The 57,136-nt window shown below is 70.6% G+C and carries 51 protein-coding genes and 1 pseudogene (1 of these 52 cut by a window edge); 20 read left to right on the top strand and 32 right to left on the bottom strand.

The features are described from left to right. Positions 1-434 carry the start of a universal stress protein gene (locus AB0D53_RS02680; RefSeq protein WP_362438999.1) on the bottom strand. The gene continues 448 nt to the left of window position 1, outside the view, so only the first 434 of its 882 coding nucleotides appear in the window; it begins with the start codon at positions 432-434; the stop codon falls past the left edge of the window. Between the two features lie 253 nt (positions 435-687). Between AB0D53_RS02680 and AB0D53_RS02675 the strand changes: the two genes are divergently transcribed. Next, positions 688-1,149, top strand: coding sequence for a cyclic nucleotide-binding domain-containing protein (locus AB0D53_RS02675; RefSeq protein WP_362438996.1), 462 nt, complete (start codon positions 688-690; stop codon positions 1,147-1,149). Positions 1,150-1,302: 153 nt separating this feature from the next. On the opposite strand, the gene AB0D53_RS02670 is transcribed toward AB0D53_RS02675, so the two are convergent. Then, a complete protein-coding gene (locus AB0D53_RS02670) occupies positions 1,303-1,515 on the bottom strand; it encodes a hypothetical protein (protein WP_362438993.1) in 213 nt (70 codons plus the stop codon). Between the two features lie 518 nt (positions 1,516-2,033). On the opposite strand from AB0D53_RS02670, the gene AB0D53_RS02665 reads away from it, so the two are divergent. Next, positions 2,034-2,417, top strand: coding sequence for a BlaI/MecI/CopY family transcriptional regulator (locus AB0D53_RS02665; protein ID WP_362438990.1), 384 nt, complete (start codon positions 2,034-2,036; stop codon positions 2,415-2,417). Then, a complete protein-coding gene (locus tag AB0D53_RS02660) occupies positions 2,414-3,415 on the top strand; it encodes a M48 family metalloprotease (protein WP_362438987.1) in 1,002 nt (333 codons plus the stop codon). Before AB0D53_RS02665 ends, AB0D53_RS02660 begins: the two co-directional genes overlap by 4 nt. Positions 3,416-3,488: 73 nt before the next feature. Here the strand turns inward: AB0D53_RS02660 and AB0D53_RS02655 are convergent, their stop codons facing one another. From AB0D53_RS02655 to AB0D53_RS02635, 5 genes are read right to left on the bottom strand one after another with little or no spacing between them, the layout of a single operon-like run. Beyond that, positions 3,489-4,895 (bottom strand): MATE family efflux transporter, encoded by a 1,407-nt coding sequence (locus AB0D53_RS02655; RefSeq protein ID WP_362438984.1) that lies wholly within the window; start codon positions 4,893-4,895, stop codon positions 3,489-3,491. 6 nt (positions 4,896-4,901) lie between these two features. After that, on the bottom strand, positions 4,902-5,933 hold the full coding sequence (locus AB0D53_RS02650) for a cysteine synthase family protein (RefSeq protein ID WP_362438981.1): 1,032 nt from the start codon (positions 5,931-5,933) through the stop codon (positions 4,902-4,904). A gap of 38 nt (positions 5,934-5,971) precedes the next feature. Continuing rightward, a complete protein-coding gene (locus tag AB0D53_RS02645; protein WP_362438978.1) occupies positions 5,972-7,336 on the bottom strand; it encodes a Y4yA family PLP-dependent enzyme in 1,365 nt (454 codons plus the stop codon). After that, positions 7,327-8,316, bottom strand: a complete 990-nt coding sequence (locus AB0D53_RS02640; protein ID WP_362438975.1) for an ornithine cyclodeaminase family protein — start codon at positions 8,314-8,316, stop codon at positions 7,327-7,329. Before AB0D53_RS02640 ends, AB0D53_RS02645 begins: the two co-directional genes overlap by 10 nt. A 44-nt stretch (positions 8,317-8,360) precedes the next feature. Beyond that, on the bottom strand, positions 8,361-9,350 hold the full coding sequence (locus tag AB0D53_RS02635) for a TauD/TfdA family dioxygenase (RefSeq protein ID WP_362438972.1): 990 nt from the start codon (positions 9,348-9,350) through the stop codon (positions 8,361-8,363). 377 nt (positions 9,351-9,727) lie between these two features. Between AB0D53_RS02635 and AB0D53_RS02630 the strand changes: the two genes are divergently transcribed. The 5 genes from AB0D53_RS02630 (at position 9,728) to AB0D53_RS02610 (ending at position 16,502) form a co-directional block, all read left to right on the top strand. Beyond that, entirely contained in the window at positions 9,728-11,284 is a 1,557-nt protein-coding gene (locus tag AB0D53_RS02630; protein ID WP_362438969.1) for an ABC transporter substrate-binding protein, read from the top strand. Next, positions 11,281-12,291: an ABC transporter permease gene (locus tag AB0D53_RS02625; protein ID WP_362439949.1), complete on the top strand. Its 1,011-nt coding sequence runs from the start codon at positions 11,281-11,283 to the stop codon at positions 12,289-12,291. The genes AB0D53_RS02630 and AB0D53_RS02625 overlap by 4 nt, the downstream gene beginning before the upstream one ends. Then, complete coding sequence (locus AB0D53_RS02620; RefSeq protein ID WP_362438966.1) at positions 12,288-13,130, top strand: ABC transporter permease subunit; 843 nt, start codon at positions 12,288-12,290, stop codon at positions 13,128-13,130. Before AB0D53_RS02625 ends, AB0D53_RS02620 begins: the two co-directional genes overlap by 4 nt. After that, a complete protein-coding gene (locus tag AB0D53_RS02615) occupies positions 13,130-14,704 on the top strand; it encodes an ATP-binding cassette domain-containing protein (RefSeq protein ID WP_362438963.1) in 1,575 nt (524 codons plus the stop codon). Before AB0D53_RS02620 ends, AB0D53_RS02615 begins: the two co-directional genes overlap by 1 nt. Positions 14,705-15,782: 1,078 nt before the next feature. After that, a complete protein-coding gene (locus tag AB0D53_RS02610) occupies positions 15,783-16,502 on the top strand; it encodes a hypothetical protein (protein ID WP_362438960.1) in 720 nt (239 codons plus the stop codon). A gap of 300 nt (positions 16,503-16,802) precedes the next feature. Here the strand turns inward: AB0D53_RS02610 and AB0D53_RS02605 are convergent, their stop codons facing one another. Beyond that, positions 16,803-17,141, bottom strand: coding sequence for a hypothetical protein (locus tag AB0D53_RS02605; protein WP_362438957.1), 339 nt, complete (start codon positions 17,139-17,141; stop codon positions 16,803-16,805). A gap of 247 nt (positions 17,142-17,388) precedes the next feature. On the opposite strand from AB0D53_RS02605, the gene AB0D53_RS02600 reads away from it, so the two are divergent. Further along, positions 17,389-17,967 (top strand): hypothetical protein, encoded by a 579-nt coding sequence (locus tag AB0D53_RS02600; RefSeq protein ID WP_362438954.1) that lies wholly within the window; start codon positions 17,389-17,391, stop codon positions 17,965-17,967. On the opposite strand, the gene AB0D53_RS02595 is transcribed toward AB0D53_RS02600, so the two are convergent. From AB0D53_RS02595 to AB0D53_RS02570, 6 genes are all read right to left on the bottom strand, one after another. Then, entirely contained in the window at positions 17,952-22,043 is a 4,092-nt protein-coding gene (locus AB0D53_RS02595; protein WP_362438951.1) for a CHAT domain-containing protein, read from the bottom strand. The genes AB0D53_RS02600 and AB0D53_RS02595 overlap by 16 nt on opposite strands. After that, the gene (locus AB0D53_RS02590; RefSeq protein WP_362438948.1) at positions 22,040-22,504 is read right to left on the bottom strand and encodes a hypothetical protein; all 465 of its coding nucleotides are present in this window, start codon (positions 22,502-22,504) and stop codon (positions 22,040-22,042) included. The genes AB0D53_RS02595 and AB0D53_RS02590 overlap by 4 nt, the downstream gene beginning before the upstream one ends. Beyond that, positions 22,489-22,980, bottom strand: coding sequence for a transposase (locus AB0D53_RS02585; protein ID WP_362438945.1), 492 nt, complete (start codon positions 22,978-22,980; stop codon positions 22,489-22,491). Before AB0D53_RS02585 ends, AB0D53_RS02590 begins: the two co-directional genes overlap by 16 nt. Positions 22,981-23,915: 935 nt before the next feature. Continuing rightward, positions 23,916-25,106, bottom strand: coding sequence for an acyl-CoA dehydrogenase family protein (locus tag AB0D53_RS02580; RefSeq protein WP_362438942.1), 1,191 nt, complete (start codon positions 25,104-25,106; stop codon positions 23,916-23,918). A 165-nt stretch (positions 25,107-25,271) separates the two neighbouring features. After that, on the bottom strand, positions 25,272-26,429 hold the full coding sequence (locus tag AB0D53_RS02575) for a methyltransferase (protein ID WP_362438939.1): 1,158 nt from the start codon (positions 26,427-26,429) through the stop codon (positions 25,272-25,274). Between the two features lie 140 nt (positions 26,430-26,569). Then, positions 26,570-26,770: a hypothetical protein gene (locus AB0D53_RS02570; RefSeq protein WP_329815526.1), complete on the bottom strand. Its 201-nt coding sequence runs from the start codon at positions 26,768-26,770 to the stop codon at positions 26,570-26,572. A gap of 250 nt (positions 26,771-27,020) precedes the next feature. Between AB0D53_RS02570 and AB0D53_RS02565 the strand changes: the two genes are divergently transcribed. Then, the gene (locus AB0D53_RS02565; RefSeq protein ID WP_362438935.1) at positions 27,021-27,845 is read left to right on the top strand and encodes an endonuclease; all 825 of its coding nucleotides are present in this window, start codon (positions 27,021-27,023) and stop codon (positions 27,843-27,845) included. Positions 27,846-27,880: 35 nt separating this feature from the next. On the opposite strand, the gene glsA is transcribed toward AB0D53_RS02565, so the two are convergent. Together glsA and AB0D53_RS02555 are read right to left on the bottom strand one after the other, a co-directional pair. Further along, positions 27,881-29,230 carry a glutaminase A gene (gene glsA, locus AB0D53_RS02560; RefSeq protein WP_362438932.1) on the bottom strand — a complete coding sequence of 450 codons (1,350 nt, stop codon included), beginning with the start codon at positions 29,228-29,230 and terminating at the stop codon, positions 27,881-27,883. Positions 29,231-29,243: 13 nt separating this feature from the next. Then, on the bottom strand, positions 29,244-29,810 hold the full coding sequence (locus AB0D53_RS02555) for a hypothetical protein (protein WP_362438929.1): 567 nt from the start codon (positions 29,808-29,810) through the stop codon (positions 29,244-29,246). Positions 29,811-30,014: 204 nt separating this feature from the next. Here AB0D53_RS02555 and AB0D53_RS02550 point away from each other — a divergent pair, with 204 nt between their 5' ends. Then, positions 30,015-31,130, top strand: coding sequence for a chemotaxis protein (locus tag AB0D53_RS02550; RefSeq protein ID WP_362438926.1), 1,116 nt, complete (start codon positions 30,015-30,017; stop codon positions 31,128-31,130). 134 nt (positions 31,131-31,264) lie between these two features. Beyond that, on the top strand, positions 31,265-31,588 hold the full coding sequence (locus tag AB0D53_RS02545) for a plasmid stabilization protein (protein ID WP_362438923.1): 324 nt from the start codon (positions 31,265-31,267) through the stop codon (positions 31,586-31,588). A 27-nt stretch (positions 31,589-31,615) separates the two neighbouring features. Here the strand turns inward: AB0D53_RS02545 and AB0D53_RS02540 are convergent, their stop codons facing one another. The 7 genes from AB0D53_RS02540 to AB0D53_RS02510 all read right to left on the bottom strand — a co-directional run bounded on the left by AB0D53_RS02540 (position 31,616) and on the right by AB0D53_RS02510 (position 40,465). Next, positions 31,616-34,003 carry a phosphoketolase family protein gene (locus tag AB0D53_RS02540; RefSeq protein ID WP_362438920.1) on the bottom strand — a complete coding sequence of 796 codons (2,388 nt, stop codon included), beginning with the start codon at positions 34,001-34,003 and terminating at the stop codon, positions 31,616-31,618. Positions 34,004-34,025: 22 nt separating this feature from the next. Then, the gene (locus tag AB0D53_RS02535) at positions 34,026-35,450 is read right to left on the bottom strand and encodes an NADP-dependent succinic semialdehyde dehydrogenase (RefSeq protein ID WP_362438917.1); all 1,425 of its coding nucleotides are present in this window, start codon (positions 35,448-35,450) and stop codon (positions 34,026-34,028) included. A gap of 165 nt (positions 35,451-35,615) precedes the next feature. Next, positions 35,616-36,119: an ATP-binding protein gene (locus AB0D53_RS02530; RefSeq protein WP_362438914.1), complete on the bottom strand. Its 504-nt coding sequence runs from the start codon at positions 36,117-36,119 to the stop codon at positions 35,616-35,618. A gap of 150 nt (positions 36,120-36,269) precedes the next feature. After that, positions 36,270-38,369 (bottom strand): xanthine dehydrogenase family protein molybdopterin-binding subunit, encoded by a 2,100-nt coding sequence (locus AB0D53_RS02525; RefSeq protein WP_362438911.1) that lies wholly within the window; start codon positions 38,367-38,369, stop codon positions 36,270-36,272. 41 nt (positions 38,370-38,410) lie between these two features. Beyond that, positions 38,411-39,397, bottom strand: a complete 987-nt coding sequence (locus AB0D53_RS02520; protein WP_362438908.1) for a xanthine dehydrogenase family protein subunit M — start codon at positions 39,395-39,397, stop codon at positions 38,411-38,413. After that, positions 39,394-39,960, bottom strand: a complete 567-nt coding sequence (locus AB0D53_RS02515; RefSeq protein ID WP_362438905.1) for a 2Fe-2S iron-sulfur cluster-binding protein — start codon at positions 39,958-39,960, stop codon at positions 39,394-39,396. The genes AB0D53_RS02520 and AB0D53_RS02515 overlap by 4 nt, the downstream gene beginning before the upstream one ends. A gap of 115 nt (positions 39,961-40,075) precedes the next feature. Continuing rightward, positions 40,076-40,465, bottom strand: a complete 390-nt coding sequence (locus AB0D53_RS02510; RefSeq protein WP_362438902.1) for a hypothetical protein — start codon at positions 40,463-40,465, stop codon at positions 40,076-40,078. 206 nt (positions 40,466-40,671) lie between these two features. Here AB0D53_RS02510 and AB0D53_RS02505 point away from each other — a divergent pair, with 206 nt between their 5' ends. Next, positions 40,672-41,004, top strand: coding sequence for a DUF6479 family protein (locus AB0D53_RS02505; RefSeq protein ID WP_362438899.1), 333 nt, complete (start codon positions 40,672-40,674; stop codon positions 41,002-41,004). A 134-nt stretch (positions 41,005-41,138) separates the two neighbouring features. Beyond that, a complete protein-coding gene (locus tag AB0D53_RS02500) occupies positions 41,139-41,966 on the top strand; it encodes a VOC family protein (protein ID WP_362438896.1) in 828 nt (275 codons plus the stop codon). On the opposite strand, the gene AB0D53_RS02495 is transcribed toward AB0D53_RS02500, so the two are convergent. Then, positions 41,920-42,228, bottom strand: coding sequence for a DUF6328 family protein (locus tag AB0D53_RS02495; protein WP_362438893.1), 309 nt, complete (start codon positions 42,226-42,228; stop codon positions 41,920-41,922). The genes AB0D53_RS02500 and AB0D53_RS02495 overlap by 47 nt on opposite strands. A gap of 212 nt (positions 42,229-42,440) precedes the next feature. Between AB0D53_RS02495 and AB0D53_RS02490 the strand changes: the two genes are divergently transcribed. Next, positions 42,441-42,830 carry a VOC family protein gene (locus tag AB0D53_RS02490; protein WP_362438890.1) on the top strand — a complete coding sequence of 130 codons (390 nt, stop codon included), beginning with the start codon at positions 42,441-42,443 and terminating at the stop codon, positions 42,828-42,830. 70 nt (positions 42,831-42,900) lie between these two features. Here the strand turns inward: AB0D53_RS02490 and AB0D53_RS02485 are convergent, their stop codons facing one another. The 4 genes from AB0D53_RS02485 to AB0D53_RS02470 form a co-directional block, all read right to left on the bottom strand. Further along, positions 42,901-43,392: a GNAT family N-acetyltransferase gene (locus AB0D53_RS02485; RefSeq protein ID WP_362438887.1), complete on the bottom strand. Its 492-nt coding sequence runs from the start codon at positions 43,390-43,392 to the stop codon at positions 42,901-42,903. A 55-nt stretch (positions 43,393-43,447) separates the two neighbouring features. Further along, positions 43,448-43,852 (bottom strand): DUF1992 domain-containing protein, encoded by a 405-nt coding sequence (locus AB0D53_RS02480; protein ID WP_362438884.1) that lies wholly within the window; start codon positions 43,850-43,852, stop codon positions 43,448-43,450. Between the two features lie 137 nt (positions 43,853-43,989). Next, the gene (locus AB0D53_RS02475; RefSeq protein ID WP_362438881.1) at positions 43,990-44,931 is read right to left on the bottom strand and encodes a hypothetical protein; all 942 of its coding nucleotides are present in this window, start codon (positions 44,929-44,931) and stop codon (positions 43,990-43,992) included. A gap of 137 nt (positions 44,932-45,068) precedes the next feature. Next, positions 45,069-45,866: a tyrosine-protein phosphatase gene (locus tag AB0D53_RS02470; protein WP_362438878.1), complete on the bottom strand. Its 798-nt coding sequence runs from the start codon at positions 45,864-45,866 to the stop codon at positions 45,069-45,071. Positions 45,867-46,302: 436 nt separating this feature from the next. Between AB0D53_RS02470 and mutA the strand changes: the two genes are divergently transcribed. Genes mutA through meaB form a run of 3 tightly spaced genes read left to right on the top strand, consistent with a single transcriptional unit; the run spans position 46,303 to position 51,368 of the window. After that, the gene (mutA, locus tag AB0D53_RS02465; protein ID WP_362438875.1) at positions 46,303-48,165 is read left to right on the top strand and encodes a methylmalonyl-CoA mutase small subunit; all 1,863 of its coding nucleotides are present in this window, start codon (positions 46,303-46,305) and stop codon (positions 48,163-48,165) included. After that, entirely contained in the window at positions 48,165-50,366 is a 2,202-nt protein-coding gene (gene scpA, locus AB0D53_RS02460; protein WP_362438872.1) for a methylmalonyl-CoA mutase, read from the top strand. The genes mutA and scpA overlap by 1 nt, the downstream gene beginning before the upstream one ends. 12 nt (positions 50,367-50,378) lie before the next feature. Beyond that, entirely contained in the window at positions 50,379-51,368 is a 990-nt protein-coding gene (gene meaB / locus AB0D53_RS02455; protein ID WP_362438869.1) for a methylmalonyl Co-A mutase-associated GTPase MeaB, read from the top strand. Between the two features lie 54 nt (positions 51,369-51,422). Here the strand turns inward: meaB and AB0D53_RS02450 are convergent, their stop codons facing one another. Then, positions 51,423-52,304 carry a GNAT family N-acetyltransferase gene (locus AB0D53_RS02450; RefSeq protein WP_362438866.1) on the bottom strand — a complete coding sequence of 294 codons (882 nt, stop codon included), beginning with the start codon at positions 52,302-52,304 and terminating at the stop codon, positions 51,423-51,425. A gap of 370 nt (positions 52,305-52,674) precedes the next feature. Here AB0D53_RS02450 and rho point away from each other — a divergent pair, with 370 nt between their 5' ends. Then, complete coding sequence (gene rho, locus AB0D53_RS02445) at positions 52,675-53,817, top strand: transcription termination factor Rho (RefSeq protein WP_362438863.1); 1,143 nt, start codon at positions 52,675-52,677, stop codon at positions 53,815-53,817. 87 nt (positions 53,818-53,904) lie between these two features. Then, positions 53,905-54,903: an aldo/keto reductase family protein gene (locus AB0D53_RS02440; protein ID WP_362438860.1), complete on the top strand. Its 999-nt coding sequence runs from the start codon at positions 53,905-53,907 to the stop codon at positions 54,901-54,903. 64 nt (positions 54,904-54,967) lie between these two features. Here AB0D53_RS02440 and AB0D53_RS02435 read toward each other — a convergent pair whose 3' ends face one another. The 3 genes and pseudogenes from AB0D53_RS02435 to AB0D53_RS02425 all read right to left on the bottom strand — a co-directional run. After that, positions 54,968-56,329, bottom strand: coding sequence for an NAD(P)/FAD-dependent oxidoreductase (locus AB0D53_RS02435; protein WP_362438857.1), 1,362 nt, complete (start codon positions 56,327-56,329; stop codon positions 54,968-54,970). A gap of 128 nt (positions 56,330-56,457) precedes the next feature. Further along, positions 56,458-56,799: a hypothetical protein gene (locus AB0D53_RS02430; protein ID WP_362438854.1), complete on the bottom strand. Its 342-nt coding sequence runs from the start codon at positions 56,797-56,799 to the stop codon at positions 56,458-56,460. A gap of 31 nt (positions 56,800-56,830) precedes the next feature. Then, a pseudogene (locus AB0D53_RS02425) lies at positions 56,831-57,136 on the bottom strand (cytochrome ubiquinol oxidase subunit I); the annotation flags it as partial.

The raw sequence follows: 57,136 nt of genomic DNA, 5'->3' as shown, positions 1-57,136 counted from the left end.
ACGACGACCACCGGGACGGGGGATCGTGCGGCCACCCGGAGCGAGTCCGATCCGACCAGCAGGGAGGCGAATCCCCCGCGTCCACGGGAGCCCACGACGATCGTGGCATCGGGACCGGCTTCGCCGAGCAGGCAGGCCGTGGTCTCGTCCTCGCACAGAGCCGTCGTCACGGGGACGGCGGGAGCGAGCCGGCCTGCGAGTGCGGCGGCCTCCTCCAGCACGCCCTCGGCGAATCCGTCGATCTGCTTGATGTCCTCCGGGGAGAGGTACAGACCGCCGTGGCTGGTCCCGGTCGCGTACACGATCCGCAGCGGCCGGCCGCGGGCAGCCGCCTCGCGGGCGGCCCACCGCACGGCCCGCGTCGCCTGGCCGGATCCGTCGGTGCCGACCACGACCGGCCCTGTCACGGTCACGCTCGGTCGAGTGCTGTCCATGGTCCCTCCTCGAAGTGAGGCACTTCCTCCGTCATGATCCGGCCTCGCCGCCCCACCGCGCAGCGCGGAGCCCGCGGGCAGGGGCCGAGCGGGTCACGGAGCGGGGCCGGTCGGCCCGGGCGCCGCGCTTCCCGTGCGGTGCACGATGGAGGGGGCGGCAGCGCGCGGCACGGGCCGAGCGCCTCGCCGGGAGCGCGCATATCGTTCGGAAGGGGCGTGCGGATACACACCGCTTGCCAGGAACGGAGGTTCCATGTCGACGGCCAGAAGTCTGCTCGATGTGATCCCGCCCGAGAGCAGGGCCCGTCTGCTCGACAAGGCGTCCCGCGAAGTGCCGCTGGTTCTCGGCGCGCGGCTCTTCGAGGAGGGCAGGAGGGCCGACCGCTTCTGGGTCATCCGCTCGGGGCAGGTCGAGGTCGACCTCCATGTGCCCGGCCGCCGTGCGGCGGTCGTCGAGACACTGGGACGCGACGAGCTGCTGGGCTGGTCCTGGCTCTTCCCGCCGCATGTGTGGCACCTGGGTGCGCGGGTGATCCAGGCGGGGCAGGCCGTGGAGTTCGATGCCGCCGCCGTCCGCTCGCTGTGCGAGGCCGATGCGGCACTGGGCCGGGCGGTGTACAGGTTCGTCGCCGAGACGGTCGCGGAGCGCCTGTACGGAACACGGACCCGGCTGCTTCAGCTGTACGGCCCCCGCGCCGAGGCGCCCGAGACCTGAACGGCTGTCGTCCGCCGCGACGGGCAGCCGGCCCGGTGGTCACGGGCGAGCCATGAGCCGCGGACGCGGGGCACCTTCATCGGCGGCCCCGTGGACTACGTGCTCGGAGCTGTGCGGGGCCTGACACGGACACCGGTATCGCCCGACGAGACGTCACGACGGTCGAGGGCGCACCGTGTTGGCGGAATTCAGGGCGCTGCGGGCCCCGGCCTCGGCGCCGGCGGCCCGGGCCACCTCATCGGCAACGCTCAACTCGAAGCCCGGCCAGGGGAAATGCACCCCTTGGCCGACAGCGGAGAGGTTCGCCCATGAGGTCACGGTCCTGGCTGAGAGCTCGCCGACCCATCTGCCGTCGATCGAGTTCACGAAGCTCGGGCACCTGACGATCACAGCGACTTCCCGGTCCACGCCGTAGTTCGGAGAGTCGGCGACGAAGCCGAGGATGTCACCCCGGCGGACGGTGACCCATCAGTCTCCGGCGCGGGGCGACGGGTGAACGGACATCGGAGCGGAATACCCCCTTCCGCAGCGTGCCCCCGATCGGCCGAGGTTGCCGGGGTCGCCGTCCTCTCCTCTGGCACGGGGCGATCCTGCCGAACGCGTGCACCCGTCGAGTCCGCTCTTCGGTGAGCGGGCGGCGTTCGCCGGCCATGGAGTGGGCCCCACACGGGCCGCGCGTGACCGGATGTCTCCGGCACCTGACCGGCGAACAGAGCGGGGCGCGGCCGGTGGTGACGAAGGGCTGACCTCGCCGTCCACCGGGAGCAGTAGATTAGGCATACCTTAGAGGGTCCGCAGAATTCACCTGCAGCACTGTGGTCGCCCCCGGCGTGGGGGCAAGTGGGACGAAGCATGCCGCTCGGGTGCGCGAGGACAGGAGAAGGATGTTGGGCAAAGGCGCGGACGCAAGACGTCCGCACGGTGAACTCGTGGCGGACGTGCTGGCCGTGCTGTGGCAGTCGGGCAGGCCAATGACCGCACGGGAGGTGAACGCGACGGTGGGCAGAGGCCTGGCCCGGACCACGACTGCCACCATCCTGGTCCGTCTGTACGAGAAGGGCACCCTGCGCCGCGTCCCGGCGGGGCGCGGTTTCGCCTATGAGCCTGTGGTCGACTCGCCTGGGCTCGTCGCCGGCCGGATGCGCCGCGAGCTGGAGAGCGAGCCGCAGCGGGACCTGGTGCTGAAGCGGTTCGTGTCGGCCCTGTCCGAGGACGACGAGGAGATACTCCGGCGTCTTCTTCTTGAGGCCGAGGAAGACTCTGCGTGACGTACGTGCTGTTCCTGATCGTCCTGACACTAGCGATTCCGTGGGGCGGTGCGGTCGTTGCCGGGCGTCTCGCCGACATGCTGCCGCCCCGCTGGGCGTGCTGGGTACTGGCGGGTGCATCGATCGCGCTGGCCGGCGGGACGGTCTCCGCATTGATCGGCCTGTTCCATGTGCCGTTTCTCGCCTCGCTGGAGCGTCTTTCTCTGGCACGTGTGCTGGAGGTGTGGCCGGCAGCGGTTCCGGTCGCCTGCGCGGCCGGAGCAGTGATGCTGGTGCAGTTGGTGCTGCTGGTGCGGCGCTGGTCCCAGTACCGTTCGCTGCTGCGACGCGCGTGGCTGGTGGCGGACGAGGGCACAGGGGACGGGGATCTACTGGTGATTCCGGGAACTGATGTGGATGCCTTCGCACTTCCCGGCTACCGGGGGCGCCGGGGACGGGTCGTGGTGACGTCCGGGACGGTGCGGACGCTGAAGGCGAGCGAGCGCGAGGTGCTCCTGGCTCACGAGCGGGCACACCTGGCCGGACGTCATCATCTGCTGTCGGCGCTGGCCGATCTGGCCGCTGTGATCCATCCCGCGCTCGGAAGCCTGCGGGAGGCGATGGTCTTTCACCTGGAGCGCTGGGCGGACGAGGATGCGGCCGCGGTTGTGGGTGACCGGCGGCTGGCGGCTGCGGCAATCGCCCGGGCAGCGCTGGCGGGGGCGCCACGTGGCCGTGTCAGCGGGTATCCGCTGCTGTCGGCGACGAGCGGGCCCGTGCCGCTGCGTGTCGAGGCTCTCCTCCTGCCCGGGCCAGTGGCCCCGCGCGGTGGTGCCCGCCTGGCCGGCGTCGTCGCCCTGGCGGGGACGGTGGCCGTCGCGGCGGTGGCGGTTCTCGCACTGGCTTACGGGCTGCACGAGTACGTGGAGTACGCGGCACGGCAGCTGCTCGGGACGCCGTCCGGCTGCTCCGGGCTGTGGAGCGCGGTGCACGCTTTGTTCGGGTCCGGTGCGGCCTAGCGGTCGTGGCCCCTTCACCGGTCGTGTCCTGGACACCGGCCTGGTGAAGGGGCTTTTTGCTGCCCGTGCGGTATCAGGCGGTCGTGGGGGCGGGCTCCAGCCCGGTGGCGGCGGCGAGCGCGGTGTTGTAGCGGCGCAGCAGGAGCAGTGCCGTGGCGGCGAGGCCGGTGAGGAGGCCGAGCCAGATGCCGAGGGTGTCGAGGCCGAGGGCGTAGGCGAGGAGCCAGGTGGCGGGCAGGCCGATGGCCCAGTAGCCGATGAGGGTGATGCGGAAGCCGCTCCTGGTGTCGTCGAGGCCGCGCAGGAGGCCGACGCCGATGTTCTGGGTGCAGTCGAAGAACTGCAGGAAGGCAGTGACGATCAGCAGGTGCGTGGCGATGGTGAGGGCCTGGTCGGAGCCGCTGTCGAGGAAGGGCGCCAGGACGATTCCGGGCAGGGTGAGGTAGACGGTTCCGACGACGGTCATGACGGCGGCCGCGCAGGCCAGGGCGGTGTTCTTGATCCGGCGGGCGGCGGCACGGTTACCGAGGGCGAGTTCGCGGCTGACATTGATGGACGCGGCGTGGGAGAGGCCGACCGCGACCTGGAAGACGATGTAGACGAGCTGGTTGACGGCGGTGTGGGCGGCGAGGGCGTCGGGTCCGAAGGACCCGGCCATGAGAGCGGTGACGGAGAAGAATCCGGCTTCGGATCCGTAGGTGGCGGCGATGGGGACGCCGAGGCCGAGGAGCCGTTTCACGGTGGCGGCGTCGGTGCGTGCGATGTCGAGCGTGAGGAAGGGCGCGAGCTGGGTGTCCTTCTTCGCGGCGAGGTAGAGGGCCAGGAAGGACAGCAGGTAGACGGTGGAGGTGGCGGTGCCGACACCGGTGAGGCCGAGGCGGGGCAGGCCGAAGGTGCCGTGGATGAGGATCCAGTTCAGGGCTGTGTTGACGGCGATGGAGGCGAGGGTGATGTGCAGGAGTGCCTGGGGGCGCCGCATGCCGACGGTGAACTGGCGGATGGCCTGGAACCACAAGCAGGGCAGCAGGCCGGGGGCGAGGGCGTAGATCATCGTCTTCGTGAGGTCGACGACGGCGGCGTCCTGGCCGAGCCAGGTCAGCGTGTGCCCGATGAGGATCATGATGAGCGCGCCGGCGAGGCCGGCGAGGGTGGCGACGGCCAGGCCGGCGCGGACGATGGTCCGGACCTCGTGGTGTGCTGTCTCCTCCAGGTTTCCGTCGCCACCGGTGCCGGCGCTCTCGGCGCGGGCGGCCGCGGCGGCGATCTGGTTGCCGACGGAGGTGATCAGGCCGACACCCATGGTGCGGATCTGGTTGAAGATGACGATGGCGAGGCCGCCGGCCGCGAGTTCTGTGGTGCCGAGCAGGCCCATCATCACAGTGTCGGTGGTCGTCAGGGCGACCTGTGCGAGCTGGGTGAGGATGAGCGGGACGGCGAGGGTGGCAAGGGCGCGGCTGTCGCGGAGGAGGGTGGTCAGCATCAGGGGTTACCGGTTCCTGCGGAGCTTGGTGAGGTGTTCGTCCACTTCGCGTTCGACCTCGGGGCTGAGGAGATTGCGTTCGGTCATCCAGTCGTCGTTGAAGACGGTGTCCATGTACTTCTCCCCTCCGTCGTTGATCAGCGCGACCATAGTGGTACCGGGCGGCATCGAGGGCAGGCGGGTCAGGGCTTCGTAGACGACGCCGCCGGCGGAGCCGCCGATGAGCAGTCCGGTCCTGGCGACGGCGCGGCAGGTGGCGAAGGCCTCGATGTCGCCGACCTTGACGCCTTCGTCGATGAGGTCGAAGTCGACCAGGGCACCGATCTCGGCGCCTTCGGGAGTGCCGGTGCCGGACTGGTAGTAGTCGTGGGCGGGGCCACCGAAGGCGATCGATCCTCTGGGTTCGACGCCGATGGTGGTGAACCCGGGTACGAGCGTGCGCAGTTCCTGGCCGGTGCCGCACAGGCCGCCGCCGGTGCCGACGGCGGCGATGAGGATGTCGATCCTGCCGTCGAGGGCTTCGGCGAGTTCGTGGGCGACGGGGAAGTAGCCGACGCCGTTGGCGGGGTTGTTGTGCTGTTCGGTGAAGATGACGTTGTCCTGGCCGCGGGCCATGTCCTCGGCGAGTTCCTCGCGGGCGGCGGTGTGGAGCTCTTCGCCGTCGTTGCCGACCTCGACGTGGACGAGTTCGGTGCCCAGCGCCTTCATGGCGCGGAGCTTGTCGGCGGCGGCGTGGTTGTCGACGACGGCCGTGAAGGTGTAGCCGCGTTCGGCGGCGATGACGGACAGGCCGAGGCCGGTGTTGCCGGAGGTGGATTCGATGATCCGGCCGCCGGGGCGCAGGTCGCCTGCGGCTTCGGCGGCGTCGATCATGGCGCGGGCCATGCGGATCTTCGCGGTGCCGGTGGGGTTGAACATCTCCAGCTTCAGCAGCAGGCGGCTGCCGGTCTCGGTGGCGGCGAGCTCCAGCAGGGGGGTGTAGCCGATCAGGTCGGAGATTCGGGTGACGACGGCGGGACGTTGGAGGGCTCCGGACATCAGGGGCTCCTGGTAACGGCGGGGCGTGCGGGCGTGGTTCAGCTGAAGTGGCGGTCGAGGCGCCAGCGCGGCCGGGGCTCTTCGGTGCGGTCGACGACGACCTTGGGAGGCAGTGGCAGGTCGTGGAAGGGGGACTCGTTGGAGTCCATCTGATAGCCGGCCGTGTTCGGGTAGAGCAGCAGATCACCGGGTTTCGGCGGGTACGGGAAGGCTGCCTTGCGCCAGGTGAGCATGTCCGATTCGAGACAGGTGGCGGCGCCCACGCTCGCCGGATACACCCCGGGGGCTGTGACGGGGGCGTGGGGAATCAACTGCGGATCGGGGAGGTACTCGCTGTTGAACCACTGCTCGGACAGGCTCAGGCTGGTGCCGTCGACCGTCACGATCCGGTAGCCGTCGCGCTCCTTGACTCCCTGGATGCGGAACACGGTGGCGCCGGCCCGGTCGAGCAGGGCCCGGCCGGGTTCGAGCAGGAGCTTGATCCCGGCGTTCTTGATCAGTTCTGCCAGGCTGCGGTCCGCTCCCTTCGGGTGGGTCGCGAGGAGAGCGGTGAGGGCTTCGGAGCCGGCGACGGGCGAGTGGTAGGGATAGAAGTCGCCGGTACGGAACGTTTTGCGCGCGTGGTAGTGGGCGGGGTTCTGGGCGGCGAGGAAGGCGTGCCAGCTGTCGGCGTCGGTGTAGTTGACGGGCAGCCCGCCGCCGATGGAGATCCGTCCGGCTTCCAGGCCCTGGAGCCGGGCGGTGAGGCAGAGGTCCACCAGACGGGCGGCGAGGTCGGCGCGGGGCTGGAGGGCGTAGCCGGACAGGTGGAAGCTGAAGCCGTCCATCCGGATCGCGTCACCGGCGTCCAGGCAGCGTTCGAGGGCGGTGGCCAGTTCGGTGTCGTCCAGCCCGAATCGGGAGTGGGACCGGCTGTCGGGAAGTACGCGCAGGAGCACGCGGGCGGGCCGGAAGCGGCCGGCCCGCGCCACGGCGATCATCTGGTCGAGTTCGTCCAGGGCATCCACGGCGATGGTGGCACCGTGGGTACCGGCCAGGTGCAGCAGGAGACGGTCCTTGGCCGGCCCGGTGACCATGAGGTGTTCGCCCCGTACGCCGTGGCCGAGCGCTTCGCGCAGTTCGGCGGCGGAGGCGACGTCCACGCCGGCGCCGCCTGCGGAGGCGCGCTCGACGAAGACAGCGGCCTTGTTGGCCTTCTTCGCGAAGTACACGAAACCGTCCACGTCGGCCTCGGTGAGGGCCGCCTGCATGGCGGTGAGGTTGGCGGTGAAGGCGTCGGGCAGCAGGAAGTGGAACGGTCCGCCGAAGGCGTGGGCGAGTTCGGCGGCGAGCCCGCCGGCGACGACGGCGTCGGTGGCTGGATCAGGAAGGGCCGGGAGCGTCGGCCAGGAGGTCACGTCCACAGGGATATCTCCGTGCCGAGGTTCTGGGCGGCGGCGAGCTGGGCGAAGCGGTGTCCCAGAGCGATGTCGGTGACGACGAGGCCGCTGTTGTAGGCGAAGATCCGCTGCTCGGGTGAGGTACGGGCCTTGGAGGCGTCCGAGATGATGACCGGCAGTTCCAGGTCGACGGGCGGGAAGCTGCCGTCGGCAGCGGCCATGTCGGTGCCGGTCACGCGCATCTGGGCCTCGCTGGTGGCGATGACCCGGTCGGCGCGGTGCAGGGTGGAGGGGGCCAGGCCGTGGCCGACGAGGATCGACGTCGCGCCGGGCTTGAGGGCCTCGGCCTCGATGGCGGCGGGGGTGTGGGCGCCGGCGGTGGCGACGATGACGTCGGCGTCCCGGGCGGCGCGGCTGAGGTCGGTGACCAGTTCGATGTCGCGGCCGGGGAAGTGGTGGGCGAGTTCGGCGCGGACCGCGTCGATGCCGTCGGGGTGGGTGCCGGACAGGAGCAGCCGTTCCAGGCCCGGCAGGGTGGTCAGCAGGAACGGCAGGGCGAGGCGGCCCTGGGTGCCGGTGCCGATCACGAGCGCGGTGGTGGCGCCGGGTGCGGCGCACTCGCGGGCCAGGAGCGCGGAGACGGCCGGGGTGCGCAGGGACCCGATGCGCGAGCAGTCCATCATCGCGACCGGCAGGCCGGTGACGTCGTCGTAGATGGTCAGGGTCGTGTAGTAGTGCTGCTTGTCACGGCTCTCGTGCAGGCCGTGCTTGTACGAGGTCTTGACGGCGACGACCTCCCGGGCGCCGTCGCGGCCGAGCATGGCGTAGGAGACGGAGTGGCCGTCGGCCGGCTTGACGGTGAGTTTGCGCGGGTTGTCGGACTGGCCTGCGGCAAGGGTGCGGTAGGCATGTTCGACGGTGTCGACGACATCGGCGAGGCTGATTTCCAGGCCGGCCAGGTCGCTGGTGGACAGTACGCGCAGAGCGGTGTCGTTCCGGTCCATGAGGAGTCCTTTCGAAGTGGCGGAGCAACGGCGGTGAGGGACGGTCAGGAGGCCCAGGCGGTGAGGGCGGCCTGGCCGTAGCCGTGCTCGTCGTCCTCGGCAGCCGGGCGGGTGGGCCGGCCCTCGACGCGGACCGAGGCCCGCTTGAGCCAGCGGTCGGTGCCGTCGTAGCGGGCCTTGAAGGGCACGCGGCCGTGGACGACGACGTCGTTGTCGACGACCAGAACATCGCCCGGCTCCAGGCTGACCGCGACCGAGACCCGGGCGAGTTCGTCCTCCAGGCGCCGGTATGCCTCCTGCCATGTGCCGTCGGCGTCCTCGATCGGGGTGTAGGCGGGGTCGAAGCGCAGGGTCAGACCGGTGCCGCTGCCGGAGAGAGCCGGCACGGGGGCGGTCCGGCCGGTGAACTGCTGGGCCTGCTCGTAGGCGTCGTCGGGCAGGATCGGCACGACCGGGCGCTTCAGCTGCGCGATGTCCTCATCCGCGAGCCCGGCCAGGCGGATGCTGGCCGCGGTGGTGGCGATCCGGTCGTGGTTGCGCATGCAGCACAGCAGGAGAAGGTGTGCCCGGCCGGGGTGGAAGGCGTCCTCGGTGTGCGGGGTGAGCAGGACGGAGCTGGACGCGCCGGTCTGCTCGCTCTCGTACCCGGGCGAGGGAACGATGTTGTGGACGAAGCGGCCGTCCTGCTGGCCGTCCCAGGCGATCGGTGTGCCCATCAGGGCGGAGACGAGCAGCAGGACGACGTCCCACGAGGCACCTGCGCCGCCGACGGTCGACCAGTGACCGGGGGTGGGCCCGATCTCGGCGTCGTCGAGGCCCAGGCCGCGCAGGACGAACAGGCCGTCGGCGGTGTCCACGGGCCTCAGTGCGCTGCGGACGTCTTCGCCGAGCGCGGCGCATGCCTCGGGAAGCACAGCAAGGAGTTCAGGCGCCGTGGCGGAGCCGTGCTCGGCGAGCAGCTCGGCTGCGACGGTGGTCAGTTCGGCTGCTGCTGCGGCGTCGAGCGAGCGTACCGGGGCAGGGCAGATGGGCACGGTGGCACCTTCCAGGGCAGGACGGGGCGAGCGCGGGCGTGCGGCATGGCCGCACCGGCTCGTGGACGGCGCGGGAACGCGAAGGGTGGTGGTGTCCGGGAAGGATCGGGGCGCTGCCGGACAGCAGGAACGTAGCCCCGCCAATCAGGTAAGGCAACCCTAAACGAGAAGTTCGACTACATCAACGTAGTCTGATTTTGGCCACGTTCAGGCACTACCGATGCCACCTCAACTCATCGTCTGAGCTGCGCACTTGACCCATCGAACGATGGCCGGCGTCGTAGCCGGGGGCGGGCGGGGGCGCTTGCAGAGATTGGCCGACTTCGGTTAGGTGAGCCTAAGCAAACCTGAGTACGAACCCTGAGACGAGGACAGACGTGGGTGTCACCAGACGACAGCTGCTGTGGGCCGGAGCCGGCATCGGAGGTGCGGGGCTTCTCGCAGCCTGTGGCGGTGGTGGGGATTCCAAGGGCTCCCCGGCCCCCGGTGCGGCCGCGGGGAAACCCCGCGCCGGCGGCACGCTGCGCGTGGGTGCGCTGGGGCGGTCGAGCGCGATCACCCGTGACCCGCACGGCACCCAGGCCAACGAGAGCGACTACCTCGTCCTCGCCCTCGTCTTCGACACCCTGACCGTCCCCGGCGCCCAGTCCAACACCGCCCCGCGGCTTGCCTCTTCCTGGGAGCCGTCGGCGGACCTGAAGACCTGGAAGTTCACGATCGCCAAGGGCGCGGCCTTCCACGACGGCACCCCGGTCACCGCTGAGGACGTGGTGTGGTCGCTCAAGCGGCTGCGCAACACGCCCTCCGGCGCGGCCCGCCTGCCCGGCATCCAGGCCGAGAACATCAGCGCCCAGGGCACCGACACCATCGTGCTCGTCTCCGACTACGCCAACGCCGAGTTCCCGCTGCTGACCCGGTTCGCCTCCTTCGTGATGAAGAAGGACACCAAGGACTCCGAGCTCGACAAGGCGCCCGGCACCGGCCCGTTCAAGCTGGAGTGGTTCCGCGGCGGCAATGCCCGACTGGTACGCAACGACAAGTGGTACGGCGGCACCGTGCATCTCGACGCCATCGAGATCACCATGTTCGAGACCCCGCAGGCGATGGCGAACGCCCTGCTCGCCGGACAGATCGACCTCGCTTCCAACGCCGGCGCGGTGGCCGCCCGGACCGCGGAAACCCGCAAGGACATCCAGGTACTGCGCCGGCCGAACGACATGGCGATGCCGATCGTCATGCGCACCGCCAAGGGCAGCCCCTTCGCGGACGCACGGGTGCGCGAGGCGATGCGCCTGGTCGTGGACCGCGACGCGATGGTCAAGCAGGTCCTGTCCGGTTACGGCACCGTCGCCAATGACATCCTCGGCACCGGCGACCCGGCCTTCGCCAAGGACATCCCCCAGCGCAAGCGCGACCTCACCAAAGCCCGGCAGCTCCTGGCCGACGCGGGCTTCGACCTGTCCAAGACCTACGAGCTCGTCACCACCGAGGACATTGCGGGACTCGCCGACTCCGCGACCCTGTTCGCCAACCAGGCCCGCGAGGCCGGAATCAAGATCGAGGTCGTCAAGCAGGAGTCCGGCGCGTTCTGGGAGAAGACCTGGAAGACCGGCGACTTCTACACCTCCTACTGGGGCACCAACGACTCGGTGGTCTTCTTCGCCTCCAAGACCATGGTCAGCGAGGCAGGTCAGAACGAAGCCGGCTGGAACGACCCCGGCTTCGACGCCTCCTACCGCAAGGTCATCGGCACCGCCGACACCGGCAAGCGGGCGGCGGCGCTGAAGGAGCTCCAGCAGATCGAATACGACCGCTCCGGCTACCTGCTGTGGGGCATGGCCGACGGCATCGACCTGGCCGCCGCCAAGGTGCAGAACCTGCCCGAGCTCGCCGGCTACGGCCGCGTCCAGCTCGAAGGCGTGTGGCTGAGTTGAGCCGGATGGCCAGGACCGGACCGGTGGCCGCTCCCGCGCGGGCGGCGGCCACCTCCCCGCGCAGGGCGGGCGCGCTCGCCCTGCGCATCGCCGGCACGGCCGCGCGCCGCGCGCTGCTGCTGATCGTCCTGCTCGCCCTGGTGTTCGCCGCCGTCGAACTCCTGCCGGGGGACGCGGCCGGCGCCTCGGCCGAGCGGGGGGAGAGCGCCGCGGACCTTGCCGAACGCCGCCACCTGCTGGGCCTGGACCGGCCGGTGTGGGAGCGGTTCGCCGACTGGATGTCCGCCCTGCCCACCGGCGACCTCGGCACCTCCGCCCGTGGGCAGAAGGTCACCGAACTCCTCGCCGATCCGCTCCCGAACACCCTCGCCCTCGCGCTGAGCGCGTTCGGGATCACCGTGGCGCTGTCCCTGCTGCTGGGCTGCTGGGCCGCCGCCCGCCCCGGCCGCCTGGCCGACCGCGTCATCTCCCACACGTCCACCGCCGCGTTCGCGATACCGGAGTTCGTCGTCTCGGCCGCGCTGCTACTGGTGCTGTCGCTCTGGACGGGCTGGCTGCCGGCCGTCACTGTGACGGGCGGCGACGGCCGGCCCACGACCTGGACCATGCTGATCATGCCGGTCCTCGCCCTCGTCATCCCGCAGACCGGCTGGAACACCCGCGTCGTACGCGGCGCGCTCGCCGACCAGGCCGCCACCCCGCATGTGGAAGCGGCACACCTGGACGGCCTGCCCCTGCGCCGTGTTCTGCTGCGCCACCAACTGCCGGGCGCGGTGCCGGCCATCGCCACCGGCATCGCCACCTCCACCGGCCTGCTGTTCGGCGGGGCGGTCGTGGTGGAGACCCTGTTCAACTACCCGGGCATCGGCTCCGTTCTCGCGGGCGCGGTCGCCGCGCGCGACACCCCGCTGATCGCCGGAGTCGTCATCTGTGCCGGCGCCGTCATCAGCCTCGTGCTCCTGGCCGCCGACCTCATCCGTCACGCCACCTTGGGAGCCCGAGCATGACCGCGACCCTGCCCGGGGCAGCCCGCCGCACCCACCGGCGGGCGAGGACCACCGTGCTCATCGCCCTCGCCGTCCTGCCACTGCTGCCGGTGCTCATCGGCCCGCTGATCGCGCCGCACACCATCGACACCCCTGTCACCGCACCGTTCGCCGTCCCGGGCGAGGGTGCCGCACTCGGCGGAGACCAGCTCGGCCGCGACGTCCTCAGCCGCGTCCTGCACGGCGGCAGCCTCCTCATCGGCGGCGCCCTGCTCGTCGCCGCCGTCACCACCCTGGCCGCCGCCCTCATCGGGTGCATCGCCGTGCTGCGGCCCGCCCTCGGCCGCGCAGTCGAACGCAGCGCCGATGTCGCGATCCTCCTGCCGCCCCTGCTCGGCATCATGCTGATCGCCCTCGCCTGGCCCGGCGGCGGACGCTGGGCCGTGATCGCAGCCGCCATCATCCTCGGCACCCCGTACGCCGTCCGGATCGTCGCCGCGGCCGCAGCCCCCCTTGCCACCGCCGGATACGTCGAAGCGGCCCTGGCCCGAGGCGAGTCCACCCGGTACATCGCCCTGCGCGAGGTCCTGCCCAACCTCCGCGCCACCGTCCTGACCCTGTTCGGGCTCCGGTTCGTCGAAGCCGTCTACGTCATCTCCATGGCCGGATTCCTCCAGATCGGCCCTCAGCCGCCCGCCTCCGACTGGTCCCTGATGGTCCGTGAGAACGCTTCCGGCATCCTCCTCAACCCCTGGGCCGTCCTCGCCCCCAGCCTGGCCATCGCCGTGCTGGCCATCACTGTCAACCTGGTCACCCTCTCCCTGGCCCCCGACACCACAGCGAAGGCGGTGACCCGCTGATGAGCGATCGTGCTCCTGCCGGCCGCGACACGGCACAGCCGGCCCTCATCACCGTCTCCGGGCTGGAGATACGCCTTCCCGGCGGCGCCGTACTCCTGCCCGCCACGACGGCACAGATGCACGCCGGGCAGGTCACCGCCCTGATGGGCGCCTCCGGCAGCGGCAAGACCACCCTCCTGCGCGCACTCATCGGCCACCTGCCTCCCGGCACCGATACCACCGGCACACTCGACGTCCTCGGCCACGCCCCGCACCGGCTCCCCGACGATGCACTGCGCGCGCTGCGCCGCACCGCCGTCGCCTACGTCGGCCAGGACCCCGGCTCCGCCCTCAACCCCCGCATGACCGTGCGCCGCCTCGTCTCCGAACTCGCCGCCGACCCGGCCGACGAGTCCGTCCACGCCCTGCTCACGGAATGCCGCCTCCCGGCCGGCACCGGCATCGCCGACCGTCGGCCCACGGCCCTGTCCGGCGGCCAGCAACGCCGTGTCGCTCTCGCCCGTGCCCTCGCCCGCAACCCGCAGATCCTGCTGCTCGACGAGCCCACCGCGGGACTCGACACCTCCCTGCGCGACGAGATCGCCCACCTGCTGCGCCACCTCGCCGCCGGCCGGAACCTCGCCGTCGTCATCGCCACCCACGACCCGCACCTCGCCAGGACGTGCGCCGACCAGACCATTCGGCTCGACCCCACGACGACCGAGGCAGTCCACGTCGCGGACAACCCGCCCTCCTCCCCCGGCCGCGCCGCCCCCTCCCCCGCCCCGTGCGGTGAGGGCATCACCGCATCCGCGATCGACGCCTCCTTCCGCACCGGCCGTCGCAGCCGCCCCGCCCTGACCGGGGCATCGCTCACCGCGTCCCCCGGCTCGGCCTGCGCCGTCATCGGCCCGTCCGGATCCGGCAAGACCACCCTGCTGCGCGTCCTCGCCGGCCTGCACCCCACGCACACAGGGCACCTGACCCTCGACGGCCGGCCTGTCGCCGCCGACGTCCGGCGCCGCACCCGCGAGCAACAACGGCGCATCCAGCTCGTCCCGCAGAACCCGCTCGACGCCCTCAACCCCCGGCACACCGTCGCCCAGCAACTCGCCCGCCCCCTGCGCCTGCACACCGACCTGCCCAGGCACGCGGTCCCCGGCCGCATCGCCGAACTCCTCGATCAGGTCGGTCTCCCCGCCTCCCACGCCGGCCGCTTCCCGAATGAGCTGTCGGGCGGGCAGCGCCAGCGGGTCTCCATCGCCCGCGCGCTCGCCGCCGGCCCCGACATCCTGCTCTGCGACGAGGTCACCTCGGCCCTCGACACCGAGACCGCCGCCGGCGTCATGGCCCTCCTCACCCGCCTGCGCGAGGAACACCACATGGCCCTCGTCGTGGTCTCCCACGAACACCACCTCGTCGCCCGCCACACCGACACCGTCCACGTCATCGAGGCCGGCCGGATCACTGCCAGCGGGCCCGCCGAGCAGCTTCTGCCCGCGGAGTTCCCGGCGCCGGCCGTGTCCCGTCCGGGATCCGTCCCGGCCGGCCGGGGAGGGGGAGGCGGCGCGGGAGTCGTCCCGGAAGGCCGGTGACCTCGAAGCGCTCGAAGAGCGCCGGGAGGAACGCCGCGAGGACCGTGCGGGCTCCAGCGGGTTCGCGCAAGTCGTCATGGCCGAGGCGGAAGACCCCGTAGGCGCGCAGCTCCAGGCCACAGTCACCAGCCGTCATGGCCGCGTACTTCGCGGTGTCGGGCCGTTGCCGCGCTCTCGCGTGCGATGCCGGGTCCCGCCGGCCTCCAGGACGACCCGCTCGCCGCGAGACAGCAGGAGCAGGAAGTCCATGCGGAAGTTCAGCAGGGCCGCGGGACAGCGTTCCCCTGGGGTTCCGGTGCAGCCCCACCTCCGGCAGGCCGTACACCACCGGCGCGAGGATCCGGTGGTACAGCTCACCGGAACGACGCGGGGGATCCTCGACGAACCGGCAGCGGTTCACCAGCGCGTCTCCCCCCGCGAAACACCGGGCCGCCTCGCGGAGGACGTCCCGCTCCTCCTCGGGCCCGCGGATCCTCTTCCGCGCGGCCGCCGGCTCCGCCCGAACCGCGTCACCATCAGGCCGCGGCGCCATCGCGGGCGTGGAGTGAGCACCGGACCGCTGTCCGTCAGCGGCCCTGATCCGGTTCCGCAGCGTCTCGGTGATCACCCGCCGGGGTGCCGACCAGCTCTGGTATGTGACAACCAAAACCTGTGGTCGCAGGCTGTGACCCGGATTGCTACTTGGCACCAGGCAACGTTCCTGACCTGCACTGATGCCAAGCAGCATCAGCAGCTGGAGGGGCAGAATCCGAGAGATAGTTGGCACTTTGGTACAGCGCAGGTCACGAAGCAGGCCGTCGTGGAGCAGGCCCATGCGACTGCGGATCTTCGGCGATACGACAGCCCCGCAGGAGACCTAATCCTCCACGGTGGTACAGCCACTGCTGATAGCCTCACGTCGCTACGCAAGCTTGGGCTCAAGTGCCGGGCCTGACATGCGGCTTGTCGGTCGACCATGCGCACGGGTACGAAGCTCGCGCGACACGTCGATGTGCGGGCCTTCTTCCCACCCGTGATGACGGTATGCCGATGCGAAGCGCGTCGTGCCGCCGTGCCGAGACGTGAAACGAGACCGAAAGTGATCCATTCGTTCATCGCACACATGAACCCGGGACGCTGCAGGGTGTTCGCCCTCGTCAAGGACCCTCACGAGCGCCTGGAGGTGGTCACGACGCTGGGAGCGGCCGATCTGGCCCTCAGCGGCGAGCTCGTCGAGGCCCTCAACAGTCATCTATTCGACCAGGGCGGCCCAGCCCTAGGGGCGGTTCTCGACCGGGCTCCGAACCCAGTGCGCATGGCCGTACGGCAGTATCTCCAGGGCAGGCCCGCACCGGAACTCGGAACGTTCACACCCTACGGGCCAGTCGGCGTCATCCGGGATGCCGTCTACTTCGGCGGTATCGACGGCGACCTCGAAGAGTACCTCGACAGCGCCTACATGATCGGGCTCGGGATCCGCATGTCGAACGAGCGCCGGGCCGACAGTAACGTCGAGTGGGTGCTTCAACTGCGCGACGACGAGGTGTCCGTGCCGGCGAGCGCCGAGCCCCGTACCTGGGCTCTTCCCCTCGACGTGAAGCTCCTGAGCACATGGACCAGCGAGCAGCCGCTCGGCGGTGTCAGCCCAGTACGCAGCGCGCTCGAGGTGGCCGAGGCTGCGAGCGAGGAAGGACGCTGGGTCAGGGTACACACGCTGCTGCACAGTGATCGTGACGAGGACTACGAGGGCAACGGGACCTCGGAGTTCGTCGTGGACATCTTTGACGCGCCGATCCCGCTCCAGGAGCGGGACGAGTAGACGCCCCGGTAACAGAAGGAGCCCGGGTCCCCGCGACCACACCAGCCGGAACCCGGGTCGGATCCGGTTCCAGCCGCACCGGCCCGGAGCCGGGGGCTGTTGAATGGACACCCTCGGGAGCGTGGACCCGCAGACCGGCGCAGACCGCGAGCAGGTCGCGATGACGGGATTCTGATGCGTAGCTCGTGAGCAGTGGGAGCAAGGTCAGCGGCTCACCCGATGGACGAGAGCCGACCACCCTGGTCACCGGCCATTCGCCCCTGCGGGAGGCAGCTCGTGCCTGCCGCTGCTGTTGGCAGGCTAGACCTCGATGTCCTCCGCCTCTTCCCTGGCGCCCTTGGTGTATTCGTCCACCCACCGCCGCTCGTGTGTGCAGTTGCCAGTGGCGTGGCCGCGGGGGTTGAGACACTGGTCGCGCCAGTAGCCGCTTACGGGACCGGCGTAGGGCGCCCGGGGCGGGGCGTCGGAGGACCTGGAGCTGTCGTCCTGTTCCACAGCGGCCTCGGCGAGAATGCGGGCGACCTCGGCGAGGACGCCGCCGAAAACGTCGGGCTCCGGCTCGAGCTCGCCCTCGGCTGCGGTCGCGGTCGCATGGGTACGGGCGAGGGCTATGACACCTCCGACCACCGCAGCAGCCACGCTGATCGCCCCCACCTTGCCAGCGGGCCCGAGCTTGTTCCAGACGTCAGCCGCGCGCCGCCGCAGCGGCTTCTTCTCATCGCCGTCCTCTGGCGGTAGGCCGGATGGCGGTTCGGACGATCGTGGCCCATCGGTCATGTGTCCTCCCTTGGCGCAGAGTTGCCCGGGCCGCCAATTCTGTCAGCAGCCGAGCCCCGATCCACACATTCAGGACGACGTCGGCGTCCACCCGGTGGGAGGGTGGGCGGTGACAGACATCCTGGAAGCTTCACTGGATACCTACCAGCAGCAGACGCTGGACCAGACCCACAAGGACGAGATTGAGGTGGACAGTCAGGTGGCGATGGAGCGACAAGCTGAAAACCTGAAGAACGGCGTCTCCTCGCCCGACAAGGTGCACCAGACCCCAGACGGCAGTCCTCGCCTGTGTCGCGTGCACGAGATCCGCGAGCGCTGCGAGCAGCTCCTCGGCCCCGCCGTCATCGCGCACATCGAGGCCAAGGTTGCCGCCGCTCCGCCGCCGCCACCTGAACTGATCGACGAACTGCGCCGCATCGTCACCCAGCCGCCGGCGAGATCCCTCGGTCCTGACGGTCGAGACCACCACCCCCACGGATACGGCGCCCGATGCCGGCCCTATGGGGCCGACGGAAGCCAATGCTGTGCCCGCCAGCAGCCCGCTTCGGCAGAGCTGTTGGGCCCGATCGCCGAAGCAGGCTGCTGGCGGCGTGGTGTGCAGTCGGCCGTCATCTACAACCCGGCTCAGCCACTGAGGGCACAGTGGCCGTCAGCGTGCCTAGTTTCGGCGCCTCAGGCACCGTTGTGAACGTAGGCAGACCAGATGTCGGGGCGGTTCGGGACGCGGGCGCGGGTCCGACACACCGCGGTATGGAGCGCGTGGGCCGCCGTGGTGGTCGGCGCGAGAGCACCGTAGAAGTCCTGGGCGGTCTCGGCGGCTTCGGTGTCGTAGATCGGCCAGAGGGTGCCCACGACGCTGCGGTACCCGGCGATCAGGAAGGCGGATGCAACGGTGATGGCCTCGTCCGGGATGTCGAAACCGCCGCGGGCCGTATCGCAGGCGGAGAGGAACGCCAGGTCCCCGTCGATGTCGAGCCGGCTGACTTCTGTCGCGCGCAGTTCGCTGCCGTGATGCAGGATCAGACTGCTGGACGACGGGTTGTACGGGGAACTGATGCCGTGGCAGGCGAAGTGGACCCGGTTGGAACTTGCGAGCTGGTCCAGTACCCGGTCGGCTGAGGTTTCCTGTCCGGTGAGGAAGACGCCGCCAGGGAACCGGCCTCGCAGGAACAGCGTCTCCGCGGAGGCACCGGGCAGGGGTGGCAGGCCCGGGACATCCGGCGCACTCACGCTCAGGAAGGAATCGTGAGCCGCGGCGGCTCTGGGGCGCCTGGCGTGCTGGAGCGCGCAGATCGTAGGGGTGAAGGAAGAGACCGCGCGGTCGAGGACGGTGTCGCGGGTGCCGTAATAGCCGGCGGCCCCGAGAGGGAGGAAGGTGAAAAGGCTGGTGGGGCACCACCACAGGCGCGGGGCCTGACCCGGGGGACAGGCCGTGTCCATTCCCAGAGCCGACAGGACGGGATGCGCGATCTTGTCCCAGATCCATTCCAGGGACCGGAACATCTCCTGCCGTGACCGGTGTTCGGTCGCTGCCTCCGGTTGGGCGTTGAGCAGTGTGTTCGCGGCCCGTACGAGGTCCTCTCCGGTCATCGGAAGACGCAGGGCCTCGACGGCGCCGTCCTTCACGATGATGGCGTCTGCCCGCGTACTCATGGTGGTGAGCATAACGACAGGGCCCTCGGCCGTGACGTCTCGGAGTGCGGCGTCCGACAGTGGAGCGGCGAACTCCTCCATGCCCGGAAGCACCTTCAATTCCTTTTGCAGGGCGCCCCATCGTGTGGCCCGCCGATGTCGCTGGACGAGCGTCTCCGGATCGGCGTTCGCCGTCTCGCGACGCAGCTGCTGCCATTGGGCGGCCAGATGAGGCGCATGCTCGCGTGCCACGGCGAGAGGCCCACGCAGGTTGATCGCCTGCGTGACCAGCATGGCCCGGCCCGCCTCCAGAATCCTGACTGCTTGGTGGGGATCGTCCAGCTCCAGCGCACAGGAGGCGGCAGCGACCGCGAGTCCGGCCATGTCCAGGAGAAGGGCTTCCCGAGATTCACGGGTCAGTCGAGGCCCGACGACGAACGGCAGCTGTTCGACCGCGAGGGCGTACATTCCCATCGCTTCCGCCCAGTTGCCGCGAAAGGCGCTCAGCCGAGCCGCTGTGCGTGCGGCAGACAGGCGCACACGGGGGGAGTCGTTCTCGTTCTCCGCAACTTCGGTGACTATGGTGCGGGCAGCCTCGAAGTCACTTGTCCGGCCCGTTGCACGATGCCGGTCCATGTACATCTGGGCGAGCTGAGGAAGCCGGTTGGAGCGGAAAGCGTCTGCTGGATCCTCGACGAGGCCGCGCATGATGTCGATCGCCTCGTCAAGGTGCTCGGGGGAGTCCGTGAGACGCGCGTAGCGTTGCAGCCCGAGGGCGAGGTCCGACATGTACTGGTGTCTTGCCCACTCGTCCGGGGCCGTCTCGGCGATCAGTGCGCGTGAGATCGCCAGGGCCTCTTCGAGATGTCGCCTGCTACGGGTGATGTCGGAGTGTTTCTGCAGGGCAGCGCTTAGCAGCGTGCGGGCGTTGTTGTGCCGGGGGCCCCCGGCAGGCAGAAGCCCGATCGCCTCCCGGGCGAACACGATGGCGTCTCTTACGGCAGTGGGTCCCTTGAACTCGGCAGAACCCATCACCAGTATGCAGAGACGCATCGCGACATCCGCCCGCAGACGGTGGAGCGGGGTCAGAAGCTCATGCGCTCGTCGCAATACGCTGATGGCTTCTTCGACGGCCACCGGGTCGCCGGACGATTCGTACAGTTTGGTGAAGGGGACCGATTGAGCGATCAGATACTCGGGCATATGGACGTGGTACGGCAGCGCCGAAGCCTTCATTTCGGCTGAGGCCGCGACGGCTTCGTCGAGGACCTCGGCACGAGGCTCATACTCGTGCAGGTAGACCAGGGCGTTGGTGAGGGCGATCAGGAGTTCGCAGCGTTGCTCGGAGGCTGGTTCGGATTCGTGGATCAGCTCGCGCAGGACTGGGACCAGTCGGGCAAGGTCTCTGGGCGACCCTGTTTTCACTGCGATCGCCTCGTGCCAGGAACTCACCATGACGCGCATGATGCTTGGCCTGTTGTAGCTGCCCGAAGAGACGGCCTCGTTCGCGTCCCGCAGCGCGCGTACCGCCTCCAGCGCGTAGTCTCGGTGGCCCGTTCGATGGTACTGCTCGTGCAGGATGTGGGCGTGGGCGGCGAGTACGGCGGGATACTCGAGGTGTGTAACCGAGGTGTTTTCGACGCCATGCCGGGACAGGCGCAAGCATTCGTCGAGTACGGCAGGGTCGGGATGGTCCGAGTTCTGCATGAATAGGATACGGATCAGCACCATCAGGCGTTCCGGATGGTCACAATGAGTGGGCGGAGTCGCGTCCACGGAGGAACGAGAGAAGAGCAGAGCCTCGTTGACGAGTTCGCTGTCGTCGGTCAGCATGGCGAGCGCCCCGAGAGATGCCGCGAGATTCCAGCAGTAGCGCGCGTAATTGGCATACTCAGGCGGAGTCAGAGCCACCGCGAGCCGTCCAGCTTCCACCGAGCGACGCAGTCCGTCCACGTCTGTCGTGGGAAGAAACCGGGTCCTCAATATCTCGCAGAGGTTCGCATGGCCCATCCCTGGATCGGGATCTCCGGGATGCTGGGCCGCAGTGGCGCGGGTGCACCATTCCATGGCCTCCACGATGTCCTGGGTCTGGCCGGTGATCCGATAACGCAACAGGAGCGACGCCGAGTGATTACCGATTCTCGCAGCCCAGTTGGGGTCGGTCTCCGCAGACATGGCGATGGCTTGTCGGCCGTATTCCACGGATTCTGCGATGCGGTCCAGGTCGGGTGCCAGTTGGTGGGAGACACGCAGCGCGCCGGCCAGGCGAGACAGGATGAGTGGTTCTACGAGGTCATTGCCCTCGGCTGCCCGGAGGGAATCACGGCCGACCGTCACAGCCTCCTCTGCGGCCGCGGCATCGCTGAATGCCTCTCCCTTCAAACGCAATACGTCGGACAACTGGCTCATGGAATACGGCAGGACCTCGACCGGACTGCTGCTCACGGCTGTGCGGGCCATCTCGATCGACTGTTCCAGCAGGTCTTCGTTCCCGGTCCGAAGAAACAAGTCGAGGCCGTGGACCGAGGCGGCGACGTAGCAACGGGTGAGTGCGTCGAGGCAGTCATCTGTGGTCGAGCTGCCGTCGGGCAGGAGTGTCGAGGTGTGCTTCAGAATGAAGATCGCAAGGCGGAGCTTCTTGATGTCCCTGGAACTGTCGTAGTCCTGAAGCTGCTTGACACCGACCGAAAGAGCCTGCTGAGGTGAGGTCTCGATCAGGGTCGGCAGGGTCTGCCACGGCACGGCCGAAGGGTCGAGCTGATAGGCCACGAACAGCAGACGCATTCCCCGATTGAATGCGTCGCGCTGCTCGCCGGGGAGGATCATCGCCTGCAGGAAGTTGAGCCAACCGGCGGCGATGAACGCCTCCACGTCGAACTGGTCCTGGTCGGTCTCCCTGCGGGCTTCCAGATGGTCGAGCGCTGTCGAAACGTCGAGCGCTTTGAGCGCTTGATCGGTCCGCGCAGATGCGAGTGCTGCGACGAAGTCCGGATCCGCCTTCGACTGTGCGCCCTCAGGGAACTGCTGGAAGGAACTGGTGAGCTCGCGGGCCCAGGCCAGTGCCCGTTCCCGCTTCTTCAGCGCTGCCGACTTCCGGCTCTTGGCCCGTAAGAGGGCCCAGCGACCGCTCACTCTGCCGGGTCTTCCCGCACCGGAGTCGTCGGACCGACCTCGACACTTCCCGCGGGTGGACCGTCGATCGGAACGATCACCCACAGACGCCGGGAGTAGTCCTTTCTGACGAGCAGCCACGTATCGGAGGCCGTCGGGATACGAAGGCTCAGGATCGCCGAGGCCTCACGGCCTTCTATGTCCGCCGGCAGCTCGAAGGCCAGACGGCGCACCGGGTCGACGACCGTGATCTGGCCGCTGCTCACCAGCTCGTCCTCGGCTGCCGCCGCTCTCTTTCGCGGGAGCGCGCTGTGCAGCCATACGTAGATGTCCTCGCTGGCTTTGCTCACCACCCCTTGAAAGAAGGGCAGGAAAATGGATCCGGCCATGAAGCTGACGAGGAGTTCCCCGACCGAACGTGTGCTTTCAGCATCCGTGGATGCGTCCCCCGTTGACCGTGACGTCATCAGACCATGATGCATGGAGGGGTCGGGTTCTGGAAGAACACTGTCAGGGAGCCCGGATGCCAGTGATCCATTTCCAACCTGACAGTGCTGGCCGCTTGTTGGACGGATCTACGGAACTCCAAAGCTCCTGATAGACGGGCTCTCGACCAAGATCGCCCGTAGCCACCAGGCGATTCGTGTGCTCGTCTGACCTTCCCCGAGCTCTCAGCTTCGCTCGAACCAGCCGTCTTCCGCAGGATCTCCCTCTCTTTCTCCAGCTCGCGGACCTGCTTGCGCAGGCGGCGCAGTTCCTCACGCTCCGCCGGGTTCAACAGGCCCTCACCGCCCGCACCAGACGCGGCCGCTTCCGCCCGCGAGCGCGCGACCCACTGGCGCAGCGGCTCCGGGTTGACGCCAAGCCCCCGCGCCACCGACCCGATGTGCCGTCCGCTGGATTCCACCAGCGCGACCGCGGCCCACTTGAACTCCCCCGAGTACCTCGCAGTACCCATGAGGACATCCTCTCCACGTGCCCGAAGATCCGCTTCTCAGAAGTGTCCACGGCCCGGGGTAAAGCCCAAAACTCGCCACCGGACTCGCCTGGCATCGATGCGCCGAAACCCTTGGTCTGACTCCGAAGATGGCTGCCAAGCTCCTCTCCAGCCTCGCCAAGCGCTTCGAACCCGTAAAACCGCGGCAGGAGTTCGACCGCCGAGTCGACCAGATCGCAGATCACCTCGATGCCACCGACGAACGGATCAACTACGCGAGCCGCCGTCGGGGTCTGGCCGAGTGGCGTATGCCGAGTGGAGAGTGGCACCTCCTGACCGGCAGAATCCCTCGCCTCCGCAGGTTTCACGAGCAGGGCGACCTGACATCGGAACCGCCCTCGCGTGGGCCGGCGCCACTCAGGGCGAGCCTTTGCACAGCCCTGTCATCCGCAAAGCCGAGCTCGAAAGCAGGGACATCACCTTCCTCAGCAAAGAAGTTTCCGTTCTCCAACGGGACGACATGCGCGGCGCCCGACTCCGACTCCGTGGGCGCCTTGATGCCTACGCGGCACAGTTGGCGCGCGCCTGCGACCATGAGACCGACCTCAAGATCAATATCGACGACATCCTCTCCGCCACAGACCTCAACGTGAAGACTCCCAGACCGCGCGCCGAGCGATAAATCGTCAACAAATTCACTAGCGCCCACGTCTGAACCTCTGCGCCAGCCTGGGACTACCTGCGACCAAAACCTGGTCCTCCGCGGCTCCGTACACACGATCAGCAAGCAAGAACCGCGACGCGCGGTACGCCCGAACCTCATCAATTCACGGAACGTAGCAGGTCAGCCACCTCGGACAGTCGGCGCGTCAGACTACTGCTCGCTTGGTCAGCGATTTCAGCTGGTGCCAACTATCCCGCTTTTGTGCCAACTAAAAGCCTCGTCACACAGGCGCTCACCGCCGCACGCGCGGCATCCCCAGGCCGATCCAGGAGATGATCTCCCGCTGGATCTCGTTGTTGCCGCCGCCGAAGGTGAAGATCACGGCGGAGCGGTAGCCGCGTTCGAGTTCGCCGTGCAGCACGGCGCCGGCCGAGCCCTCCTTGAGCGGGCCCGCCGAGCCGACGACCTCCATCAGCCAGGCGTAGGCGTCGCGGCGCGCCTCGGAGCCGTAGACCTTGACGGCGGAGGCGTCCTGCGGGGTGAGGGTCGCGTTCTGCACCGCGGACACCATCTGCCAGTTGAGGAGTTTCATGGCGTCGAGCCTGGTGTGGGTGCGGGCCAGCAGGGCACGGACCCAGCCGAGGTCGATCACGCGGCGGCCGTCGGCGAGCGGGGTGTCCGCGGCCCAGCGCTGGACGTTGTGGAGGGCGCGGATGGCCATGGTGCCGTGGGCGGCGAGGGTGACGCGTTCGTGGTTGAGCTGGTTGGTGATGAGCCGCCAGCCCTTGTTCTCCTCGCCGACGCGGCGGGAGGCGGGGACACGGATGTTCTCGTAGTAGCTGGCGGTGGTGTCGTGCGAGGCGAGGGTGTTGATCAGGGTGCAGGAGTAGCCGGGGTCCGTGGTCGGGACGAGCAGCATGGTGATGCCCTTGTGCGGTGGCGCGTCCGGGTCGGTGCGGACGGCCAGCCACACCCAGTCGGCGGTGTCGCCGTTGGTCGTCCAGATCTTCTGCCCGTCGACCGTGTAGTGGCCGGTGGCCTCGTCGCCCTCGCGCACGGCCCGGGTCCTGAGGGCGGCGAGGTCGGTGCCCGCGTCGGGTTCGCTGTAACCGATCGCGAAGTCGATCTCGCCGGAGAGGATCTTCGGCAGGAAGTACGCCTTCTGCTCGTCGGTGCCGTAGCGCATGATCGTCGGGCCGACGGTGTTGAGGGCCATCAGCGGCAGCGGGACACCCGCCTGCGCGGCCTCGTCGAAGAAGATGAACTGTTCCATCGGGGAGAGTCCGCGTCCGCCGTACTCGGTGGGCCAGCCGACGCCGAGCCAGCCGTCGCTGCCCAGGCGGCGGATCGTCTCCCGGTAGAAGCTCTTCTGGGTCTCGGGGGCGGCGTAGCGCGCGTATGCGTCGTCGGGGACCAGTGCGGCGAAGTAGTTGCGCAGTTCGGCGCGCAACTGCTGCTGTTCAGGCGTGTATTCGAGGTGCACGGCCCCTCCGGGAGTCTCGCGGTCGCGTCGTCCGTGTGCGGCGGCGCACACAGTAGAACGTGTTGCAAGAATCCGGAAGGGCCGGGACACGGTTCGGCGGGGGCGGGCTCCTGAGCGCGCGCGGACCGGCCCCCGACGGCGCGGGCCGGCCTCCGACGGCGGGGGTCAGCGCTTGACCGCGCGGAGCACGACGAACTTCGGGTCGCCGGCGACCGTGACGCAGTTGCCGAAGATACGGCGGAGTCGGGTGTGGTAGCCGAGGTGCCGGTTGCCGACCACCCACAGCTCTCCGCCGGGCCGCAGTGCGGCGCGGGCACCCTGGAACATGGTGCGGGCCGTCGCGTCGGTGGTGGCCTGGTGGGAGTGGAACGGCGGATTGTTGAGCACCAGGTCCACACTGGCGGGCGGCAGTTCCGCCAGCCCGTCGCCGACCAGGAACTCGGCCTCGGCGCCGGGGCCGGTGTTGGCCCGGAAGGTCTCCTCGGCGGAGGCGACCGCCTGGTACGACTCGTCGATGAAGGTGACCGTCGCCTCGGGGTTGGCGAGCGCCGCGGACAGTCCGACGACGCCGTTTCCGCAGCCGAGGTCGACGACCCGCTCGGGGCCGCCGCGCTCGGGGAGGTGGCCGAGGAAGAACCGGGTGCCGATGTCGAGACGCTCGGCGCAGAAGATCCCGGCGTGATTGGTGACGGTGCGGCCGGAGACCGGGCCGAGCCCTTCGGGCAGCTCGTACCGGTGCGGCCAGGGGCTGGGCGCACGGCCCGCTGCCGGGCTCGGGGTGGAGAAGATGAGCCGGGCCTTCTTGACGGCCAGGGAGGTGCGGGTCGGGCCGATGATCCGTTCGAAGAGCTTGAGGGTGGAGGTGTGGATCTCCTTGACCATCCCGGTGCCGATGACGACGGTGTCCGGGTGGACGGCCGGCGCGAGCCGGTGCAGCTGGTCCTCCAGGAGCGCGAGGCTCTTCGGGACACGTACCAGCAGGACGTCGACGCGGTCCGGCGGTGTGTCCCGGGCGGAGAGCAGACGTACCGCGTCCAGGTCCGCGCCGTTGCGGCCGAGGTTCGCCAGGGTCGCGCGCTGCGCCAGGTAGGAGTCGGTGATCTGCACGGGGCGGTGCCCGGCGAGCACCGTGCTCAGCGCGCCCCAGCGGTCGCCCACCACGACCACGGCGCCCGACAGATCGACCGGATCCGTGCCGTCGGCCCCTTCCAGCCGGCGCAGCAGGTACTCGTCGGCAGCATCCCAGGCGCGGAACGGGTCGCGCGGGTCCTCGGGGTAGCGGGCGAGGTCGAACCCGGCCCCTGACGTCGTCAAACGGTTCATTGTGCACCCAGGCTAGCCGAGCCGCGGGAAGCGCCCACACACTCCCTGCGGCTCGGGCCACCGGGCCGCCGCGAGCCCCGGGCCTCACGTCCTGGATCATGCCGGGCTCGCGGGGTCCGGCCGATCCAGGGCGAAAGACGCTAGGGCAGGGTCTTGTCGATCGCCGACCGGCCCTCCCGGGCGAGCCTGCGCTGCGCCCACTGGAGATTCTTCGGAGTCAGGTCCCGTCCGGAGGCGAGTACCAGGTCCTCTGCCGACGGATTGTCGCTGCCGCCGGTGTGCAAGAGGCTGTCGGGAGTCACTCCCCGGGATACGGATACGGATTCGGGCTCGTCACTCATGCCGCCTCCTCGTCCTTTCGGTCATTCTCGCCCCCTGCCCGGCGTGCCGCATCCGAGGCCCCGCGATCCGCTCCCGGGGTCACGATCAAGCCAACACTTGACCTGCACATGATAGGTACACGCTGTTCACACCATGGTCACGGTGCGTGTGGAAGGCTCCCGGCTACCACGTACCACACGACCGCCGCGGCGCCGCCCCCCACCTTGTGACGGTGTCGTGGCGCACGCATTTCCGGAGAGGACACCCCACATGTCCCGTCGTCACCTTCGTTACCGGCGCCCGCTGCTGGCGACCCTGGCCGCCTTCACGGTGCTCGGCGGCACGGCCGCCGCCGCACCGGCCGCCACACCCGGGGCCGCGCCCACCACCGCGACATCACTGCGGGTACTCGACGACACGTACTACCAGGGCGCGCTCGGCAAGACCGGCACCCAGCTGAAGAGCGCCCTGCACGACATCATCAGCGTCCAGACCAAGCTCTCGTACAGCCAGGTCTGGAACGCCCTCAAGGACACCGACGAGGACCCCGCCAACAGCTCGAACGTGATCCTCCTCTACACCGGCCGTTCGCAGTCCAAGAACTCCAACGGCGGCTCGGTAGGGGACTGGAACCGCGAGCACGTCTGGGCCAAGTCCCACGGCGACTTCGGCACCGCGACCGGCCCCGGCACCGACATCCATCACCTTCGCCCGGAGGATGTCACCGTCAACTCGATCCGTGGCAACAAGGACTTCGACAACGGCGGCAGCGCGGTCAGCGGCGCACCGGGCAACTACACCGACAGCGACTCCTTCGAGCCGCGCGACGCGGTCAAGGGCGACGTCGCCCGCATGCTGCTCTACATGGCGGTGCGTTACGAGGGCGACGACTCCTTCCCCGACCTGGAGCCCAACGACAAGGTCAACAACGGCTCCGCCCCGAACATCGGCCGCCTGTCGGTCCTGAAGGCGTGGAGCCAGGAGGACCCGCCGGACGCCTTCGAGAAGCGGCGCAACGACGTCATATTCGACCAGTACCAGCACAACCGGAACCCGTTCATCGATCACCCGGAGTGGGTCTCGGCCATCTGGTAGACCCGGCCCGGAAGTGACGGCGCGGGCCCCGGCACTCAGCCGGGCCCGCCGCCCGTGCACCAGGCCACGGCCTTTGAACGGGTCGAGAACCACCGCGGGGCCGTCGGCGCGTCCTGCTGCCCGGGGCCGGGCAGGGCGAGCCGGCGAGCCGGGTCTGCGACGGCGGTACGTGCCCCGTCCGCCGAGATCCGGCCGAGCCCGACGCGCAGCATCGCCCCGGCCACCCGGTCGACGCCGGTCACCTGCCGCAGGTCCAGCACGACGGGTTCCGTCGCCCGGGGGCGCGACTCGTCCAGCGCGTACAGCACGCGCTCGGCCGCGGTGAAGTCGATGGCGCCCTGAGCGGCGACGACCGCCACCCGTTCACGCGGGGCGCGGTCCCCCGGAGCGCCCCCGGTGGCCGGCAGTTCGTCGGCGGTGGCGACGAGCGTGACGGTGCTGGCGGCCTGTGCCGGATTGTGCATCAGATGCAGGCCGAGCCGTTCCGACAGGGCACCGAGCGCGGCGCGCCCGCGCACCGAGGTGCCGGTCGGGTCCAGCCGCGGACTGTAGGTGGCCAGGCCGAACCGCGCGGGTCCGGCGGCGATCAGCCCGCCGGACACACCGCTCTTCGCGGGCAGTCCGACACGCAGCAGCCAGTCGCCGGAGGCGTCGTACATGCCGCAGGTCGCCATCACCGCCAGCACCTGCGCCGCGACCGGCTCCGGGACCACCGCGTCACCGGTGAGCGGGTTCACGCCGCCGTGCGCGAGGGTGGCGGCCATCGCGGCCAGGTCCAGTGCGGTGACCCGTACCGCGCACTGTCTGAAGTACGTCTCGACCGCGGCGACCGGGTCGACGGGCAGCGGCCCGGTGCTCCGGATCAGATAGGCGAGGGCGCGGTTGCGGTCGCCGGTGGCTGCCTCCGAGGCGTACACCTGCTCGTCCACGTCCAGCCGCCGGCCGGCGAAGCGGCTCAGGCAGTCGAGGATGCGGTCGGACCTCGGGGCGTCGGGAGTGTCCGGGATCAGCGCGGTGGTGATGATGGCGCCCGCGTTGACCATGGCGTTGTCGGGCCGGCCGGTGCCCGGTTCCAGGCTGATGGCGTTGTACGCCTCGCCGCTGGGTTCGGCGTTGACCCAGCGGCACACCTCGTCGAGCCCGAGGACGGACAGGGCGAGGGCGTAGACGAACGGTTTCGACACGGACTGCAGGGTGAACGGGGCATCGGCGTCACCCGCGCTGTAGCGGTGGCCGTCCATGCTGATCAGGGCCAGCCCGAACGCGTCCGGGTCGCTCCGCGCCAACTGCGGGATGTAGTCGGCCGGCCGTCCGTCCCGCAGCCCGGTGAACCGCGTGTGCAGCTCGCGCAGGGCCTCGGTGACGGCGCCGGCGGCGGTACTCACCCGGCTCCGGCCGTCAGCTGCGCTCGGCCTGGGCGATCCGGGGGAACGTCTTGACGCCGGCCGCCTTCCGGCTGTTGGCGAGCTGGTTGACGGTCCGTCCGGGCGGGACGTCCGAGAACCCGAGCACCACGGAGTCGAGCACCTTCCCCGACGCGTCCACGAACTCCACCTTGACGGAGTAGAAGGCGGCCTTGTCCGTGCGGTTGGTGACCCGGACCAGGGCGCTGCGGACCTGCTCGGTCTTCGCGACCGGCTGCCCGGTCACCGAGACGTCCTTGACCGCGTTGCCCTGGCCCTGCACGCCTGCGAGCTGCTTCACCGCCTGCTGCCGGTTGCGCTCGGCGGCGGCGGAGACCGAGGCGGCGAACTCCTGCTGGGTGCGACCGGTGGGGCTCGCGGAGCTGGTCAGGGCCGGTTCGGGGGAGACCGTTCGGGTGCTCCTGGCCGTGCCGGGGGAATTGCTGCCGGAGCCGCCGCAGGCGGCGGTGCCGAAGATGACCGACGCGGCCAGCACGGCCGGGGTCAGGCTGCGCACTGCGCGGCCGCCGAGGGCGTGCCGCAGGTGACTGATCGGGTTCACGGACGCTCCGTCTGTTCGGAAGGGCGTAAGGAATGGGGGGAGGGAGGACCGGCAGAGGCACGGTGGGCGTGGACATCGCGTGCACCTGCCGAGAACAACAATGAAGAACTCGCCCATATTAGGATCAAAAGGTATGAATTGACTCGTCGAATTCACCCGCTTCGCTCGGGAGCGGATTCCGGCCGAAACCCCTGGGAGAGAAAGATGGATACGGATGCCCTGACCGCCGGCCTGTTGCAGAAACTGCGGGCGGTCAAGCCCTATCCGGCCCTGTCCCTGACCATGCCGACACACCGCCGCGCTCCGGACAACGCCCAGGACGCCGTTCGGCTGCGCAATCTGGTGGCCGAGGCCGCCGGGCGGCTGGAAGCGGACCCCGCGGTCACCCGCGAGGCGCGGACCGCGCTCAAGGAACAACTCGACCGGGCGGTCACCGAGGTGGATCCCCGGCGGGCCCTGGACGCCCTGGTCCTCCTCGTCACCGCCGACGAGCACCAGATCTGGCAGCTTCCGCGCACCGCGCCCGAACGGGTGGTGCTCAGCGACACCTATCTCACCCGCAACCTGGTCGCCGCGAAGGCACAGGCCCAGCCCTTCTGGGCACTCACCGTCTCGGCCGACCGGGCCGTCCTGTGGAGCGGCACCGCGGACGCCCTGCGCGAGGAGCGGACCGGCGGATTCCCGCTGACGGCTCCGCAGGAGCCGTCCGACCCGCAGCGCGAGGAGCGGATCGGCGACACCCCCAGCACGTTCAGCGACGAGGAGACGCGCACCTTCCTGCGCACGGCCGACGAGAAGCTGCGCGCGGTGCTCGCCGAGGATCCGCGCCCGCTCTATCTGATGGGCCTCGCCCCCGCGCTCGCTCTGCTGGACGAGGTCGGGGAGAGCGCCAAGTCGGCCGTCGGCCGGGTCACCAAGGGTGCGCCCGCCGACATGTCACCGAGCGAGCTGCTCCAGGAGTTGCGGCCGGCGCTCGACGAGCGGCAGCAGCGGTTCGCGGCGGAGATCGACGGCAAGCTGGACGAGGCCCGTGGCCGCCGCGCCTTCGCCGGCGGTCTCGACGAGGTGTGGGCCGCCGTACGGGAGGGCCGTGCCGGACTCGTCGCGGTGGAGGAGCACTTCCAGCAGACGGTCCGGGTGACGGAGGAGCACCTGGAGCCGGTGAGCGGCGGGGCCGCGGACCTCGCGGACGGCACGGTCCGTGAGGACATCGTGGACGAGCTCGTCGAGGCGGCTCTGGACAGCGGCGCCGACGTGGTCTTCCTCCCGGACGGCTCGCTCGCGGAACACGGACGGATCGCGGCGGCCCTGCGTTACTGAACGGACCGGCGCGACGCAGTACCCCTCCCCCGGGCCCGTATGCCTCAGGCATGCGGGCCCGGGGCGTCGCTGGGAGACTGGGGAGGGGCCCGCCGGGCCCCGGGGCAGGTCCCGGAGAGAGAGGTGACGGCACCATGCCACGCGGATACGACGCCAAGCGGGAACGGCAGTACGAGCACATCAAGGAGAGCGCGCAGGAGCGCGGGGTGAGCGAGGAACGCGCCGAGGAGATCGCGGCCCGTACGGTCAACAAGGCACGTGCCCGCGCCGGTGAGTCGAGGACGGCGAGCCGCACCTCCATCGAGGACATGTCCTCCTCGCGGCGCGGTGGTCTGCGCTCCCACAGCGGAGCGGAAGGACCGACCCGCGACCAGCTCTACGAAGAGGCGAGGAAGAAGAACATCCACGGGCGGTCGAGCATGACGAAGGCCCAGCTGGCACGAGCGGTCGGCCGCTGAGCCCACATCGGGGGCACCGGGACGGGGTCAGCCGCTCCAGGTCCAGTCGGCCACCTCCGGCAGGTCCGTGCCATGTTCACGGATCCAGGCGTGATGGCGGGTGCGGACGTCCGCCATCGCCTGGCGTACCGCCACCGCGCGCACGCCGAGGCCGGGCACCCGGTCGATGACGTCCATGACCAGCCGGTAGCGGTCCAGGTCGTTGCGGACCACCATGTCGAAGGGGGTCGTGGTGGTGCCCTCCTCCTTGTAGCCGCGCACATGCAGCTGCGCGTGGCCCGCGCGCCGGTAGGCGAGCCGGTGGATGAGCCACGGATAGCCGTGGTAGGCGAAGATCACCGGCGTGTTCCGGGTGAACACCGCGTCGTACTCGGAGTCCGGCATCCCGTGCGGATGCTCCTCGCGGGGCAGCAACCGCGCCATGTCGACCACGTTGACCACCCGCACCGCCAGCTCCGGCAGATGCCTGCGCAGCAGATCCGCCGCGGCCAGGGTCTCCAGTGTGGGTACGTCGCCGGCGCAGGCGAGCACCACGTCGGGCTCGCGGCTGCCGTCCTCCGTGCCCGCCCATTCCCACACACCGGCGCCGCGGGCGCAGTGCGCGCGGGCCTGGTCGAGGGTGAGCCAGTCGAAGGAGGGCTGTTTTCCGGCCACGATCACATTGACGTAGTCGCGGCTGCGCAGCGCGTGGTCGGCGACCGAGAGCAGGGTGTTGGCGTCCGGCGGCAGATAGACCCGCACGACCTCGGGGCTCTTGTTGAGGATGTGGTCGACGAAGCCCGGGTCCTGATGCGAGAAGCCGTTGTGGTCCTGGCGCCAGACGTGCGAGGTGAGCAGGTAGTTGAGCGAGGCGATGGGGCGGCGCCAGGCCAGCCGGCGGGATGTCCTGAGCCATTTGATGTGCTGGTTGACCATCGAGTCGACGATGTGGGCGAACGCCTCGTAGCAGGAGAAGAGGCCGTGCCGGCCGGTGAGGAGATAGCCCTCCAGCCAGCCCTGGCACAGATGCTCGGAGAGCACCTCCATGACGCGTCCGTCGCGGGCGAGGTGCTCGTCGGTCGGCAGTATCCGTTCCTGCCAGGCCTTGGCGGTGGCGCCGTAGAGCGCGCCGAGCCGGTTCGACGCGGTTTCGTCGGGGCCGACGACGCGGAAGTCGCGACGCTCGGCGGTGGCGGCCATGACGGCCTCCAGCAGACCGCCCAGCACCCGGGTCGGCTCGTGCAGCACCGTGCCGGGCTTGCCGACCTCGACGGCGTGGTCGTCCAGCGGCGGGATGGGCAGATCGCGCAGGAGCAGACCGCCGTTGGCGTACGGGGTCGAGCCGAGCCGTGCGTCGCCCTCGGGCACGCAGGAGAGCACCTCGGGGCACGGCCGCCCCGAGGTGTCGAAGAGTTCCTCGGGCCGGTAGGAGCGCATCCACGCCTCCAGCTGCCGCAGATGGTCCTCGTTGTCCCGGACCCCGGGCAGCGGGACCTGGTGGGCGCGCCAGGTGCCTTCGACGGGCACCCCGTCGACCTCAGCCGGGCCGGTCCAGCCCTTGGGCGTGCGCAGCACGATCATCGGCCAGTGCGGGCGGCCGGTGTCGCCGCCGGTGCGGGCGGCGGCCTGGATCTCACGGATCCGGTCGACGGCCCGGTCCATCGCGGCGGCCATCGCCCGGTGGACGCCGACCGGGTCGTCGCCGCCGACGTACAGGGGGTCGTGCCCGTAGCCGCGCAGCAGGGCGTCGAGCTCCGTCTCGGGGAGGCGGGCGAGCACCGTCGGGTTGGCGATCTTGTAGCCGTTGAGGTGGAGGACCGGCAGGACGGCTCCGTCGTGCACCGGGTCGAGGAACTTGTTGGAGTGCCAGGACGCGGCGAGCGGTCCGGTCTCGGCCTCGCCGTCCCCGATGACACAGGTGACGAGCAGCTCGGGGTGGTCGAGGGCGGCCCCGTAGGCGTGGGTGAGGGCGTAGCCGAGTTCGCCGCCCTCGTGGATGGAGCCGGGTGTCTCCGGTGCCACGTGGCTGGGCACCCCGCCGGGGAAGGAGAACTGCTTGAACAGCAGCCCCATTCCTTCGGCGTCGCGGCCGACGTCGGGGTACGTCTCCGAGTAGCTGCCCTCCAGCCAGGAGTTGGCGAGGACGGCGGGTCCGCCGTGGCCGGGGCCCCAGACGCACAGACCCTGGACGCCCCGGGACCGGATGACACGGTTGAGGTGGGTGTGGACCAGGTTCAGTCCGGGCGAGGTGCCCCAGTGGCCCAGCAGGCGCGGCTTGATGTCCTCCCGGGCGAGCGGCCGGGTCAGGAGCGGGTTGTCCATCAGATAGATCTGGCCGACGGCCAGGTAGTTGGCGGCCCGCCAGTACGCGTCGAGTGCCGCGATCTCCTCGTCGGACGGGCCGGACGGGGCCGCCGGACCGGGGGCGTTGCTCATGGATGTCTCCAGCCGAAAAGTTCTAGGAGGTGGCGCCGACGGGCTCGGGGCCGTACCAGACCGTGGTCGCGTTGCAGAATGCGCGGATGCCCTGCCCGGCGAGCTCGCGTCCGTAGCCGGAGCGCTTGACCCCGCCGAAGGGCAGCGCGGGGTGGGACGCCGTCATTCCGTTGAAGAAGACACCTCCCGCCTCCAGGTCGCGTACGCAGCGCCGCGCCTCGTCCGGGTCGCGGGTCCATACGTTGGAACTGAGGCCGAAGGGGCTGTCGTTGGCGAGCGCGATGGCCTCGTCCAGCCCCTCCGCCCGGTAGAGCGAGGCGACGGGGCCGAAGGTCTCCTCGCGGTGGATGCGCATGGCGGGGGTGATGCCGGTGAGGACGGTGGGGGCGTAGAACCAGCCGTGCTCCAGCTCCGGGGCCAGGCCGTCGGGTCTGCCGCCTCCGCAGAGCGCGCCGGCGCCCTGTCGCAGCGCGTCGTCCACCAGCTCCTCCAGGTCGGTGCGGCCCTGTTCGCTGGCGAGCGGTCCGATGTCGGTGGACTCCTGCATCGGGTCGCCGACCGTCAGATCGCTCATGCCCACGGTGAACCGCTCGGCGAACTCCTCGTACACCTCCGTGTGCACGATGAACCGTTTGGCGGCGATGCAGGACTGCCCGTTGTTCTGGACCCGCGCGGTGACGGCGGTACGGGCGGCCCTGGCGACGTCCGCCGACGGCATGACGAGATACGGGTCGCTGCCGCCCAGCTCCAGGACGGTGTGCTTCACCTCGTCGCCGGCGATCGACGCGACGGAGCGGCCGGCCGGTTCGCTGCCGGTGAGGGTGGCCGCGGCGACCCGGCGGTCCCGCAGGATCGTCTCGACCGCCCCCGACCCGACCAGCAGGGTCTGGAAGCATCCCGCCGGGAATCCGGCCCGGCGGAACAGTCCTTCCAGGTACATCGCCGTCTGCGGGACGTTGGAGGCGTGCTTGAGCAGGCCGACGTTCCCCGCCATGAGGGCCGGGGCGGCGAACCGTACGACCTGCCAGAGCGGGAAGTTCCACGGCATCACGGCGAGCACGGCGCCGAGCGGCCGGTACTGGACGTAGGCCCGGGAGGCTCCGGAGTCCCGCACATCGGCGGCGGACGGATGCTCGTCCGCGAGGAGTTCCTCCGCGTGGGCGGCGTACCAGCGCATCGCCTTGGCGCACTTGGCGGCCTCCGCGCGGGCCGCCTTGACGGGTTTGCCCATTTCGACGGTCATGGTGCGCGCGATGTCCCGCTGGTCCTCGTCCAGCAGCGCGGCGGCCTGGTTCAGCAGGCGGGCCCGCTCGGCGAATCCGGTGGTCCGGTACTGCTTGAACGCGGTGTCGGCGGCGTCGAGCCGCTGCTCGATCCCTGCCTCGTCCAGTGCCTGAAACGTTCTGAGGGTTTCGCCGTTCGCGGGATTGACCGTCGCGATGGGCATGCCCGTGTCCTCCTTGACTCGGTTCTTCGACCGTGCCGCGCCGCAACGCGGGCCCCGCCGGGCGGACACCCGGCCGGCGCGGTCCGCGCGCGGTGCGCACGTCGTCCGCGCCGGTGGGGGGAAGCGTTCGGCGGGTACCGGAGCCGGCGGTCCCGGTGTCCCGGCTCAGACGAGAGCGGGGTCGGCCGCGGTCACGGGCTCGATGACGGGAGCGGCGACCACGACGGGCGAGCGGCGGAACTCGCGCACACCGGGCAGCGGCGGAAGCGGCGCCAGGCCGACGCTGTACGGCTCCTCGGCGTACCGGGTGAACCAGACGACCTTGCCCTCGGGCGTACGGCAGGTGCCCCAGCTGTCGCTCAGGGCCATGACCCGGCTCAGGCCGCCGCCACCGGCGCTGAGCAGCCGCGGCATCCCGGAGCCGTTGTCGGCGACGGAGACCGTGAGATGCCGCCCGGACCAGCGGAGTTCGACGACGCAGTTGTTGTCGTCACCGACATGCCGGTGGACATTGGTCAGCAGCTCCTCCACTCCCCGGCACACCGGCCGGATGTGGAGTTCGAGACTCCAGTGGCGGAGGTGTGCCGCGATTATTCGCCGCAGCTGGGACACACGCTCTGCCGAAACCTGGAGTTCGACCAGATAGTGCCGGTCGAGTGGAACGGTCATCGTCGAGGCTCCTCACATCGAGGCCCACTTGTCTTCGCCCCGTTGGACAACAACCCCCGAACACGAAGAGTGAGCAGATGTCACTTCTGGGTCACTCAACAGGGTGACCCGGCCGCACCGGTCGCGCAACACAGGGGACGACCGCCCAGGTCACAGGAGGTAGGGCAGCAGCGTGTCCGGGGTGAGCGGGAGGCTGCGCAGTCTGATACCGGTGGCATGCCGGACGGCGTTGCCGACGGCCGCGGCGGCGCCGACGATGCCGATCTCGCCGATGCCCTTGCTGCCCATCGGGTTGAGATGGGGATCCTCCTCGTCGATCCAGTGCGCCTCGATCTCCGGCACGTCGGCGCAGGCCGGTACATGGTAGGAAGCGAGATCACTCTCGGTGAAGTCACCGAAGACGGGGTCCATGGTGCTGGCCTCGGTCAGCGCCATGCCGATCCCCATGGTCATGCCGCCGATGAACTGGGAGCGCGCGGTACGGGAGTTGAGGATGCGTCCGGCGGCGAAGACACCGAGCATCCGCCGCAGTCGCACCTCTCCGGTCCGTGAGTGCACGGCGACTTCGGCGAAGTGCGCACCGAACGCGTGGCGTGCGTACGGGGACACCTCCGCGGTCTCCTGCCGGGTGTCGGCGGTGACGGTGAGCCCGTCGGTGGGGACCGGGCCCGTGCGCTCGTCCAGTTGCCGCCGCAACAGGGTGCATGCCTTGTGCACGGACCAGCCCCAGGAGGCGGTGCCCGACGATCCGCCCGCCAGCGGGGCGTCGGGCAGTTCGCTGCTGCCGATGTCGGTCCGGACGCTCTCCACCGGGGCACCCAGGGCGTCGGCCGCGATCTGCGCCAGCACCGTGCGGGCGCCGGTACCGATGTCGGTGGCGTTGACCCGGATGCGGTACGAGCCGTCCGGGGCGGCGTGCGCCGAGGCGCTGGAGGGGGCGATGTACACGGGGTAGGTGGCGGCGGCGACGCCCATGCCGAGCAGCAGCGGCCCCTCCTCACGGATCGCGGGGCGCGGGTCGCGGTCGTACCAGCCGAAGCGCGCCGCGCCCTTCTCCAGGCAGGCGGCCAGGCCGCGGCTGCTGAAGGCGCGCCCGGAGTCCGGTTCGTTCGCCGGGTCGTTGCGGATGCGCAGTTCGACGGGGTCCATGCCGAGGGCCGAGGCGAGTTCGTCCATGGCGGACTCCAGCGCGTACATGCCCGGAGCCTCGCCCGGTGCCCGCATCCAGGAGGGGCTCGGCACGTCCAGGGCGACCACCCGGTGGGTGGTGCGGCTGGTGGCGGAGCCGTACATGATCCGGCTGGGCACGGCCGCCTGCTCCACGAACTCCTTGATCGTGGAGGTGTGGGTGATGCTCTCGTGGTCGATGGCGGTGAGGTTGCCGTCGAGGTCGGCGCCGAGCCGGACGTGCTGGACGGTGGGGGCGCGATGACCCACCACGGCGGCCATCTGGCGGCGGGGCAGCGCGATCTTGACGGGATGCCCGGTGTGGTGCGCGGCCATGGCGGCCAGCACGGTCTGCGGGCGCGTGGTGCCCTTGGACCCGAAGCCGCCGCCGACGTGCTCGGAGACGGCGGTGATCTGCTGGGGCCGGATTCCGAACGCGGTGGCGAGGCTGTCGCGGACCGTGGTGGAGCCCTGGCTGGAGTCATGAACGGTCAGGTGCCCGTTCTCGTCCCACTGCGCCGTCGTGGCGTGCGGCTCCATGGGGTGGTTGTGCAGGGCGCCGACGGTGTAGGTGGCGTCGATCTGTACGGGTGCCATGACGAAGGCCCGGCCGGTGTCGCCGCGTTCGCGGACGGCGGGGTAGTCGCCGTTGACCGTCTCCGGGGTGTACAGGCCGGGGTGGTCCTCGGTCAGCAGGACGTCGTGCCCGGCGCTCTCGTACGTGATGCGCAGCGCCTCCGCCCCGGCGCGGGCGCCCTCCGGGGTGTCGGCCACCACGAGCGCGACGGGCCAGCCCCGGTGCGGGACCCGGTCGTTCTGGAGGACGGCGAGAATCGGGTCGTCGGGCTCCTTCAGCCGTGGGGCGTTCTCATGGGTGAGTACGGCGTGCACACCCGGCAGGGCCAGGGCCTCTTCCGCGCGGATGGCGTCGACGCGGCCGCGGGCGATGGTGGCGGGGACGGGCCGGCCGTACAGACACCCCGGCGGGGTGTGCTCGGCGGCGTAGCGGGCGGTGCCCGTGACCTTGTCCCGGCCCTCACGGCGGACGACGGGGGTGCCCAGTGGTGGCGGGGCCTGGCTCATGACGGGGTCCTCACGGCAGGGGTCGGCGTCGGTGCGGTCGGTCAGCTGTCGGCGGCGAGTTCGGCGAGCGCGTCGACGGCCAGGTTGCGGGCGAGGCCCACCTTGAACGCGTTGTCGCGCAGCGGCCGGGCGGCGGCGAGCTCGGCGTCCACGGCCCGCGCGAAGGTCTCCTCGGTGGCCGGCGCACCCTGGAGCACGTCCTCGGCGGCGTGTGCGCGCCAGGGCCGGTGGGCGAGTGCGCCGAAGGCCAGCGCCGCGTGCTCGATCCGGCCGGCCCGGACGCTCAGTACGGCGGCGACGGACGCGAGGGCGAAGGCGAAGGAGGCGCGGTCGCGGGCCTTGCGGTAGAGGGAGGCGGCGCCGTCGGGGCGCGGTGGCAGGACCACCTCGGTGATGAGTTCGCCCGGCCTGATCTCGGTGTCCCGGTCGGGGGTGTCGCCCGGCAGGCGGTGGAACGCGGTGGCGGACACGGTCCGTTCGCCGTCCGGCCCGTGCAGCAGGACGGTGGCGTCGAGGGCGGACAGGGCGACGGCCATGTCGGAGGGGTGGGTGGCGACGCAGTGCTCGGAGTGACCGAGTACGGCGAGGTCGCGCTGGGTGCTGTCACGGGCGGGGCAGCCGGTGCCGGGTTGGCGTTTGTTGCACGGCTTGGAGGTGTCCTGGAAGTACGGGCAGCGGGTGCGCTGCAGCAGGTTGCCGCCGGTGGTGGCGGTGTTGCGGAGCTGCCCGGAGGCGCCGGACAGCAGCGCCTGGGACAGGACGGGGTAGCGGGTGCGTACCGCGGGGTGGGCGGCCAGGTCGCTGTTGCGCGCCGTCGCGCCGATCCGCAGGCCGCCGTCCGCGGTGTCGGCCACCTGGTCAAGCGGCAGCCGGCTGATGTCGATGAGGAGCTCGGGGCCCTCGACACCGAGTTTCATCAGATCGACGAGGTTGGTGCCGCCGGCGAGGAACACGGCGTCGGGGCGGGCGGCGCTCTCCTGGACCGCTTCGTCGGCGGACCGGGCGCGGAGGTAGGCGAAGGGCTTCACGGCGCCACGTCCTCGATCGCCTCGACGATACGGGGGTACGCGCCGCACCGGCACAGGTTGCCGCTCATCCGCTCGCGGATCTCGTCGGCGCCGAGCGGTGCCGGGGCCGATCCGGGTGCGTGCCGGGGCGTGACGTGGGACGGGAAGCCGTCCGCCGCCTCGCCGAGCATGCCGACGGCCGAGCAGAGCTGGCCGGGGGTGCAGTAGCCGCACTGGAGGGCGTCGCGGTCCAGGAAGGCTTCCTGGAGCGGGTGGAGCCGCTCGCCGTCGGCGAGGCCCTCGACGGTGGTGATGGCGGCGCCGTCGTGGGCGACGGCGAGCAGCAGGCAGCTGTTGGCGCGCCGCCCGTCGACGATGACGGTGCATGCCCCGCACTGTCCGTGGTCGCAGCCCTTCTTGGCACCGGTGAGGCCGAGGTGCTCGCGCAGGGCGTCCAGGACGGTGGTGCGGTGATCGAGCGTGAGCGTCCGCTCGGTTCCGTTGATCTGCAGTGTCAGGGTGGAACGGTCACCGGTCGCCGCCGGTTGTCGCGCACCGTCGTCCCGCCCGCGAGAGGGGTCCACGCACTCGCACCTTTCAGAGGTGGCCTTTTGTCCGTTTTCTACCAGACGTGTGGTGACTTCCGGTTCCATTGCTCCGCTGCCGGGCCGCGATCCTTCGGCCTGTCGGCCCATCGGTCTACCGGCTGGAGAGGCGCAGCCGCACCTCCTCCTCCTGGTCGCCGGAGACGGTCCCGACGACCTTGACGTCGAAGGCGTGCGCCAGGCTCTGGCGGAGCCGCTCCACCGCCCAGTAACCCCCCTGCACGTCGACGCTGACGGGCGCGCCGAGCGCGACCGGCCCGGAGACCACCCTCGCCTCGGTGACGTCGACGGTCACCACCCATGCGGTGGGGCGCCTGCCCGCGAGGTTCTGCGGCACGTCGGCCGAGGCCCGGTCGGTGGTGAACGCGGCCCGCAGCACATCGAAGACCATCCGCGCGTCGGCCTTCTCGCACCCGCTGATGACGACCGAGACCTCCTCGACGTACCCGCTGTCCTGCGTCTGCTTCTCCTTGATGGTGTTCACCGCGGTTCCTTCCGCTCCGTGCCCCTGGGGCGATTCGGTGATGCCTCCAGGCTCACCCCGCGGCAGGGCGACGGCGACACGAGACCACCGGAATTCGAACGGATCGCCACCTCTCGAAGCGAAACGCCTTTCAGGTCATATCCACTTAAAACATGAATTCATGTGAATTATTGAGTGAGGGCCCCACCTCGGGGTATCCGGCAATCATGGACGTTTCGAACGCAGACCTGAGCTCGCTGGCCCTCACCTTCGCCGACGGGCGGGGCGCCACCGGGTCGGTGATGGGCATCGTCGGAGTGGTGCTGGTGGCCGTGCTGATCGGTGCGGTCTGGCTCGGGAGGCGGCGCCGGGCCGAGGAGCTGCCACCGCCCAGACCCGACGAGCAGCCACCACGGCCGGACCACCGCAGCCACATCGAGGAACGCGATGTGCACGGCGACGACCACTTCCCGCCCGACCGCCGTGGACTTTCGCCGTACGAACTCGGTGACCACGGGAACGAGCCCATCCCCCGCGAGACCGACGAGCAGCGCGACTGACGCCGCGGGCTTCCCGGCATCGGTACGCGGTGGGGGCATCGCGTGTTGCGGGGGCGGCCGCGCCCGGTGAGGCTGGTGAGGCCCGGCGGCCACGGGCGTACGCAGACCTCGCAACCGATGAAGGCAGTAGGACCATGACCGGAAGCCCCCCGGGGAGGGCGCCGACACCGGCGCCGCTGACCGGATCCGCAGCGCCCTGCTGGGTCAACCTCATGACCCGCGACCTGGGATCGGCACAGGAGTTCTACACCGCCGTGCTGGGGTGGACCTTCCGCCCGGCCAAGCTGGGGCAGGAGTTCTCGGTCGCACGCCGCGGCGACGTACCGGTCGCCGGGATCGGTGCGGTGGCGACCGCGTACCGGGTGGCCGTGGCCTGGACGCCCTATTTCGCCGTCACCGACGTCGACGCGGCCGCCTCACGCATCCGTGAGCGCAGCGGCACGGTCGCCGTGGGGCCGATGGCTCTCGGCAAGGGGCGCGGGGCGCTGGCGGCGGACCGGGACGGTGCGGTGTTCGGTATCTGGGAGCGGATCGAGCCCGCGACCTCACCGCCCGCGCCGGACGGCCACTCGCACGCCTGGCTGCGTCTGCACACCAGGAACGCCTTCGACGCCGCGATCTTCTACGGTGAGGTGCTCGACTGGGCGAGCGGGCGCCCGGGGTGCTGCGAGGTGTCGTACGACAAGGACGAGGTCATCGTCGAATGCGACGGGCGCCGGCTCGCCCGGATCAGCTCCGGGGCGGTGGAGGCGGCGCCCGACCCGCTGGTCCGCCCGCACTGGCAGGTGCACTTCCCCGTCACCGATGTGCCGGCCACGGTCGCGGCGGCGAGGGAGCACGGCGGCAGCCTGGTGGAGCAGCGGACCCTGCCCCATGGCAGCGAGGCGACCCTGCTGGATCCGGACGGCGGCCTCTTCACGGTCTCGGACCTCCGGGGGCTCGCGGCGGACGAATTCGGCTGACCGGGCCGTTCGTACGGCCGGGGCCGCGGTCCTCTCCGTGCGCGGACGAGGAGCGGGCCGGCGCCCGGGCCGGGAGGACGGACCAGCAGACCAGGAACCACAGCGCCATGGCTCCCACCAGCCTCGGGGCGACGGAGCCGTGCAGGGCCACGCGCAGTTCCTGGAGCAGATCGGTCCACCGCCGGTCCGCGCGTTCCTCGGGCGTCTCGTGGCGGCCGTCGTCGCGGCCCCGACCGTCGGGAAGACATGCTGTCGAGGTCACCGGGAGCCTCCGCCCGCATACCCGGAGTACTGCGCCTTGCCCCCTCCCCCACCGGAACCGGCCACCGAGGCCGGGATGCTGGCCGGATCACTCACCGGGCCTCGACGATCAGTTCGACCTCACCTACGATTTCGGTAACGGCATCGCGCGTCGGTCACCGGCCGGGTGAGGCGTGGAGGTGCCCGTGAGATGCCCGTTGGAGGCATTCCACAGTGTCAGTCGAGTTGAATCACACCATCATCCACTCCCGGGACAACCGGAAGTCCGCCGAGTTCCTTGCGGACATACTGGGGCTCGAAATCGGCGAGGAGTGGGGCCCGTTCATCCCGGTCACCACCGCGAACGGCGTCACACTGGACTTCGCGACCATTCCCGAAGCCTCGATCACCGTGCAGCACTACGCCTTCCTCATCTCGGAGGCGGAGTTCGACACCGCGTACGCCCGTATCAAGGAACTCGGGATCGAGTACTTCGCGGATCCGCACAGGAAGCATCCGGGCGAGATCAACCACAACGACGGCGGCCGGGGCGTGTACTTCCTCGATCCGGTCGGTCACGCCATGGAGATCATCACGCGCCCGTACGGCGGCTTCCCCTCGTAACACGGCGTCCTGAGAAGGGAGTCGGGCCGGGACTCACGCACGGGTCCCGGCCGGACCGCGCCGTGCCCGATCAGGAGACCGGCAGCAGCAGCTCGGGCCGGTCCCACATCACCGCGGGCGGGTTGGCGGCCAGGGTGCCGGTGCGCCGGGCACCCACACTGCGGTAGAAGCCCTCGGCCGGCGGGTGCGAGACGACACGGACCCCGGCGAGGCCGGCGCGTTCCGCCTCACCGCGCAGATGCCCGACGAGCAGCCGCCCGATACCGAGTCCCTGTGCGTCGTCGGCGACGAACATCAGGTCGAGTTCCGGCGGCTCGAGAACGAGCGAGTAGAAACCCAGCACCCGCTCGGTTCCGGGCTCCACGGCGGCGAAGACCCGATGGGTCTCGATGTAGTCGGGACCCACCCGGTATCCGGCGACCATGGCGGCGTACTGCCCCTCATAGGCGCGGGAGGACCTGACCAGCCGGGTGAGCCGCTTCGCGTCCCGGGCGGTGGCCCGCCTGATGCGCACGGTCTCCCGCCGCTCCCCGCCACCCTGGCGCGTAATGCTCGATTTCATGGGTGGAGTATTACGCATCCGGTCGCCGGGCACCCACTCGCGAGCCGATCGGGAGCTATGGGCGATCGCGCGCGGCACGCCATTCTTCGACGACGGCGTCGATGTCGAACGGCTTGAGGTTCAGCAACGGTCCCGGCGGCGGCCGCCGGACGGCCGACCGGATCTTCTCGTTGACCTCGGTCAGCATGCGCCGCACCTCGGCCTCCGTCCGCGCCCCGGACACGGCTTCGGCCACGTCCTGCGCCTCCTTGCGCAGGGCCAGCGTCGGCGGGAGCACCGACACACCCTCGCGCTGCATCTTCTGCTTGATCCACCAGTTCTCGTCGTAGGGAGCCCCGAGGCTTTCGAGCGGCTTGCCGAATCCCGGCAGCTGCGAGATGTCGCCACGCTGCTCGGACTCCCGGATCTGCTTGTCGACCCATGATTCGAAGCTGACGCCCGCAGGCTTGCGCTCGGTCAACGTACGCCCCTCTCGGAGGATTCGAAATCCGGTCCTTCCACGATACCCAGGGCCCGAGGGGGAACCCGGCACACCCTTGCCCACGCCTGCACAACGCGCCCTGCCACAAGGCCGGTTCGGGGCGCGAACCGCTCGCGTCAGTGGGCGTGCGCGGCGGGCTCCCCGGCGCCGCTCTCCCCGTGGGCACCGTCCCCGTCTCCCGGTTCCCCCACACGGACGGTGAACGCCGCCGTGCGCACCTTGCCCTCATGCTTGAAGTCGAGGAAGAGCCGGTACGTGCCCGCACTGGGCGCCGTCGCGGTGAACGACACCACCGGACCCGGCCCTCCCTCGTTCGGGTGGACGTGCAGATAGGCCAGGTCGCCCGAGCGCAGGGCGACCAGGTGCCCGTATGCGCCGAGGTAGGGCTCCAGATCGGTGACGGGACGGCCGTCCTTGCTGATGGAGGGCTTGAGTTCGCCGGCCCGGCCGGCGCGGAGTTCACCGCCGAGCGTGACGCGGTAGCCGTCGACCTCGGCGGTGGCGCCCGGGGCGGGCAGAGCGGCGGGACGATAGGCGCCGGAGACGGCCAGATCCGCTCCCAGCGTGAGGTTCTCGGCACCCGCCGCGGCCGGGGTGAAGTCGGCGAACACTCGGTAGCCGCCGGCTTCGGGCAGGTCGACCGGCGTCGACCAGGTGCCGTCGGCGTCACGGACGGGGTGCAGGTGCCGGTACTGGGTGAGGTCGGTGGAGGCGAGGATGAAGTGCAGTTCCTTGCCGTGCTCACGCCGATACGCGGTGACCTTGCGCCCGCTGTCGTCCTTGACGGCGAACCGGATCTCGGAGCGGACCCCGGCCCGGACCGTGGGCGTCTGAAGGGCCAGCGTGTAGCCGCCTTCGGACACCTGCAGTCCACCGGGTGCGTGGTCCGCCGCCGCCTTCGTCCCGCCCTCCTCTCCCCCGCCGTGACCACCGTGCTGCCCCGTGGGACGGTCCTCCGCGGCCACCAGCGGGTCGACGCCCCCGCCCACCGCGTACGCGGTCCCGAAGGTCGCGGCGAGCGCGGCGGCGAAGGCGGTGATCCTCAGTGCGTTGTTCATGACGGTTTCCTCCATCGGGTGGACCGGGAGGCAGCGCTTCCCGATGCACCACAACATACCCCCTGGGGGTATCGAGTCAACCCTGGGCACCTGCCGTTCCGGGAATCCGCGGGAGGAGAGAACGACCGGATCGCCGCTCAGGCGGGCACCACCAGTCCGTCGCGCAGCCGTTCCACCGCCGCTCGGGGAATGCGCAGACCGTCGCTCACATAGCCGTCGAGCCCTCCCCACCTCTCCTCCACCGCGTCCAGCGCAGTGTCGAGGTAGCGCGGGCGGACCTCGGTGATCGCGGACGCGATCTCCGGCTCGCCGCCCGCGTCGAGGAAGTCCTGCACGTAGGGCGCGAAAGCGGCTCTCAGCACGGGGTTCACCGCGAGGAACTCGGCGCGCACGACCTCACGTGACGCGCCGAGCATCATCAGGAGAAGAGCGGTGCCCCAGCCGGTACGGTCCTTGCCCGCCGTGCAGTGGAAGAGCACCGGGCGGGCACGCTCGTCGGCAGCCGTCTCGACGAAGGCCCGGTAGGCGGCGGACGCACCCGGCGAGAGCACCATCTGCCGGTAGGTGTCCGCGAACAGACCCTCCGCCTTCCCGCCGCCCAGCGTCCGCCCCGCCTCGGCGGGATCGGTGAGCAGCGCACGCAGCCGGGCAGGCGCCACACCCGGGTTGTCCCCGAGCACATCGGCGACGAACAGCCGCGCCCCGGGAGGCAGCCGGTCGGGTGCCGCGGCGCGCTCGTCGGCGGTCCGCAGATCGACGACGGTGCGGATGCCGAGCGCGGCCACCTGCGAGTCCTGCGCCGCGTCCAGCCCGCTGAGCTGCCCGGACCGCAGCACGGCACCCGCCCGGACCCGGTGATCCGGGCCCAGGGCGATGCCGCCCAGGTCGCGCAGGTTGAGGACAGTGGATGCCGGGACGGCCCTGGCTGTTTGCACGATGAACTTCCCCTTTTCCCGACGGGTATCCGAATTCATTCGACCTGGCCTGATCAAACGTCGCATGCGGTCGGGAAATCGACAAAGTAAAACGCCGGACGGCATCGATCGGGGGCACCGGCGAAGGCCATGCAAATGTGAAATCGCAACCGCCTCCACCCTGGTCAGCGGCACACCACACCAATAGCGGTGTCCTTTCCGGAAAACCGGCCGAGGGGCTCCGCCGATCGGCGCGCGACGCGACAAGAAGACCCTCGAATTCCGGGACCGGGGATTCCCGCAGGCCGCAGGACGGACCGGCCGGCGAAATCTTCACCCGCGCGCGGTGGCCGGTCGTCTACGCGACGGTGGGTGAAGGATCAAGTGCGCTCCGGAGAGGGCAAGGTCACAAGCGGAAGCCATGCTGCCCTCAAGCGCCCTGACCTAGCATCTGGGCATGACGGTCCTGCCTGCCGACGGGCTTTCGTTGGCCGCCGAATTCCCCGCCCCCGCCCATGAGCACTGGCAACGCCTCGTCGAAGGCGTGCTGCGCAAGTCGGGCAAGGACGCCGAGGGTCCGGCCGCCGAGGAAGCACTGTCCACCACGGTGGAGGACGGGCTCATCACCCGCCCCCTCTACACCTCGCGCGACAGCGCGCCCGATGCCGGATATCCGGGCTTCGCCCCCTTCACCCGCGGCAGCAAGCCCGAGGGCAACGCGGCGGACGGCTGGGACGTACGGCAACGGCACAGCCTCGCGGATCCCGCGCGCCTCAACGAGGCGGTACTCGCGGATCTGGAGAACGGCGTCACCTCGCTGTGGCTGACCGTGGGCGGTGCCACGGGTGTTCCGGTGTCCGCGCTGGCGGGGGCCCTGGACGGCGTCTACCTCGATCTGGCCCCCGTGGTGCTCGATGCCGGCGGTGAGACCGACGTCGCGGCGACGGAGCTGCTGCGGATCTGCGCGGAGCGGGGAATCGACCCGGCGAGTGTGCGCGGAAACCTCGGCGCGGACCCGTTCGGGGCGGGGGCCCGCAGCGGCGCCGAGCCCGATCTGTCGGCCGCGGTCCACTGGGCACAGCGGTGCGCACGGGAGCTTCCCGGGCTGCGGGCGCTGACCGTCGACGCGCTGCCGTACCACGAGGCCGGCGGTTCGGCGGCCGAGGAACTGGGCGCTTCGCTGGCGACCGGTGTCGCCCTGCTGCGGGCACTGACGGACGCCGGCCTGTCGGTCGAAGACGCCTGTGGGCAGCTGGAGTTCCGGTACGCGGCAACCGCCGACCAGTTCCTCACCATCGCCAAGCTGCGGGCCGCGCGCCGGCTGTGGTCCCGGGTGGCCGAGGTGTGCGGAGCGGCCGGGGCCGGTGCCCAGCGCCAGCACGCGGTGACGTCGTCGGTGATGATGACGCGGCGCGATCCCTGGGTGAACATGCTGCGCACGACGCTGGCCTGTCTGGGCGCGGGTGTCGGCGGCGCCGACTCCGTCACCGTGCTGCCGTTCGATCACGCGCTGGGCCTGCCGGACGCGTTCGCCCGGCGCATCGCCCGCAACACGTCGACGATCCTGCTGGAGGAGTCGCACCTGGCCCGGGTCATCGACCCGGCGGGCGGCTCCTGGTACGTGGAGCGGCTCACCGCCGAACTCGCCGACGCCGCATGGTCGTTCTTCCAGGAGATCGAAGGCTCCGGCGGCCAGGCCGCCGCCCTTCGCTCCGGGATGATCGGCGAGCGTCTCGCGGCCACCTGGGCGGCGCGCAGCAAGGATCTGGCGCGCCGGAAGGAGCCCATCACCGGGGTCAGCGAGTTCCCGCAGCTGTCGGAGCGGCCGGTGGAACGCGAACCGGCCCCGGACGGTCCGGCCGCGGCCCCGGACGGTCTGCCCAGGGTCCGCCGCGACGAGGCGTTCGAGGCGCTGCGCGCCCGGTCGGACGCGCACCTCGCGGCGACCGGGGAGCGGCCGAAGGTCTTCCTCGCCGCGCTCGGTCCCGCCGCGGCGCACACCGCGCGGCTGTCGTTCGCCGCCAACCTCTTCCAGGCGGGCGGCATCGAGCCGGTCCACGGTCCGGTCCCGGTCGACGCGGCTTCGGCCGCCGCCGCGTTCCGGGCCGGCGGGGCGACCGTGGCGTGCCTCTGTTCCAGCGACGCGCTCTACGCCGAGCAGGCCGCGGCGGTCGCCGGGGCGCTGGGGTCGGCGGGCGCGCTGCGGGTGTTCCTCGCCGGCCGGCCCGCCGGGTACACCGGCGTCGACGAGTACGTCTTCGCGGGCTCCGATGTGGTGGCCGTGCTCTCCTCCCTTCTCGACCGTATGGATGTGGCGTAATGCGTATCCCTGACTTCTCCGGCATCGAGCTCGGTCCGGGCGCCGCCGCCGAGGCGTCCGAGGAGCGGTGGCGCACCTCGGTGAAGGAGTCCTCCGGCAGTTCCGACGGCGACCTGCTGTGGGAGACCCCGGAAGGCATCGCGGTCAAGCCGCTGTACACCGGGCACGACCTCGAAGGGCTCGACTTCCTCGGTACGTATCCGGGCATCGCCCCGTATCTGCGGGGCCCGTACCCGACGATGTACGTGAATCAGCCCTGGACGATCCGTCAGTACGCCGGGTTCTCCACCGCCGAGGAGTCCAACGCCTTCTACCGCCGCAACCTCGCGGCCGGGCAGAAGGGTCTCTCCGTCGCCTTCGACCTGCCGACCCACCGCGGCTACGACAGCGACCATCCGCGGGTGACCGGCGACGTCGGCATGGCGGGCGTGGCGATCGACTCGATCTACGACATGCGGCAGCTCTTCGACGGCATCCCGCTGGACCGGATGTCGGTGTCGATGACGATGAACGGCGCGGTGCTCCCCGTACTGGCGCTGTACATCGTGGCCGCGGAGGAACAGGGCGTCGGGCCCGAGAAGCTGGCCGGGACCATTCAGAACGACATTCTGAAGGAGTTCATGGTCCGCAACACCTATATCTATCCGCCGAAGCCCTCGATGCGGATCATCTCCGACATCTTCGCGTACACCTCGCAGAAGATGCCGCGCTACAACTCGATCTCCATTTCCGGCTATCACATCCAGGAGGCGGGTGCGACGGCCGATCTGGAGCTGGCGTACACCCTCGCGGACGGTGTGGAGTATCTGCGGGCCGGGAAGAACGCCGGTCTCGACGTGGACGCGTTCGCGCCGCGGCTGTCGTTCTTCTGGGCGATCGGCATGAATTTCTTCATGGAGATCGCGAAGCTGCGGGCCGCCCGGCTGCTCTGGGCCAAGCTGGTCAGGGAGTTCGAGCCGAAGAACGCCAAGTCGCTCTCGCTGCGCACCCATTCGCAGACCTCGGGGTGGTCCTTGACCGCACAGGACGTGTTCAACAACGTCACCAGGACCTGTGTGGAGGCGATGGCGGCCACCCAGGGGCACACCCAGTCGCTGCACACCAACGCACTCGACGAGGCGCTCGCGCTGCCGACGGACTTCTCCGCCCGGATCGCCCGCAACACCCAGCTGCTGCTCCAGCAGGAGTCGGGCACCGGCCGGGTGATCGACCCGTGGGGCGGCAGCGCGTACGTGGAGAAGCTGACGTACGACCTGGCACGCCGGGCCTGGCAGCACATCCAGGAGGTCGAGGCCGCGGGCGGCATGGCGCAGGCCATCGACGCGGGCATTCCGAAGCTCCGGGTGGAGGAGGCCGCGGCCCGCACCCAGGCACGGATCGACTCGGGGCGTCAGCCGGTGATCGGGGTGAACAAGTACCGGGTGGAGAGCGATGAGCAGATCGATGTGCTCAAGGTCGACAACTCCTCGGTACGCGCCCAGCAGATCGAGAAGCTGCGCCGGCTGCGCGAGGAGCGCGACGAGCCGGCCTGCCGGGCCGCGCTGGACGCGCTCACGGCGGCGGCCGAACAGGGGCCCGGCCCCGGTCTCGAAGGCAATCTGCTGGCCCTCGCCGTGGACGCGGCCCGCGCGATGGCGACCGTGGGCGAGATCTCGGACGCCCTGGAGAAGGTGTACGGGAGGCATGCGGGTCAGATCCGTACGATCTCCGGTGTGTATCGCAACGAGGCAGGTGAATCCCCTTCCGTGGACCGGACCCGGGCGCTGGTGGACAGGTTCGAGGAGGCCGAGGGGCGCCGTCCGCGCATCCTGGTCGCCAAGATGGGGCAGGACGGCCACGACCGCGGCCAGAAGGTGATCTCGACCGCCTTCGCCGACCTGGGTTTCGACGTCGATGTCGGCCCGCTGTTCCAGACGCCGGCCGAGGTGGCGCGGCAGGCGGTGGAGGCGGACGTGCACATCGTGGGTGTCTCCTCGCTGGCCGCCGGGCACCTCACGCTGGTGCCGGCGCTCCGTGAGGAGCTGGCGGCCGAGGGGCGCGAGGACATCATGATCGTGGTGGGCGGGGTGATTCCGCCGCAGGACGTCGAGGCGCTGCACGAGTCGGGCGCGACGGCCGTGTTCCCGCCCGGCACCGTCATCCCGGATGCCGCGTACGACCTGGTGACGCGGCTCGGTGCCGCGCTCGGTCACGAGCTGTGAGCCGCTGACCCGATGGCTCCGAAGATCGACATCGACAGCTATGTGAAGGGGGTGCTCGACGGGAAGCGGGCGCACATCGCGCGCGCCATCACTCTCGTCGAGTCCACCCGCCCCGATCACCGGGTGCTGGCCCAGCGGTTGCTGCGCGAGCTGCTGCCGCACTCCGGCGCCGCCCGGCGGATCGGCATCAGCGGCGTGCCGGGGGTCGGGAAGTCCACCTTCATCGACGCGCTGGGCACCATGCTCACCGGGCTCGGGCACCGGGTCGCGGTGCTGGCCGTCGACCCGTCCTCCAGCCGTACGGGCGGCTCCATCCTGGGCGACAAGACCCGGATGGAGCGGCTCGCGGTGGACCCGGCGGCGTTCGTGCGTCCGTCCCCCACCGCCGGGACCCTCGGCGGGGTGGCCAAGGCGACCCGGGAGTCCATCGTGGTGATGGAGGCAGCGGGGTACGACGTGGTGCTGGTGGAGACGGTCGGCGTCGGGCAGTCGGAGACGGCGGTGGCCAACATGGTCGACACGTTTCTGCTGTTGACGCTGGCCCGGACCGGCGATCAGCTCCAGGGGATCAAGAAGGGTGTGCTGGAGCTGGCGGACGCGATCGCGGTCAACAAGGCGGACGGCCCGCACGAGCGCGACGCCCGCGCGGCCGCGCGTGAACTGGCGGGTGCGCTGCGGCTGATGCACCCGGTGGACGCGGCGTGGACGCCTCCGGTACTCACGTGCAGCGCCCGTGAGTCGGCCGGTCTCGACACGCTGTGGGAACGGCTGGAGCAGCATCGCGCGCTGCTGGAATCGACCGGCCGGCTCGCCGCGAAGCGCCGTGACCAGCAGGTCGACTGGACCTGGACGATGGTGCGGGACGAGCTGCTGGAGAGTCTGCGCGGCCATCCGCAGGTGCGCGCGCTCACCCCGGAGCTGGAACAGCGGGTACGGGACGGCGAGTTGACGGCCACCCTGGCGGCCGAGCGGATCCTGGCCGCGTTCCGGGGCACGGCCTGATCCTGAAGAAGGCCGGTGGCCGGGGCCTCGCCCCGGCCACCGGACGGACCGCTCCTACAGGTCGAGCTGGTACTCGACCGACCTGTGCGTCGGTTCGTAGCCGAGCTCGTCGTTGATGCGCCGCATGTACGTATTGCTGTCGGCGGTGTCCGTCAGCAGCCCCGCCAGGCCCGGGTGGCTCTCGCGGGCCTGGAGGACGGACCACGTCTTCATCCACCGGCCGAGGCCGTGCCCGCGGTGCTCGGGGAGGACTCCGGTGCCGTAGTGCTGGGCGTCGCCCCTGCCCTCGCCCGGGACGACCAGTTCCGTGAAGCCCACGATCGTGGCGTCGGACTCGTCGACCGCCGCGACCGTGTGGAGCAGGTCGCCGCGTGCCGCGACGGCCGCCGCCACGGACCGGACCCGGTCCACGTCCCAGACGACCGTGCCGAAGTCGGTGTCGTCCATGGGCATGTCGTCCATGGCCCGGCGGGACGCGGCGAACGTCGCCGCGAGCTCGTCCGGTACGGTGCCGTCCCAGGAGATGAGCCGGTAGCCCGGATGCGGCTGCCCGACCGCTTCGCGCAGCGCCCCGGTGTCGGCCTTCGTCAGCGGGAGCCGTACGTAGGTCAGGGTCAGCACCTTGCGCAAGCCCTTGGCCCGCAGGAAGCCCTCCCCCGGGGAATCCGCCTCGACCTGCGAAATGACGCTGCGCCTGCCCTCGTCGCGGGCGGCGGCGACCGCTGCCTCGAACAGCCGCGAGCCGACCCCTTTGCGGCGCTCCGCCGGGTGCACATGCGCCTCCAGTTCGGCGAGGTGGTCCTGGCCCTCGCGGGTGAAGACGCGCAGGAACGCCGAGCCGAGCGGGCTGCCCTCCGCATCGGAGGCGAGCCAGGCCAGCCGGTGGCTCCCGTCGGCCCGGGCGGGGTCGGCGAGTGCGGTGATGCGTAGGGACAACGTGACTCCTCCGCGCCCGGGGCGCCGGTCGGAAACGGGGTGAACGGGCGGGTGGCCCGGAGAACCACATCACTCCGTGAATGCCGCGGCAACCGGATATCGGGGCCTCGGCCCCGCCCCGCCCCGCCCGTGGTACGGTGCAGTCAGCACATGTGTCCGCCTCGATTCGAGGCGCCGGTGCAGATTCACCTCTCCGAAGCCGCCGCGCCCGTCTCCTTCCGACCGGCGATCCGGCTCTCCGCGTCACCTCACCCAGTTCGGGCCCGGCTTTCTCCGTCCGAGCTTTCCCGCCCGTCGTGCGGGGCGTGATCTCTTCCGCCCGCGCCGTCCGGCCCCTTCATTCGCCATGTCCGCGAAAGGACCGCTCTCCATGACCAGCACTCTTGAACACCCGCTCCTGCAGCAGGAGTTGACAGCCGAGGAGGCCCGAGGCGTCCTCGACCTCACCCACCAGGGCAACGGCGCGCTGCGCGTCCGGGGCGATCGCCCCTCCCCCGACGACGTGGTGGTCCCGGCCGCACTGATCCGCCGCCACGGCCTGCGCCGGGGCGATGCCGTCGAGGGGCTCTGCGACCGGCCGCGCACCCTGTCCACCGTGGAGCGGGTCAACGGCCTTTCCCCGCAGGCCCTTCGCGCCCGTCCGCACTTCCACGACCTCACCCCGCTCCACCCCGGGCAACGGCTGCGGCTGGAGACACCGTCCGGCGGCCCCGCGATGCGTCTCGTCGACCTGGTCGCACCGATCGGCAAGGGACAGCGCGGACTCCTCGTCGCCCCGCCCAGGACCGGAAAGACGGTGCTGCTCCAGCAGATCGCCGCCGCCCTCGCCGAGAACCACCCCGAGTGCCGTCTGATGGTGGTGCTGATCGACGAACGCCCCGAAGAGGTCACCGACATGCGCCGGTCCGTGCGGGGCGAGGTGCTCGCCTCGACGTTCGACCGGCCCGCGAAGGAACACATCGCACTCGCCGGTCTCGCGGTCGAACGCGCCAAGCGGCTGGTCGAGCAGGGCCAGGACGTCGTCATCCTGCTCGACTCCCTCACCCGGCTGTGCCGCGCCCACAACAACGCCTCCGCCGCGGGCGGACGCACCCTCAGCGGCGGCGTCGACGCGGCCGCCCTGCTCGGGCCCAAGCAGTTCTTCGGCGCCGCACGACGCGCCGAGGAGGGCGGCTCCCTCACCATCCTTGCCACCGCGCTGGTGGAGACCGGCTCCCGCGCCGACGACTACTTCTTCGAGGAGCTGAAGAGCACCGGCAACATGGAGCTCCGGCTCGACCGCCGGCTCGCTGAGAAGCGCATCCACCCGGCCGTGAACATCGCCGCGTCCGGCACCCGGCGCGAGGAACTCCTCGTACCGGAGAGCGAGTTGCGAACCATACGGGGGCTGCGGCGCGCACTGCACGCGAGGGAACCGCAGAACGCGCTGGAGACACTGCTCGACCGGATCCGCCGCACCCCGGACAACCCGGCCTTCCTCCGCGCGGTCCACCGCACCGTCCCCGAGGCCTGAGCCCGCCCGGGCGGCGCCGGCCCGGCGCGATAGCGTGGCAGCGACCTTGCATGATCAGCGCCTCACGAACACAGGGAGAGCAGCCACATGGAGTTCCGCCGGCTCGGCCGCAGCGGCCTGACCATCAGTGAGATCGCTTACGGAAACTGGCTCACCCACGGTTCCCAGGTGGAGGAGGACGCGGCGGTCGCCTGCATCCGTGCCGCCCTGGACGCCGGAATCACCACCTTCGACACCGCTGACGTCTACGCCGAGACCCGGGCCGAAGCCGTCCTGGGCCGGGCACTCAGGAACGAACGCCGCGAGAGTCTGGAGGTGTTCACCAAGGTCTACTTCCCGACCGGTCCCGGACACAACGACCGGGGGCTCGGCCGCAAGCACATCATGGAGTCCATCGACAATTCGCTGCGCCGCCTGCAGACCGATTACGTGGACCTGTACCAGGCCCACCGCTACGACCACTCCACACCGCTGGAAGAGACCATGGAGGCCTTCGCCGATGTCGTCCGCTCCGGCAAGGCCCTGTACATCGGTGTTTCGGAGTGGACGGCCGGCCAGCTCCGCGCCGCGCACGGACTCGCCCGCGAGCTGCGGGTGCCGCTGATCTCCAACCAGCCGCAGTACTCGGCGCTGTGGCGGGTCATCGAGAGCGAGGTGGTGCCCGCGTCCGAGGAACTGGGCATCGGCCAGATCGTCTGGTCCCCGATCGCCCAGGGCGCGCTCACGGGCAAGTACAGGCCCGGCGCGCCGCTGCCGGCCGGTTCCCGGGCGACGGACGACAAGGGCGGCGCGAACATGATCGCCGACTGGCTGCGCGACGACGTGCTGGAGCGCGTCCAGCGGCTGCGGCCGCTCGCCGACGCCGCCGGTCTCAGCCTGGCCCAGCTCGCGGTCGCGTGGGTGCTGCAGAACTCCAATGTCTCCGCCGCGATCATCGGCGCCTCCCGGCCCGAGCAGGTCACGGAGAACGCCGCTGCGGCCGGTGTGACGCTCGACGCGGAGCTGATGAAGGGGATCGACGACATCCTGGACCCGGTGGCCGAGCGGAATCCCGGTCTGACGGCCGGGCACGCGGGCAACAGCTGACCGGCCGGCGGTTCCGCGCCCGGGGCCCCGCTCGCCGCGGGGCCCCGGGCGCAGCGGCGCGCGGTCAGCTGCCGGTGTGCAGCGAGGCGGTGTGCTCGCGGACCTGCGCCGGTGTGAGGTAGGCGTCCGTGTACTCGAAGTCGCGGAGCTTGGCCGGCTGCCGGGACAGGAATCCGGTGCGTACGAAGTCGTCGCCCGCGACCGCGTTGAGCACCCAGTTGGTCATCACCCGCGCCTTGGCGACATTGGTGCGCAGCGCCGACCAGTGGTAGCCGCGGGCGACGGCCTGGGCGGGGACTCCGTGCAGCTCGACGCCGAGCGGCTTGGAGACCGCGTCCTTGCCGCCGAGGTCCACGACGAGGCCCAGGTCCCTGTGGACGTAAGGCTGGAGCGGCTGGTGGCGCAGGGTCGCGATGAGGTTGGCGGCGAGCCTGCGGCCCTGGCGCGTGGCGTGCTGTGCGGTGGGCGGGCAGACCGCTCCGTCGCCCTTGCTCAGGTCCGGTACGGCCGCGCAGTCGCCGAGGGCGAAGACCCCGTCGAAGCCCGGCAGGCGCATCTCCGGGGTGACGGCCAGCCGGCCGCGTACCGTCTCCGCGTCGAACGTGCTGACCAGCGGGCTCGCGGTGACGCCCGCCGTCCAGATCAGGGTGCGGCAGGGCAGCACCCGGCCGTCGGTGAAGGTCACCTTCTCGGGGGCGGCCTCGGCGATCGAGACCCCGAGCGACACCTCGATGCCGCGGGCGCGCAGCACCTCCAGGGCGCTTCGGCCCAGCTTGTCGCCCAGCTCGGGCATCAGCTTCGGGGCGATGTCGATGAGGTGCCACTTGATGAGCTTCGGGTCGAGCCTCGGGTAGTGCCTGACCGCGTTGGTGGTGAGACGCTGCAGACAGGCGGCCGTCTCGGTGCCGGCGTAACCGCCGCCGACCACCACGAACTGCAGGCGCGAGGCGCGTTCGTTCTCGTCGTGGCTGGCGTCCGCGAGGTCGAGCTGGGCGATCACATGGTCGCGTACGTAGGCGGCCTCGGCCAGTGTCTTCATGCCCCGCGCGTTGTCCACCAGACCGGGGATGTCGAAGGTACGGGTGACGCTCCCGGCGCTGAGCACGATGTAGTCGTAGGGCTCATGGACGATCTCGTCGGTGATCTTGCGGATGATGCAGATCTTCGCCTTGGGATCCACGCCGATGGCCCCGCCCGGAACGATCCGGGTGCGGTGCTTGCGGCTGCGGCGCAGCGACACGGCGACCGACTGCGGGGTGAGCACGCCCGCGGCCACCTGCGGCAGCAGGGGGAGGTAGAGCTGGTACGAGAACGGGGCGACGAGCGCGATCTCCGCCTCACCGGGGACGAGCCCGCGCTCCAGACGGCGTACGCATTCCACTCCGGCGAATCCGGCTCCGACAACGAGGATCCTGGGTCGTGCCACAGTGTTCGTCCCTTCTCGGGCCTGTACGGTCTTCCGTTCGCCTGCCGTCGCACGCGCCCGTCGTCCCATCTTCACGAGGTCCGGACGAGTTCGCCTGCTGGGAACGGCGGACGGACGACGACGCCCGGTCAGCGGGTCAGCAGGGCGAGGGCGGTACAGGTGCCGCCGACCGCGCCGGCGAACACGACACCGGCGGCCACGCAGCGCGCCTTGAGCAGGCGGTAGCGCGCCTCGTACTCGCCGCGCAGCGAGGTGGCGCGGGCGGAGATGCGGGCGAGCGTCGCCCGTGATGCGGCGAGGCGGTCGGCGGTGTAGACGCGTTCCACGTCCTCGCGCTGGGCCGTGGTGAGCCAGGGCAGCTCGTCGGTGAAGCGGGCCGCCCGGCGGCGGGCCTCCTCGACCTCGGCACTCCACAGCAGGTAGCCCTGCAGCTGTGCCAGGCCGCGGGCACTGTCCTTGTCGGGGTCCACTCGCTCCTCCTCTCGCCGGGCCGCCGCGCTCTCAGGCCCGGTCGTCTCCCGGGGTCCGGGGCAGCTCCGTGTCCGTACGGTTGAGGGCTTCGTCCAGCGCGCGGACCGAGGGGTGGTGCAGGTCGAAGGCCGGGGATTCGGAACGGATCCGGGGCAGGGTGAGGAAGTTGTGCCGCGGCGGCGGGCAGGAGGTCGCCCACTCCAGCGAACGGCCGTAGCCCCACGGGTCGTCGACCCCGACGTTCTTGCCGTACTTGGCGGTCTTCCACACGTTGTAGAAGAACGGCAGCATCGACAGGCCGAGCAGGAACGAGGAGATCGTCGAGATCGTGTTCAG

Source organism: Streptomyces sp. NPDC048295, from assembly GCF_040652135.1.
In the GTDB taxonomy this organism is placed as follows: domain Bacteria; phylum Actinomycetota; class Actinomycetes; order Streptomycetales; family Streptomycetaceae; genus Streptomyces.
The sequence above is the reverse complement of the archived record's forward strand: the minus strand, read 5'-3'. Positions and strand labels throughout refer to the sequence as shown.

What these genes read in the sequence shown, in the direction of transcription:
- AB0D53_RS02655 (WP_362438984.1), bottom strand. Translation starts at nt 4,895, where the DNA reads ATGCTGACCACCCTCCTCCGCGACAGCCGCGCCCTTGCCACCCTCGCC.
- AB0D53_RS02675 (WP_362438996.1), top strand. Translation starts at nt 688, where the DNA reads ATGTCGACGGCCAGAAGTCTGCTCGATGTGATCCCGCCCGAGAGCAGG.
- AB0D53_RS02475 (WP_362438881.1), bottom strand. Translation starts at nt 44,931, where the DNA reads ATGAACAACGCACTGAGGATCACCGCCTTCGCCGCCGCGCTCGCCGCG.
- mutA (WP_362438875.1), top strand. Translation starts at nt 46,303, where the DNA reads ATGACGGTCCTGCCTGCCGACGGGCTTTCGTTGGCCGCCGAATTCCCC.
- AB0D53_RS02575 (WP_362438939.1), bottom strand. Translation starts at nt 26,429, where the DNA reads ATGAACCGTTTGACGACGTCAGGGGCCGGGTTCGACCTCGCCCGCTAC.
- AB0D53_RS02640 (WP_362438975.1), bottom strand. Translation starts at nt 8,316, where the DNA reads ATGGACCGGAACGACACCGCTCTGCGCGTACTGTCCACCAGCGACCTG.
- AB0D53_RS02540 (WP_362438920.1), bottom strand. Translation starts at nt 34,003, where the DNA reads ATGAGCAACGCCCCCGGTCCGGCGGCCCCGTCCGGCCCGTCCGACGAG.
- AB0D53_RS02585 (WP_362438945.1), bottom strand. Translation starts at nt 22,980, where the DNA reads ATGGGTACTGCGAGGTACTCGGGGGAGTTCAAGTGGGCCGCGGTCGCG.
- AB0D53_RS02620 (WP_362438966.1), top strand. Translation starts at nt 12,288, where the DNA reads ATGACCGCGACCCTGCCCGGGGCAGCCCGCCGCACCCACCGGCGGGCG.
- AB0D53_RS02505 (WP_362438899.1), top strand. Translation starts at nt 40,672, where the DNA reads ATGGACGTTTCGAACGCAGACCTGAGCTCGCTGGCCCTCACCTTCGCC.
- AB0D53_RS02665 (WP_362438990.1), top strand. Translation starts at nt 2,034, where the DNA reads ATGTTGGGCAAAGGCGCGGACGCAAGACGTCCGCACGGTGAACTCGTG.
- AB0D53_RS02650 (WP_362438981.1), bottom strand. Translation starts at nt 5,933, where the DNA reads ATGTCCGGAGCCCTCCAACGTCCCGCCGTCGTCACCCGAATCTCCGAC.
- AB0D53_RS02590 (WP_362438948.1), bottom strand. Translation starts at nt 22,504, where the DNA reads ATGCATCATGGTCTGATGACGTCACGGTCAACGGGGGACGCATCCACG.
- AB0D53_RS02570 (WP_329815526.1), bottom strand. Translation starts at nt 26,770, where the DNA reads ATGAGTGACGAGCCCGAATCCGTATCCGTATCCCGGGGAGTGACTCCC.
- AB0D53_RS02565 (WP_362438935.1), top strand. Translation starts at nt 27,021, where the DNA reads ATGTCCCGTCGTCACCTTCGTTACCGGCGCCCGCTGCTGGCGACCCTG.
- AB0D53_RS02545 (WP_362438923.1), top strand. Translation starts at nt 31,265, where the DNA reads ATGCCACGCGGATACGACGCCAAGCGGGAACGGCAGTACGAGCACATC.
- AB0D53_RS02500 (WP_362438896.1), top strand. Translation starts at nt 41,139, where the DNA reads ATGACCGGAAGCCCCCCGGGGAGGGCGCCGACACCGGCGCCGCTGACC.
- AB0D53_RS02535 (WP_362438917.1), bottom strand. Translation starts at nt 35,450, where the DNA reads ATGCCCATCGCGACGGTCAATCCCGCGAACGGCGAAACCCTCAGAACG.
- AB0D53_RS02615 (WP_362438963.1), top strand. Translation starts at nt 13,130, where the DNA reads ATGAGCGATCGTGCTCCTGCCGGCCGCGACACGGCACAGCCGGCCCTC.
- rho (WP_362438863.1), top strand. Translation starts at nt 52,675, where the DNA reads ATGACCAGCACTCTTGAACACCCGCTCCTGCAGCAGGAGTTGACAGCC.
- meaB (WP_362438869.1), top strand. Translation starts at nt 50,379, where the DNA reads ATGGCTCCGAAGATCGACATCGACAGCTATGTGAAGGGGGTGCTCGAC.
- AB0D53_RS02440 (WP_362438860.1), top strand. Translation starts at nt 53,905, where the DNA reads ATGGAGTTCCGCCGGCTCGGCCGCAGCGGCCTGACCATCAGTGAGATC.
- AB0D53_RS02550 (WP_362438926.1), top strand. Translation starts at nt 30,015, where the DNA reads ATGGATACGGATGCCCTGACCGCCGGCCTGTTGCAGAAACTGCGGGCG.
- AB0D53_RS02485 (WP_362438887.1), bottom strand. Translation starts at nt 43,392, where the DNA reads ATGAAATCGAGCATTACGCGCCAGGGTGGCGGGGAGCGGCGGGAGACC.
- AB0D53_RS02530 (WP_362438914.1), bottom strand. Translation starts at nt 36,119, where the DNA reads ATGACCGTTCCACTCGACCGGCACTATCTGGTCGAACTCCAGGTTTCG.
- AB0D53_RS02525 (WP_362438911.1), bottom strand. Translation starts at nt 38,369, where the DNA reads ATGAGCCAGGCCCCGCCACCACTGGGCACCCCCGTCGTCCGCCGTGAG.
- scpA (WP_362438872.1), top strand. Translation starts at nt 48,165, where the DNA reads ATGCGTATCCCTGACTTCTCCGGCATCGAGCTCGGTCCGGGCGCCGCC.